General features: G+C 47.5%; 49 protein-coding genes (2 of these 49 only partly in view). 20 read left to right on the top strand and 29 right to left on the bottom strand.

Annotated features, from left to right (window positions below):
* Both ACMVP2_RS02600 and ACMVP2_RS02595 read right to left on the bottom strand, forming a co-directional pair.
* Nucleotides 1-92 carry the 5' portion of a VOC family protein gene (locus tag ACMVP2_RS02600; RefSeq protein ID WP_339786237.1) on the bottom strand. Its footprint begins 337 nt before the window's first position, so only the first 92 of its 429 coding nucleotides appear in the window; it begins with the start codon at nucleotides 90-92; its stop codon lies beyond the left edge, outside the window.
* A gap of 39 nt (nucleotides 93-131) precedes the next feature.
* On the bottom strand, nucleotides 132-584 hold the full coding sequence (locus tag ACMVP2_RS02595; protein ID WP_339786240.1) for an AraC family transcriptional regulator: 453 nt from the start codon (nucleotides 582-584) through the stop codon (nucleotides 132-134).
* A gap of 234 nt (nucleotides 585-818) precedes the next feature.
* On the opposite strand from ACMVP2_RS02595, the gene ACMVP2_RS02590 reads away from it, so the two are divergent.
* Nucleotides 819-1,505 (top strand): class I SAM-dependent methyltransferase, encoded by a 687-nt coding sequence (locus tag ACMVP2_RS02590; RefSeq protein WP_339786242.1) that lies wholly within the window; start codon nucleotides 819-821, stop codon nucleotides 1,503-1,505.
* Nucleotides 1,506-1,538: 33 nt separating this feature from the next.
* Here ACMVP2_RS02590 and ACMVP2_RS02585 read toward each other — a convergent pair whose 3' ends face one another.
* The 6 genes from ACMVP2_RS02585 to ACMVP2_RS02560 all read right to left on the bottom strand — a co-directional run bounded on the left by ACMVP2_RS02585 (nucleotide 1,539) and on the right by ACMVP2_RS02560 (nucleotide 8,658).
* Nucleotides 1,539-3,671 carry a PQQ-dependent dehydrogenase, methanol/ethanol family gene (locus ACMVP2_RS02585; protein WP_339786245.1) on the bottom strand — a complete coding sequence of 711 codons (2,133 nt, stop codon included), beginning with the start codon at nucleotides 3,669-3,671 and terminating at the stop codon, nucleotides 1,539-1,541.
* Nucleotides 3,672-4,265: 594 nt separating this feature from the next.
* Nucleotides 4,266-5,006 (bottom strand): SDR family oxidoreductase, encoded by a 741-nt coding sequence (locus ACMVP2_RS02580; protein WP_339786251.1) that lies wholly within the window; start codon nucleotides 5,004-5,006, stop codon nucleotides 4,266-4,268.
* Nucleotides 5,007-5,056: 50 nt separating this feature from the next.
* A complete protein-coding gene (locus ACMVP2_RS02575) occupies nucleotides 5,057-5,644 on the bottom strand; it encodes a Crp/Fnr family transcriptional regulator (RefSeq protein WP_339786253.1) in 588 nt (195 codons plus the stop codon).
* 8 nt (nucleotides 5,645-5,652) lie between these two features.
* Nucleotides 5,653-6,138 carry a YdeI/OmpD-associated family protein gene (locus ACMVP2_RS02570; protein ID WP_339786256.1) on the bottom strand — a complete coding sequence of 162 codons (486 nt, stop codon included), beginning with the start codon at nucleotides 6,136-6,138 and terminating at the stop codon, nucleotides 5,653-5,655.
* A 326-nt stretch (nucleotides 6,139-6,464) separates the two neighbouring features.
* A complete protein-coding gene (locus ACMVP2_RS02565) occupies nucleotides 6,465-7,460 on the bottom strand; it encodes a sugar phosphate isomerase/epimerase family protein (RefSeq protein WP_416866592.1) in 996 nt (331 codons plus the stop codon).
* 190 nt (nucleotides 7,461-7,650) lie between these two features.
* Complete coding sequence (locus ACMVP2_RS02560; RefSeq protein WP_416866591.1) at nucleotides 7,651-8,658, bottom strand: sugar phosphate isomerase/epimerase family protein; 1,008 nt, start codon at nucleotides 8,656-8,658, stop codon at nucleotides 7,651-7,653.
* 82 nt (nucleotides 8,659-8,740) lie between these two features.
* Between ACMVP2_RS02560 and ACMVP2_RS02555 the strand changes: the two genes are divergently transcribed.
* Nucleotides 8,741-9,175, top strand: coding sequence for a YHS domain-containing (seleno)protein (locus ACMVP2_RS02555; RefSeq protein ID WP_416866590.1), 435 nt, complete (start codon nucleotides 8,741-8,743; stop codon nucleotides 9,173-9,175).
* 115 nt (nucleotides 9,176-9,290) lie between these two features.
* On the opposite strand, the gene ACMVP2_RS02550 is transcribed toward ACMVP2_RS02555, so the two are convergent.
* Nucleotides 9,291-10,787: an SLC13 family permease gene (locus tag ACMVP2_RS02550; protein WP_416866589.1), complete on the bottom strand. Its 1,497-nt coding sequence runs from the start codon at nucleotides 10,785-10,787 to the stop codon at nucleotides 9,291-9,293.
* Between the two features lie 557 nt (nucleotides 10,788-11,344).
* Between ACMVP2_RS02550 and ACMVP2_RS02545 the strand changes: the two genes are divergently transcribed.
* Entirely contained in the window at nucleotides 11,345-12,751 is a 1,407-nt protein-coding gene (locus tag ACMVP2_RS02545) for an MATE family efflux transporter (protein ID WP_416866588.1), read from the top strand.
* 169 nt (nucleotides 12,752-12,920) lie between these two features.
* Here ACMVP2_RS02545 and ACMVP2_RS02540 read toward each other — a convergent pair whose 3' ends face one another.
* From ACMVP2_RS02540 to ACMVP2_RS02520, 5 genes are all read right to left on the bottom strand, one after another.
* Complete coding sequence (locus tag ACMVP2_RS02540) at nucleotides 12,921-13,343, bottom strand: Gfo/Idh/MocA family oxidoreductase (RefSeq protein WP_416866587.1); 423 nt, start codon at nucleotides 13,341-13,343, stop codon at nucleotides 12,921-12,923.
* Entirely contained in the window at nucleotides 13,325-13,981 is a 657-nt protein-coding gene (locus ACMVP2_RS02535) for a Gfo/Idh/MocA family oxidoreductase (protein WP_416866586.1), read from the bottom strand. Before ACMVP2_RS02535 ends, ACMVP2_RS02540 begins: the two co-directional genes overlap by 19 nt.
* A 106-nt stretch (nucleotides 13,982-14,087) precedes the next feature.
* Complete coding sequence (locus ACMVP2_RS02530; RefSeq protein ID WP_416866585.1) at nucleotides 14,088-14,732, bottom strand: DsbA family protein; 645 nt, start codon at nucleotides 14,730-14,732, stop codon at nucleotides 14,088-14,090.
* Between the two features lie 53 nt (nucleotides 14,733-14,785).
* Nucleotides 14,786-15,487: an NAD-dependent deacylase gene (locus ACMVP2_RS02525; protein WP_339786277.1), complete on the bottom strand. Its 702-nt coding sequence runs from the start codon at nucleotides 15,485-15,487 to the stop codon at nucleotides 14,786-14,788.
* The gene (locus ACMVP2_RS02520; protein ID WP_416866584.1) at nucleotides 15,480-16,913 is read right to left on the bottom strand and encodes a M20 family peptidase; all 1,434 of its coding nucleotides are present in this window, start codon (nucleotides 16,911-16,913) and stop codon (nucleotides 15,480-15,482) included. The genes ACMVP2_RS02525 and ACMVP2_RS02520 overlap by 8 nt, the downstream gene beginning before the upstream one ends.
* A gap of 303 nt (nucleotides 16,914-17,216) precedes the next feature.
* Between ACMVP2_RS02520 and ACMVP2_RS02515 the strand changes: the two genes are divergently transcribed.
* Both ACMVP2_RS02515 and ACMVP2_RS02510 read left to right on the top strand, forming a co-directional pair.
* Nucleotides 17,217-18,005, top strand: a complete 789-nt coding sequence (locus ACMVP2_RS02515) for a hypothetical protein (protein WP_416866583.1) — start codon at nucleotides 17,217-17,219, stop codon at nucleotides 18,003-18,005.
* Nucleotides 18,002-19,009 (top strand): S41 family peptidase, encoded by a 1,008-nt coding sequence (locus ACMVP2_RS02510; protein WP_416866582.1) that lies wholly within the window; start codon nucleotides 18,002-18,004, stop codon nucleotides 19,007-19,009. Before ACMVP2_RS02515 ends, ACMVP2_RS02510 begins: the two co-directional genes overlap by 4 nt.
* 6 nt (nucleotides 19,010-19,015) lie before the next feature.
* On the opposite strand, the gene ACMVP2_RS02505 is transcribed toward ACMVP2_RS02510, so the two are convergent.
* Nucleotides 19,016-19,489, bottom strand: coding sequence for a nuclear transport factor 2 family protein (locus ACMVP2_RS02505; protein ID WP_416866581.1), 474 nt, complete (start codon nucleotides 19,487-19,489; stop codon nucleotides 19,016-19,018).
* A 271-nt stretch (nucleotides 19,490-19,760) separates the two neighbouring features.
* On the opposite strand from ACMVP2_RS02505, the gene ACMVP2_RS02500 reads away from it, so the two are divergent.
* Both ACMVP2_RS02500 and ACMVP2_RS02495 read left to right on the top strand, forming a co-directional pair.
* Nucleotides 19,761-20,687 carry an RraA family protein gene (locus ACMVP2_RS02500; RefSeq protein ID WP_416866580.1) on the top strand — a complete coding sequence of 309 codons (927 nt, stop codon included), beginning with the start codon at nucleotides 19,761-19,763 and terminating at the stop codon, nucleotides 20,685-20,687.
* A 32-nt stretch (nucleotides 20,688-20,719) separates the two neighbouring features.
* The gene (locus tag ACMVP2_RS02495; protein WP_416866579.1) at nucleotides 20,720-22,207 is read left to right on the top strand and encodes a mandelate racemase/muconate lactonizing enzyme family protein; all 1,488 of its coding nucleotides are present in this window, start codon (nucleotides 20,720-20,722) and stop codon (nucleotides 22,205-22,207) included.
* Between the two features lie 50 nt (nucleotides 22,208-22,257).
* On the opposite strand, the gene ACMVP2_RS02490 is transcribed toward ACMVP2_RS02495, so the two are convergent.
* Entirely contained in the window at nucleotides 22,258-23,682 is a 1,425-nt protein-coding gene (locus ACMVP2_RS02490) for an SDR family oxidoreductase (RefSeq protein ID WP_416866578.1), read from the bottom strand.
* Between the two features lie 245 nt (nucleotides 23,683-23,927).
* On the opposite strand from ACMVP2_RS02490, the gene ACMVP2_RS02485 reads away from it, so the two are divergent.
* Both ACMVP2_RS02485 and ACMVP2_RS02480 read left to right on the top strand, forming a co-directional pair.
* Nucleotides 23,928-25,006 (top strand): IS3 family transposase gene (locus ACMVP2_RS02485; protein WP_416864116.1). Its coding sequence is split into 2 segments (ribosomal slippage): nucleotides 23,928-24,180 and nucleotides 24,180-25,006, totalling 1,080 coding nucleotides; the frame shifts between segments, so codons are not numbered across the junction.
* Nucleotides 25,003-25,224 (top strand): hypothetical protein, encoded by a 222-nt coding sequence (locus ACMVP2_RS02480; RefSeq protein WP_416866577.1) that lies wholly within the window; start codon nucleotides 25,003-25,005, stop codon nucleotides 25,222-25,224. Before ACMVP2_RS02485 ends, ACMVP2_RS02480 begins: the two co-directional genes overlap by 4 nt.
* Before the next feature lie 312 nt (nucleotides 25,225-25,536).
* Here ACMVP2_RS02480 and ACMVP2_RS02475 read toward each other — a convergent pair whose 3' ends face one another.
* The 3 genes from ACMVP2_RS02475 to ACMVP2_RS02465 form a co-directional block, all read right to left on the bottom strand.
* A complete protein-coding gene (locus ACMVP2_RS02475; RefSeq protein ID WP_339786296.1) occupies nucleotides 25,537-26,058 on the bottom strand; it encodes a transposase in 522 nt (173 codons plus the stop codon).
* Nucleotides 26,059-26,222: 164 nt separating this feature from the next.
* Nucleotides 26,223-27,230, bottom strand: coding sequence for a Gfo/Idh/MocA family protein (locus ACMVP2_RS02470; protein ID WP_416866576.1), 1,008 nt, complete (start codon nucleotides 27,228-27,230; stop codon nucleotides 26,223-26,225).
* A gap of 117 nt (nucleotides 27,231-27,347) precedes the next feature.
* Nucleotides 27,348-29,708: a TonB-dependent receptor gene (locus ACMVP2_RS02465; RefSeq protein ID WP_416866575.1), complete on the bottom strand. Its 2,361-nt coding sequence runs from the start codon at nucleotides 29,706-29,708 to the stop codon at nucleotides 27,348-27,350.
* Nucleotides 29,709-29,981: 273 nt separating this feature from the next.
* Here ACMVP2_RS02465 and ACMVP2_RS02460 point away from each other — a divergent pair, with 273 nt between their 5' ends.
* A complete protein-coding gene (locus ACMVP2_RS02460; protein WP_416866574.1) occupies nucleotides 29,982-30,542 on the top strand; it encodes a gluconate 2-dehydrogenase subunit 3 family protein in 561 nt (186 codons plus the stop codon).
* Nucleotides 30,542-32,254, top strand: a complete 1,713-nt coding sequence (locus ACMVP2_RS02455) for a GMC oxidoreductase (RefSeq protein WP_416866573.1) — start codon at nucleotides 30,542-30,544, stop codon at nucleotides 32,252-32,254. The genes ACMVP2_RS02460 and ACMVP2_RS02455 overlap by 1 nt, the downstream gene beginning before the upstream one ends.
* 62 nt (nucleotides 32,255-32,316) lie before the next feature.
* Here ACMVP2_RS02455 and ACMVP2_RS02450 read toward each other — a convergent pair whose 3' ends face one another.
* A complete protein-coding gene (locus ACMVP2_RS02450) occupies nucleotides 32,317-32,871 on the bottom strand; it encodes an RNA polymerase sigma factor (RefSeq protein ID WP_416866572.1) in 555 nt (184 codons plus the stop codon).
* A gap of 127 nt (nucleotides 32,872-32,998) precedes the next feature.
* Here ACMVP2_RS02450 and ACMVP2_RS02445 point away from each other — a divergent pair, with 127 nt between their 5' ends.
* The 7 genes from ACMVP2_RS02445 (at nucleotide 32,999) to ACMVP2_RS02415 (ending at nucleotide 44,850) form a co-directional block, all read left to right on the top strand.
* Complete coding sequence (locus ACMVP2_RS02445) at nucleotides 32,999-34,030, top strand: FecR family protein (protein ID WP_416866571.1); 1,032 nt, start codon at nucleotides 32,999-33,001, stop codon at nucleotides 34,028-34,030.
* 240 nt (nucleotides 34,031-34,270) lie between these two features.
* Nucleotides 34,271-37,690, top strand: a complete 3,420-nt coding sequence (locus ACMVP2_RS02440; protein WP_416866570.1) for a SusC/RagA family TonB-linked outer membrane protein — start codon at nucleotides 34,271-34,273, stop codon at nucleotides 37,688-37,690.
* A 4-nt stretch (nucleotides 37,691-37,694) separates the two neighbouring features.
* Entirely contained in the window at nucleotides 37,695-39,257 is a 1,563-nt protein-coding gene (locus ACMVP2_RS02435) for a RagB/SusD family nutrient uptake outer membrane protein (RefSeq protein WP_416866569.1), read from the top strand.
* Nucleotides 39,257-40,645, top strand: coding sequence for a sulfatase (locus tag ACMVP2_RS02430; RefSeq protein WP_416866568.1), 1,389 nt, complete (start codon nucleotides 39,257-39,259; stop codon nucleotides 40,643-40,645). Before ACMVP2_RS02435 ends, ACMVP2_RS02430 begins: the two co-directional genes overlap by 1 nt.
* A 91-nt stretch (nucleotides 40,646-40,736) precedes the next feature.
* A complete protein-coding gene (locus ACMVP2_RS02425) occupies nucleotides 40,737-42,107 on the top strand; it encodes a sulfatase (protein ID WP_416866567.1) in 1,371 nt (456 codons plus the stop codon).
* Between the two features lie 136 nt (nucleotides 42,108-42,243).
* Nucleotides 42,244-43,716, top strand: coding sequence for a sulfatase (locus ACMVP2_RS02420; protein ID WP_416866566.1), 1,473 nt, complete (start codon nucleotides 42,244-42,246; stop codon nucleotides 43,714-43,716).
* Nucleotides 43,717-43,797: 81 nt separating this feature from the next.
* Nucleotides 43,798-44,850 carry a formylglycine-generating enzyme family protein gene (locus tag ACMVP2_RS02415; RefSeq protein WP_416866565.1) on the top strand — a complete coding sequence of 351 codons (1,053 nt, stop codon included), beginning with the start codon at nucleotides 43,798-43,800 and terminating at the stop codon, nucleotides 44,848-44,850.
* A gap of 1 nt (nucleotide 44,851) precedes the next feature.
* Here the strand turns inward: ACMVP2_RS02415 and ACMVP2_RS02410 are convergent, their stop codons facing one another.
* The 4 genes from ACMVP2_RS02410 to ACMVP2_RS02395 all read right to left on the bottom strand — a co-directional run bounded on the left by ACMVP2_RS02410 (nucleotide 44,852) and on the right by ACMVP2_RS02395 (nucleotide 47,795).
* Nucleotides 44,852-45,118 carry a type II toxin-antitoxin system RelE/ParE family toxin gene (locus ACMVP2_RS02410; protein ID WP_339786330.1) on the bottom strand — a complete coding sequence of 89 codons (267 nt, stop codon included), beginning with the start codon at nucleotides 45,116-45,118 and terminating at the stop codon, nucleotides 44,852-44,854.
* Nucleotides 45,118-45,321, bottom strand: a complete 204-nt coding sequence (locus tag ACMVP2_RS02405) for a hypothetical protein (protein ID WP_339786333.1) — start codon at nucleotides 45,319-45,321, stop codon at nucleotides 45,118-45,120. Before ACMVP2_RS02405 ends, ACMVP2_RS02410 begins: the two co-directional genes overlap by 1 nt.
* Before the next feature lie 80 nt (nucleotides 45,322-45,401).
* Entirely contained in the window at nucleotides 45,402-46,586 is a 1,185-nt protein-coding gene (locus ACMVP2_RS02400; protein WP_416866564.1) for an alpha/beta hydrolase-fold protein, read from the bottom strand.
* A 72-nt stretch (nucleotides 46,587-46,658) separates the two neighbouring features.
* Nucleotides 46,659-47,795 (bottom strand): FAD-dependent monooxygenase, encoded by a 1,137-nt coding sequence (locus ACMVP2_RS02395; RefSeq protein ID WP_416866563.1) that lies wholly within the window; start codon nucleotides 47,793-47,795, stop codon nucleotides 46,659-46,661.
* A gap of 106 nt (nucleotides 47,796-47,901) precedes the next feature.
* Between ACMVP2_RS02395 and ACMVP2_RS02390 the strand changes: the two genes are divergently transcribed.
* A complete protein-coding gene (locus tag ACMVP2_RS02390) occupies nucleotides 47,902-48,909 on the top strand; it encodes a helix-turn-helix domain-containing protein (protein ID WP_416866562.1) in 1,008 nt (335 codons plus the stop codon).
* Between the two features lie 146 nt (nucleotides 48,910-49,055).
* Nucleotides 49,056-51,449 carry an ABC transporter permease gene (locus ACMVP2_RS02385; RefSeq protein ID WP_416866561.1) on the top strand — a complete coding sequence of 798 codons (2,394 nt, stop codon included), beginning with the start codon at nucleotides 49,056-49,058 and terminating at the stop codon, nucleotides 51,447-51,449.
* 184 nt (nucleotides 51,450-51,633) lie between these two features.
* Here the strand turns inward: ACMVP2_RS02385 and ACMVP2_RS02380 are convergent, their stop codons facing one another.
* The 5 genes from ACMVP2_RS02380 to ACMVP2_RS02360 all read right to left on the bottom strand — a co-directional run.
* Nucleotides 51,634-52,323 (bottom strand): hypothetical protein, encoded by a 690-nt coding sequence (locus ACMVP2_RS02380; protein WP_416866560.1) that lies wholly within the window; start codon nucleotides 52,321-52,323, stop codon nucleotides 51,634-51,636.
* Nucleotides 52,324-54,138: a hypothetical protein gene (locus ACMVP2_RS02375; RefSeq protein ID WP_416866559.1), complete on the bottom strand. Its 1,815-nt coding sequence runs from the start codon at nucleotides 54,136-54,138 to the stop codon at nucleotides 52,324-52,326.
* 164 nt (nucleotides 54,139-54,302) lie between these two features.
* Complete coding sequence (locus ACMVP2_RS02370; RefSeq protein WP_416866558.1) at nucleotides 54,303-55,067, bottom strand: SDR family NAD(P)-dependent oxidoreductase; 765 nt, start codon at nucleotides 55,065-55,067, stop codon at nucleotides 54,303-54,305.
* 102 nt (nucleotides 55,068-55,169) lie between these two features.
* Nucleotides 55,170-56,879, bottom strand: a complete 1,710-nt coding sequence (locus ACMVP2_RS02365; protein WP_416868188.1) for an IlvD/Edd family dehydratase — start codon at nucleotides 56,877-56,879, stop codon at nucleotides 55,170-55,172.
* Nucleotides 56,880-57,079: 200 nt separating this feature from the next.
* Nucleotides 57,080-57,671, bottom strand: the 3' portion of a protein-coding gene (locus ACMVP2_RS02360) for an SDR family NAD(P)-dependent oxidoreductase (protein ID WP_416866557.1). Its footprint extends 161 nt past the window's final position; only the last 592 of its 753 coding nucleotides appear in the window; the start codon falls outside the window, past its right edge; it ends in the stop codon at nucleotides 57,080-57,082.

Below are 57,671 nucleotides of genomic sequence, written 5' to 3'. Positions count from 1 at the left end.
ACTACTTTAAAGCCGAGTTTGTTGGTGTAGAAATCGTAAGCGCTGTCCTGGTTGCGGACAAAGATGGTGGTATGAGAAAGTCTCGTGATCATACTTTGCGTGTTGATGTTGACGCAAAATAAGGTAATAAATCAGTCAGTCATTTCTCGAAAATTGCTATTCTCATCCCAACCGTTGTTGGAAATAAAGCATCCTGGCACAAACTTTAAAGGTGCCTTTTTTCTGGCTTTTTTTGCCTCTTGATGCTGTTTCAAAAAGACAGAGGGTGTGGACCCAGTCATTTTTTTGAACAACCCGCTGAAAGAGCTGAGACTTTCGAATCCAACCGACGAACATGCCTCCGATACCGATTTGTCGGATTGTAAAAACTCCTTTGCTTTTTCTATTCGCACCGCCATCAGGTACCGGTTGGGTGTTTTGCCATAGACGCTCTTGAAAAGCCTGATGAAATGAAACTTGGAGAAATAAGCCTCATCGGCAATGTTGTCCACATTGATTGGATCGTGGTAGTTGTTGTCAATGAATAGCTTGGCTCGTACCACACGACGATACATATGCACTCCCGGATATTGTTCTGTTGTCATCGCTGGGTTTTCGATGGTTAAAGTAACGGTTGGTGGTAGATGTAACAAACGATAGGGCGGAAAAGAGGAATTTTACCCCATTTCCCTCCGGAATTGGTATGAGCGTGCGGCTTAGGTAGATGTCAAGTGCCGTGTAAGTGGACAAATAGAAGAAGGCCGTGGGCTATTCTTGGAGAGTTTTTTCGAATATGCATTTTTTCATACAATATTTGCCCTCCAATTATCCCTTACCCATTGAAAGACACCCACGGCCAGGCCATCGTTGACTACTACCAGGGCAAAGCATACAGCCCGCTAATGCTGCACACTTCCTACGGGAGCTCGGAAGAGATGCCTGTGGAGGTTTTCTTCAGGGAAGAGGAAGACCTGAGCGTGCTCGACCTGCTTGCCTTGATTGAGTGCAAAGGTAAAGTACTCGATTTGGGTGCTGGTGCCGGCGTGCATTCTCTTATTCTGGCCTCACGTGGGTTTGATGTTTACGCCCTGGAGAATTCACCGGGGTGTGTGGAGGTGATGAAGCAATCGGGAGTTGGGCAGGTAATCAGCGAGGACTACCGCACCCACAAAGGAAAGTACGATACCGTGTTGATGCTTATGAACGGATTGGGCCTGGCAGGCAAGCTGGCGGGCGTGAAGCCACTACTGGAGCAGTGCATGAAGCTGCTGAGGAAAGGCGGGCAAATCCTGGTCGACTCTTCAGATATAAGCTACCTCTACGAATTGAGCATTCCCAAGCCGGTGGGTTACTATGGTGAGATTAGCTTTCAGTACGAATACAAAGACGAGAAGGGCGACTGGTTCGACTGGGTGTATGTAGACCAGGACACTCTTGCCGGGCTTATTGCCGAAATGGGTTTGACAGTAGAAATACTGCATACTGACGAAAGCGATCAGTACCTGGCGAGGATTACGAAGCGATAATCCCGTACAGTATGATCGTCACCTTAACGTCTCTCAATTTCCTTGTTCCTTCATCACTTTAGCAGAACTCAGTAGGTAGTTTTTAATATGACTCACGTCCTCCGCACTTAATCTCCCACTAAAATCAGGCATGCCCTTCGGTAAGAAAATGCCTTTCAATACAATATCTTCAATGATACCAAAGGTGCCTTCTGCTGAATATACCAGGCTGGGAATGGATCCCCCTTTTGTTCCCATGGGGCCATGGCAACCCAGACAGTTGGCGCCGTATATTTGCTGCCCTCGTTTGATTTGGTCGGCAGTTGCGGTTACTTCCAGATCAATTAGCTCGGTTCTTCTGCCAACTCCTTTAGCTTGGAAAGACTGAATTGAATCCAGCGCAAAGCTGAATATAGTACCTGGGTATATATCATCGGTAAACCTGTTCCAGAGTGCGGGAGGCCCACCACCCCAACCTACAGCGATAGATACATATTGCACTCCGTCTACGAGGTAAGTAATGGGTGGAGCCACGGCGCCGCCTCCCAATTCATGCTCCCAAAGCTGAGTTCCATCTGCTGCATCATAGGCAAATAATCTGCCATCGCCCGTGCCCTGAAACACAAGACCACCGCCAGTGGTCACCACCCCACCATTAACCGGACCCTGGAACGGATTGGTTCCTTCATATTTCACAACCCAGGCTATTTTTTGAGTACGTGGGTTCCAGGCCAGCAAATGTCCTGTATGCATATTTTCCGGCGAAGAAGGATCAAATCGTATGTCCAGGCCATCGACAAATGTGGAAATCAGTTTTGTGCCTGTGGCTCCGTTGGAGTCGTGGCCATAAAAGTGATTATTGATATGAGCTGGAATATACACCAGGCCAGTCGTAGCATTGTATGCCATCGGGTGCCAGTTGTGACCGCCATTGGGCCCCGGTGAAATGACCGTGTTTTTTTCCTTGTACCTGCTAAAGTCAGTTTCTACAGGGCGGCCGGTGGTTTTGTCGACATGTGTGGCCCAGTTCATGTAGGTGTAAGGTTCTGCAGATAGCAGCTCTCCGGTGATTCTGTCAAGGACGTAGAAAAAGCCATTTTTTGGAGCCTGCATCACCACCTTTCTGTTTTGACCTTCTATTTCCAAATCGGCAAGAATCAGCTGCTGGGTAGCAGTGTAGTCCCAGGTATCACCTGGCGTAGTTTGGTAATGCCATACATACTCCCCATTGTCAGGATTGATCGCCACAATCGACGACAAAAAGAGGTTGTCACCTTCACCATTGCTTCGGTGAAACCAATCCCAGGGTGAACCATTGCCCGTGCCGAGATAAAACAAGTTCAATTCGGGGTCGAAGGCCATGGCCTCCCAGGCGGTGCCGCCGCCTCCATATTTCCACCACTCACCTGACCAGGTTTTAGCTGCCATTTCCATGGCTTTCGACTCAAAAGGCTTTGATGGATCACCTGGAACGGTATAAAATCTCCAGGCCTGTTCGCCCGTTAGGGCGTCATAAGCCGTAATATAGCCTCGGACGCCGTACTCAGCACCGCCATTACCAATAATCACCTTGCCTTTTACTACTCTGGGTGCACCAGTGATGGTGTAGTATTTAGTGGTGTCCACAGTAAGCTTCTCCCAACGTGGCTTGCCGGTAGCGGCATCAATCGAGATTAACCGGCCATCGAAGGTACCGACAAACAAACTTCCTTTGTACATGGCCAACCCCCGGTTTACTACATCACAACAGCCTTTTTCCCCTGTACTGCGAGGCACTTCAGGGTCGTAAGTCCAGATTTTTTTACCCGTTCTCACATCCACGGCATATACCACACTCCAGGGACCAGTCAGGAACATCACTCCGTCGACTACAAGTGGCGTAGCTTCGATACCACGGGTGGTGCCAAGGTTCAGTGACCAGGCAAGGCCAAGTCGCCCAACATTTTCTTTATTGATTTGGTTGAGGGGGCTAAATCGGTCTTCAGCATAGTTTTTGCCATAAGTTACCCAGTTGCCGGGGCTGGCATCTGCTTTCGTCAGGTACTTGTCGTCAATGGCGGAAGTGACGTTCCGAATATGGGCCTCCGAACCTGGCCCGGCTTTTTGGCTACATTGACAGAATATAATGGTGATTAATAATATTGACGAAGCAACGGACGATTGCCAGCTAGAAAATGACAATTTCATGGTTGGGTTGGTTAAGGAAGCAGTCTAAAAAAGGTACAATAAAAAAGCTGGTATTCGTGAAGATAGGAATAGCTATCTTTAATAGCTATTTTTCCCCCTGGTCTGTCCCGTGACAGAAAGTTTCAAAAATGGCAAGGCTAATGTACCCACCTCCGAAGTACCCCTACCCACTTCAGAGGTGGGTACCCCCACTTCCGATATGGGCGATCGGAGTAAAAAGAATCGACGCCGGAGCTCCGGGCACCGACACCGGAGCAAAAAGGTGCGGCGGCGGAGCAAAAAGATGAGAACGAGGAGCAAAAAGATGCGATGAGGGGGTAAATAACCTCGAACGCCGAGCAAAAAGATGCTAGTTCGAACCTTTTATCTGCGACGCCGCACCTCCGAACACCGAATTCGGAGTAAAAAGATGCGACGGAGAGGTGCAGAGTTCCGAGAGCGGAGTTATGAGGTGGGGACGAGGAGGTTGTTTATTTGCTGCAACGGAAAATTTCGAGCCGTCTTTTTTTTTAGTCATCAATAGCTTCGTTTGTCCATGCGGTATGCATGTGGCACTTGGCGGCAGGCTTGACGGGGAGGAAAGCTAAAGTCAAATTACTTCAACCCATTGATCTTCCTAAATGCAAATGCCGGGGCCAACCTCGACAGCAGATACAGCAGCTTTACCTTGCCAATTTTGATTTCTTTCTGCCCCTTTTCGAGTTTCTTTATCATTTCAGTCACCGCTTCTGTCGGGGAAATGGCTATTTTGGGTGGATGGCCATTGTGCCAGGGAGTATCTACTACCGTCATCATCACTTCTGCCACACCGATGTCGTTACGCTTTAGCTGCTCTCTCAATACCTGAGAAAAGGAGTGGAGGCCTGCCTTGGTGGCGTTGTATATGGGGTAGTTCACCCGTGGGGTAAAGGCCAAACCGGTGGTGATATTGATGATGGTCGATCTGGAATGCTGTTCGATGATCAGCAAGAACATTTTGCTCAAAGCGATAGGCGCAAGCAGGTTAGTGCTAATTTCCAGTGCTGCTTTTTCAACCATACTTTCATCTTCGTAAAAGCTGGTGTTATGAACAATAGCGGCATTGTTGACGAGGACATTACAGTCGGAGTGATTTTGCTTTACCCAATTGACCAGCGAAGTGCGTCCTTCGATGGTCGATATGTCGCAGGCAAATATGTTGAGTGCTGGTTCAAGGTTTTTTGCTTTTTCCAGCCGGTCGGCAGACCTTCCGCAAATAAGCACTTTGTTGCCTTTTCTAACTAGCTGCAGCGCTAGCTCAAGTCCTATTCCAGAGCTACCACCCGTAATCAGCACTGTATTGTTGATCAGTTCCATCTTTACTTTTTTTAACAAAGCAAATGGAACACGGCGGCACATGCATTAACCTATGTTAACACGCCCATTTTTCTTCTTACCCTGCTTAGCGCCACATTGGTAATGCCGAGATAGGAAGCGATAACGTGCTGCCTGACTCTCTTTTCCAGCCCGGGGTATCTTTTCAGGAACAACCGGTATCGTTCTTCAGCATCAAAAAGCAAAAACTCTCTTTCTCGGGTTTCCTTCTTCGTAAAGGCTTCCTCCAGCACGGTGATCAGAAACTGGTTCCAGCCTGGGTGTCCGGTTCGAAGTGCCTCCCATTTGCCATAGTCAAAAACAAGCACCTCAGCATCTTCAAGTGCTTCGATGCTGAAATGGGAAGGGGTGCCAGCTATTGTCGCACTGTAAGAGCTTAGAAAGCTGCCTTCAGAAAAGAACCCCTTGGTAAACTCATTGCCCGCCTCTTGAAGGTAGTAGTAGCGAAACAACCCAGATACTACAATGCCGAATTTAGTGGGGATGTCGCCAGCTGCGACAAATAAACTTCCCTTCTTTAGCTCCACGCTATGGCATAAAGCGAAAAGCTTGTCGAGCTCCTCTTCTGGAACGGGTGCTATCCTGGAAATTACTTTATATAAGACGTCTTTCGGGAGCATACACTTTCTCACTTATCCACCAACTTCTTCCCTACCGATAGCTTCTCAATAAAACTCACCAACCTGTTTTGTCTAGTCTCTTCCCGTTTGGCAGATTCAATCCAGCGTATATACTCTTTCTTGTCGGTGTAGGAGAGCTTTTCGTAGAAGGCGGCGGCTTTAGGGTTGTCTGTCAGCAGCCGGGCTGCGTCGGCTGGTACTTCCACCACCCTGGGAGCTGTGTCTTCCTGTAGCTCCACCGAGACCTTCTCGCCGAAGGATTTACCCAGGTCGTTGCGTACGGCTTTGGTAAGGCCCAGCATGTGGAAGCCAAGGCCCATATTGGCAAGGCTCCCCCGGTAGGTCACTCTGCCGTCAAATACCGCCACAATTTTTACCTGGCCTTTTTTGCCAAATACCTCTTCGGTGCTGTATGGAAATTCAACATAGGCTGCATCTATGTCTCCATGCTTTTGGATAACGGCTTCGAAAGTGAATTTTTGTGGTTTTGTCATGAGTCGATGTTAAAGATGTGGTGCCCGCAGCAGCGCTGGTGGCACGACGTCTGTTCTGGAAAGTAATTTTTCTTCAAAAGAGGAAGACTGGCACGCAGCATTAGCTCAGCCAAACAACGTTAATTTGAAACGCAGCTCCGATATGTTATCGGATCGGAGTGAGAAGTCCCCCGGAAGAGCTGCTTGTGGCCTAGTGGTGCCTTTTAACAGCCCAATGCCATCATCAGGGGGATGTCTCCCTCCTTCGTCAGGTCGACATGACGTTGGTTTGGGGAGTGTATCGGTGCCCATAGATTAAATGCGAAAGCGTAGTTTCATAAAGTAGGCTATAAATTGTCTTTCACAAAGGCCATCTCCTTCTTCATTACTATCACCATCTGTGCCTCGGTGATATTGGCCTTCACCTGGCCAAGCTCAGCCCCTCCCAGGTCGTATTCCTGATGCACAGAAATGGGCATGTCTGGTGCAAGCACTTTCATTTTGTCAAAATAGGTCTTAAAGTCGACCATGCCTTCTCCCATTGGCACATTCACAATCTCCCACTTGCCGTTCGACTTCCCCCAATAAAAATCCTTCAACACGGTTGTTTTGATGTAGGGTATTAGTTGCTCAAAGCCAAGTGTCCATGAATTGGCGCCTTCCACAAAAGCGTGGCGGATGTCGTACTGACTTCCAAGCCAGGGGGAATTCAACTGCTTCAGAATTTGAGTGATATCCCAAATTGGCGATCCAACATTGGCACCGGCAATGTTTTGATACCCGCCCCAAATATTATTGGCCTTGTTAAGTGCAGCCAGCGGTTTCATTTTATTGGCGTAGAAACTCAAGTTGTCCGCCACGCTCTTTTGGGCGTCGTATTTGTACCAACCCATTCGGTAATACCTAATGCCCAGCATGCTGGCCGTCTGAAGGATGTCGGTCGCATGGGGCTCATCAGCACTTTCTATTGCCGTCGTGATCATTACGATTTCCTTCCCCACCTTTTTCATCGCTTCGGCATACTTCGGCAAGTCGTCTTTTGCTCGTTCCGGCTCCACATGTCCTCCCGGGCGAACCGTAAGGTCAATCCCATCAAAGCCAGCTTCGGCCACCATATCAGCCATTTGATTGATCTCCGTCCATTGGAGGGCTTTGGAGAAAATCCCTATTTTATGCTTTCCTATGGCGTTAGTTGACCCCTCCAGACTCAATTTCCGCAGGGGCTGCTTGCCTGGGAGGGGAGTGGCATTCAAAAGCTGATAGCCACCCAAAGGAAGGGCCAGGCTTGCAAGACCTGCTTTTTGCAGGAATGAGCGACGAGATGTATTGTCCATTTTTGTCATGATTCAAAAGGTTAAAGAGGTCGTGCCTACAGTATTGCTGGTGGCACGACGTCGGTTCAAGAAAGTAATTTTTCTTCAAACGAATGAGACTACAAAAGTTTTCTTAATCACTCAGGCTTTGCTGCGGTCAGCTGCTTCGGCTCGATTTCATAGCGAGGCCTGATGTCTAAACTTTTGTAGTCTGATCTGCTTACGACAGGCTATTCTTTATAAACGTCATATCCTTCTTCATAGCCGCTAGCATTTGAGCTTCGGTAATATTGGCTTTTCGGTGGCCGTGTTCCGCACCTCCCAGGTCGTACTCCTGGTGCAGCGTAACAGGCATGTTCGCAGCAAGCGTTTTTACTTTGTTAGCATAGGCACTGAAGTCAACCATGCCTTCCCCTAATGGCACATTGACCACCTGCCACTTTCCGTTATTGTTGGCCCAGTAAAAGTCCTTCATCACTATGGTATTAATAAAAGGTTGCAACTGGTCAAAACCCAATGGCCACGAGTTGGCACCTTCTACCACGGCATGCCGGATGTCGTACTGGCTGCCTACCCAGGGAGAATCGACCTGGCGGAGTACCTGCACCAGGTCCCAAACCGGCGAGCCGAACCCCGTGCCAGCGTGGTTTTGGTAGCCAGCTTTGATGTTGTTGGCTTTGTTCAGTTTGGCTAAACCCGTCATTCGCTTTGCAAATGCCTTTAGGTTGTCGTCAATGTTCTTCTGCTGGTCATATTTGTACCAGTCCATCCGGTAAAAGCCGATGCCCAGCTGGCCTGCTGTTGTGAGAATGTCGCTGGTGAAGGGCTCATCGGCTCCCCCAATGGCCGTTGTCATCATCACTATTTCCTTGCCCACCTTTTTCATGGCTTCGGCTATCTTGGGGAGGTCGTCTTTTACCCGCTCCGGCTCCACATGTCCGCCCGGCCTTACCGTCAGATCCAGTCCGTCGATACCAGCTTCTGCCACCATGTCGGCCATTTGGTTCAGCTCTGTCCATTGCAATGCTTTGGAAAAAACAGCGATTTTGTGCTGCCCAATGCTGTAAGGGGAGGGGGAGAATCCGACGCTCGATGGTTGTGGAGTAGTAGTAGATGCTGGGTTGGCTTGCAGGAATTGATGGCCAGCTAGTGGAAGTGCCAATCCGGTAAGTCCTGCTTTTTGAAGGAAGGAGCGTCGGGATGTTGCAAAGTGCTTATTTTGGCTCATTTCAGAAGAAGTGGGTTTGCGTTAGGCCAATTTCGGGTTTTTTGTATTAAAATCACTGTCCGTTAAAACAACAGTACTGCTTTTGCCATCACTTTCACTTCGATTGGAGCTTTTACTTTCCGCCTTGCGCCGAAAGAGGGGAGAGGTATTTCACAACAAAAGAGGAGCAATCAATGGCTACGACCCTGTGGCGTATTTTTCAGAGCAAAAAAGCATCGTGGGCAACAAACAAATTAGCTATTCGTGGAAAGGAGCAAAATGGTATTTCAGCAGTGCTGCCAACAAAGAAAACTTTGCCAGCGACCCGGAAAAATTCATGCCTCAATTTGGTGGCTTTTGCGCTTACGGAGTGCACAATGGTTATAAGATCCACGCCGACCCGTGCTGCTGGACAATTTTTGAGGAGAGGCTTTATCTCAATTACAATAAGCGGGTGCAGCAAATGTGGAGAGCCGATCCGCAAAAGTATATTGCTGTAGCCGCAGAAAATTGGGAACGGTTGAAGGACAGATATTAGACGACGGTGAAGACACTCGCCGTAGCGATCGGGTGACGGTGAAGACACCTGCCACGACAACCAAGCCCTGGTGAGTGTCTTCACTCGCCAGTAACCGCCCACAAAGCCTCAAAGGTTATTTCACAAATGCCTCCGGAAAAACATTAAAATCAAAACCCCAAATGGCGGGCAGCACATAGTAGGTGTAAACGCTGATGAGCACCGTAGCGAAAATATTGAGCCAAACGCCTGCCCTCACCATGTCCTTCATTTGCAGGGTGCCAGAGCCAAAAACAATGGCATTGGGTGCGGTGGCCACCGGAAGCATGAAAGCACAGGACGAAGCAATGGTCATGGGTACCATGAGGCCGTAAGGATGCACGCCAATGGCCTGGGCCAGCCCTGCGAGAATGGGCAGCATCAGTGTGCAGGTGGCCATGTTTTGTGTCAACTCGGTCAGGTAGTTGACCAGAGCCACCACGATGAGGAGCATCAGCAATGGGTGCACGTTTTCTAATAGTGTGAGTCGCCCGCCGATCCAGGCCGTAAGGCCGGTTTCCTGGAAGCTGCCAGCCACCGAAAAGGCACCGCCGAATAGCAGGATCACCTCCCAGGGGAGGCGCTTGGCTGTTTGCCAGTCCATGATCATTTCACCTTTTTTCTCCCGGCCGGGTACCAAAAACAAAACGGTGGCACCAATCAGGGCAATGCTGGTATCGTTGATTCCGGGAAAGATGGGAGCGATCAGGTAAGTCCTGAAAATCCAGGCTATAGCCACAAAAGAGAAAATTACCATCACCCAGCGCTCCTCGTAGCCCATAGCGCCAAGTTCCCGTAGCTCACCATCGATGATCTCCTTAGAGCCTTTTACTTTGATGCTGCTCAGTTTAAACGCCCGGTGGCTTAGGTCCCACCAGAGAAAAGCACCCAAAATTATCGTAAGCGGCAACGCATAGAAAAACCACAGATCGAAGGGGATTTCTGCACCGTAAAACTGATCGGCTGCTTCCACAAAAATAAGGTTGGTAGGTGTGCCGACAATGGTGGCAATACCCCCGATGGAGGCGGCATAGGCGATGGAAATAACGAGTGCTTTGCCGAAATGAGAGGAAGTGGCATCGCTGGGATTATTGAGCAGTTTGGTGAGCTGATCAATGATGCTCAGCGCAATCGGGAGCATCATCATGGTGGTGGCGGTGTTGGAAATCCACATGGACAGAAAGCCCGTGGCCAGGATGAAGCCCAGAAGAATCTGTTTTTGGTTGGTGCCGGTGCGCTTGATGATATTGAGGGCAATGCGACGGTGAAGGTTCCACTTTTCCATGGCCAGGGCAATGATGAAGCCAGCGATAAACAGGTAAATGATATTGTTGGAGTAGTAGCCCGTTACTGAGGACACTGGCATGGCGCCCGTAGCTGAGAAGAGCAAAATAGGTAGGAGGGAGGTAATAGCGATGGGCACGGCTTCGGTGAGCCACCAGAGAGCAATCCATACGGTGCAGGCCACAATCGTCCAGGCTTTTGGCTCCATGTCAACTGGCCCGCCAATGAGCAGCAGCAAAATGAAAAGGCTCGGCCCCAGGATGATAAATAAACGCTTGGAGGCCAGCAGGCCCTTCAGGTCAATGTTCATGCGTGAAAAGATAGGAAGGGGAGGGGAGAAAGGAAAGGGGAGGTGAGACGGGAGGAAGAAGACCGGAGACCGGAGTCGGGAGATGATGTGGGAAGCGACCTGGTTTTTGTGTGGCTACTGGCCATATGCCTGATAGCAGTAAAGACTCGACACCAGCTATATCGCAGCGAAGTGGAGATATCTTATGCGAAGAGCAAGTCTGGATTCATTAGGTTAGCTTAGCTGAACATAAATCTTTTGCTCGAAGGAGACTGTGGTGAATCTAATCTTGACGTCTGACGGCCCCACCGCAACCTGCCTGCTGCCGTACCGACGCCCGCTTCGGTCTTCCGTCTCCCGCCTTCCCACTCCTTCGCTCCCCACTTTTATCAACTTTCTTTTTCACCTTTCAAAAAAACTCCCTAACATTGTACCCATTATGAAACTCGTCAAGGACATTGTGACCACCCGTCTCAGGGATATTGACCCCACAAAGGCTTAAACAGCACCTGGGACAGACCTCTTTCGGTCACTATTTTTCCTTTTTCACATTTCTTTTTTTCAATTCTTGACAAGTAATGACATCACTATACTATTCTATACGCAAATATTTGCGCTATTTTCTGGAAGCCTTAAAAGGAGGCGAACAGGACTTTACCGAAGGTAATCTTAACAAAGCCATCTTTCTGTTGTCGATTCCCATGATCATTGAAATGAGCATGGAGTCAATCTTTGCCGTAGTCGACGTATTCTTTGTAAGCAAAGTAAGCGTCAACGCAGTAGCCACCGTGGGTCTCACCGAATCGGTGATGATGATCGTTTATTCGGTGGCCGTTGGCCTGAGTATGGCGGCTACTGCTACCGTAGCTCGGCGTATTGGGGAGAAAAACCCTCAGGCAGCTTCTGTGGCGGCAGTGCAGGCTGTAATTCTCGGACTTACGTTTGCTCTTGTTATCGGTCTGGCTGGCGCTTTTTATGCCAGGGAGATTCTTCAGATAATGGGTGGCAGCCCCGAGCTGATTGCCGAGGGATATGGCTATACCCGGTGGATTTTTCTCGGGAATGTGTCACTGATGCTGATCTTTCTGATCAATGCCATTTTCCGTGGTGCCGGTGACGCAAGCATTGCTATGTGGGCACTTTTTCTGGCCAATGCTATCAACTGTGTTTTGGACCCTCTGTTTATTTTTGGACTTGGGCCAATACCTGCCATGGGCGTGGAAGGAGCCGCCATTGCCACCACCACAGGCAGGTCTATCGGCGTTGTGTTTCAGGTGTATCACCTTTTCAGGGGTAACTCCAGAATCAAAATAACGGTCAGGTCTCTGGTTATTAAATGGGATATCTTGAAAAATATGGTCAAGGTTTCCATTGGAGGGGTAGGCCAGTTCCTGATTGAGTCAGCCAGCTGGATATTTCTGATGAGGGTGATGTCGCTGTTTGGCGAGTCGGCCCTGGCTGGTTACACGATTTCATTCCGGGTGCTGATATTTACACTCATGCCGTCGTGGGGATTGGCCAATGCGGCAGGCACGCTTGTGGGGCAAAACCTGGGTGCTTTGAAACCTGACAGGGCAGAAACATCCGTCTGGCGAACGGCGCTGATCAATGTGATCTTTCTCGGAATTGTGGGAGCTGTTTTCCTCGTATTTGCAGAACAGGTGATTACTGTATTTACACCAGATGAAGCGGTAGTTAGTTTTGGAAAGCAGAGCCTTCAAATCATTTGCCTGGGGTATGTATTCTTTGCCTACGGCATGGTGTTAATCCAGGCGTTCAACGGCGCTGGTGATACAAGAACGCCTTCTGTGATCAATATTTTTGTTTTCTGGGTTTTCCAGATTCCGTTTGCTTACTGGCTGGCGGTGACGATGGAATGGGGGCCTTCAGGAGTCTTCTGGGCCATTGCAGTGGCTCACTCGCTGCTTGCGATCATTGGGGTGATCATTTTCAAAAGAGGCAGATGGAAGACGGTGCAGGTGTAGCCTCTGGCAATGCACGTGAAGACACGAGCAAAAACGATGTTTAAACTAGCTAAAGCTGGGTACCCTTACAGATAATTGACGAGCTTCTAATAAAAATGGCCAGTGGAAACGCTGGCCATTTCTTTTAGTCTACTTTCGGGTAGGCTGTGAGACACAGCCAAAAACTCAGTTACACCATCACAGTCTTTTTCTCGGCGGCGCTTTGCATGGCCAGCTCGATGATGCGGATCACATCTCTGGACTGCCCGGCTGTGACTTCAAGTCTGCCGGTCCCATTGATGGCATCCCGCACATTAGCGTACAGCCCCGGGTAGTCGCCCACCTCTGATTCTATTTTGGCTATCATGTGCATGCCTTTATAGTTGGTGTTGATCTTGCCCCAGATCTCTTCTGGTTCCACTCCCCAGTTGGGGGTTTCTGCAGGGATTTTCCCAGCCTTCAGCGCTTCTTCCTGCACGTCGATGCCACTTTTCACGAAGGTGCCCTGGTCGCCGTAGATCACGAACCGATAGCCTTGCTCCCGCACCAGCATGCCTGCTTTTAGCGTTACCTTTAGCGCAGGGTAATGCAGGATTACTTCAAAATTATCCACCGTTTTGGAGCGGCTCTTTGCTGGGCAGTAAACGCTGACACTTCTTTGGGTATTCCGAATAAGGTAAGTGCCTGGTCGATCAGGTGCGAGCCCAGGTCGTACAAAATGCCGGAGCCAGGCAAATCTTCCTCCCTCCAGGCATTGGGCTTCAGGTAATTGCGGAACCGATCGTAGTGGATTTCCATCTCCACCACTGTACCCAGCATTCCTTCTTTAATCACTTTTCTGATCGTATTGAAGTCGCCGTCGAAGCGGCGGTTGTGGTGAACCGTGAGAACACGATTATGTTTTTTCGCTATAGCAATCAGCTCATCGGCGTCAGCAGAGGTAATGGTAAAGGGCTTTTCAACCAGCACATGCTTACCAGCTTCCAGCGCTCTTTTCGTCAGCTCAAAATGGGAGGTGTTGGATGTGGCGACAACAATCAGGTCGATGGCCTGGTCTTTAAAAAGGTCGTCGACATCTGTGACTACCGTGGCTTGTGGAAATCGCTGATTAGCCAGTGCAATATTGGCTGGTCTCGACTCCCGGATCTTATGGAGGTGGAGCCCTGGAACACTGACGATGATGGGTGCATGAAATACCTGACCGGCTATTCCGAAGCCGATCAGACCTACATTAAGGGGATTGTTTGCCATGGCCCGAAGGTAGGAAAGAAAAAGTGGCAGGGCAATGATGGGGCGGCTATAAAGGTAGCTTATACTGGTCTGTCAGGGGACAGGCCAGGGGCGAAAGCTCTTTGCATTAAGCCTCATTCGCCATGCCTTGTATCGTTTCAATCACTTTCTCCACTTCATCCAGCGGACGGAAGCCATTCGATACCAGGTAATAGCCCTGGTCGTTTTTCAACACTACTGTCGGAAAACCCTTCACACCGGCGCTATTGCTCCACTGGAAATCCTGTGTTGTCTGGTATTTCATTTCTTCCGACTCAAATTTTTCGATAAAGGCTTTTGGGTCTAGTCCAAATTGAGCAGCCAGCTCTTCGTAAACCGTATTGTCTGCGAAATCACGGCCTTCCAGGTACTGCTTCTTTTGTAGCGCATGAGCAAAGGGCACCACCTGATCTGGTAAGAAGCTGCGGAAAGTGACCAACGCCCTTGAAGGGGGCTCGGAGTTCATCTGCGTGTCGGAGGGAAGCAGATCATTCAGATAGGGCTCTCCAAACTTCGCTCCAGTCATTTCTTCTACTCTTTTGTATGCCCCTGAAATATAGCCGTGCATAGTAGAAAAGGGAGCAATTCGGGTACCGGTGACCATGCCCCCGGCAATCACTTCGAAATTGAACTCATCTTTCCTTTTATTGAACAGGTCAACGATAGTCCCGCTAAAGCCATAGCACCAGCCACATAAAGGATCGAATATATAAATGATAGTCTCTTTCTTCATTTGTTTAAATGTCTGTACATATAATCAAATAGCTAGGGTAAATGGTTCAGCTACTATAAAAACTCTGCTCTGATTTTTTCAGCGGCTTTAGCCACGCCAGTGCTGGCCAGCTCCTCGTAAAGGTAGAAATGGGGGAGTTTAGGCAGATTGGGCAGACTTGGGTCAATGACAAACTTTGGTGCATGGTCGGAAGTGTAGTGCAGCAGGCTGGCGGCAGGATATACGGCCAGCGAGGTGCCCACCACCATGAATATATCCGCTGACATCACTTCTCTGGCAGCATCCTCTATCAATGGCACCATCTCACCAAACCAAACGATATTCGGCCTCAGCTGGGAACCTCTTTCGCATTTGTCGCCCAGCTTGAGCTCCCATCCATCCATTTCATAGATGAGGTTTTCGTCCAGCGAGCTCCTTGATTGAAACAGTTGGCCGTGCAGGTGAATGATATTGGTGGAGCCGGCCATTTCGTGCAGTTTGTCCACATTTTGCGTAACAATAACGACTTCAAAATCTTTTTCAAGGTCGGCCAACGCAAAATGGCCGGGGTTCGGTTTGGCTTCCAGTGCCTGCTTCCTTCGCATATTGTAGAAGTCGAGCACCAGTTCACGGTTACGGCGCCACCCATCAATAGATGCCACCTCCATCACATCGAAGCCTTCCCAAAGCCCACCGGCATCTCTGAAGGTTTTGAGGCCGCTTTCTGCGCTGATACCCGCTCCGGTAAGGACGACGATTTTCTTTTTTTTACTCATTCATATTCTTAATCAACTGATGAAAAAACTGTACCACCTCTTTATAGTTGTCCACCGCCAGGTGCTCGTTGATGCCATGAAACCCTGTAGCGTTGTCGGGAGAGAGGCGGATTGGAAAGAAGCGATACTGGTTTTCTGACACATTCCGGTAGTGCTTGGTGTCGGTGCCTCCGCCGAGCAGGCCGGGCGTAACAATAGTGCCGGGCATTAGCTGCTTCACAGTTTTGGAAATTAACTGGTATGAGGCCGAGTTATGGTCAGCTACTTTAGATGGCTCATTGATGCTGCTTACCGGCTTTACGGTGATGCGGTCGTCGGCTATCACATTAATGATATGCTCCAATACTTCCTGAGCTGTTTCTCCCGGCATCACCCGGAAGTTGACCACCGCAGTAGCGCTGGTAGGAATCACATTGTCTTTTACTCCGCCTTTGATGATCGTTGGTGCGGTGGTGGTGTGGGCATTAAGCCCTTCCAGAATTTTGCCTCCCAGCAACCAGGTGTTGGCGAAGGCCATTCTTTGCATGAAAGGCATCTCTGGCCCAACGATATTGATTTGCTCCTGCAGGGTAGGTGTCATTTTGTAGGGAAACTGGTTGGCTTCCAGCTTCACTATGGCCGCAGCCAGAGAGCCTATCGTGTTGTTTTTTGGAGGCATGGAAGAATGTCCCCCTGGTGTGGTGATGGTCAGCTCGTAGGAGATGAAGCCCTTTTCAGCCACATTGATTACAGCCAGTGGCTTGCTTATGCCAGGCACCATTCCGTCCGAAACATATCCGCCCTCGTCTACCACAAATTCTGCCTTGATCCCCTGCTCTTCCATGTACTTTCCAATGGCACCAGCACCTTGTTCGCCACCTACTTCTTCATCATGACCAAATGCCAGGTAGATGGTTCGCTTGGGCTGAAGACCATCTTTCAGCGTCATTTCCGCTGCCTCCAGGATGCTCATTACGCCCACCTTGTCGTCCATGGTACCACGGCCGTAGATGAAACCATTCTTTATTTCGCCTGAAAATGGAGGTGCCTCCCAATTGGCTAGTGTGCCTTCGTCAACAGGCACCACATCCATGTGCGACATGAGAATGACAGGCTTGGCAGAGGCATCCGTGCCCTGCCATTTGTAGAGGAGGCTGTACCCGGCTATCACCTTCTTTTCGAGTAAACTGTCGATCAAAGGGAAGGCCTCTGCGAGAAAATTATGAAAACCGTAAAACTCTGCTGAGTCAGGAGTGGCAGGATAGCCAAAAGAGATGGTTTTATATTGAATAGCTTTTTGAAAGCGCTCTAACGCAGCATCTGGTACTTCAACTGGTGTGACAGATGCCACCTCAAATGTTTCGGAGGTGAAGGTCACGGTTTTGATAAGCACAACAAGCACCAGGAGCAAAGCGGCGGCTCCAATGACGAGTAATAATTTTTTCACGGTTACGATTGGTTTGGATTGATAAACTAATGATGTCAATTTGGCCTTCAATATAAATGATGGTTATGGAATTGCAGAAACTTAGGCAAGTTTAGAATGCGTTTCCAGGGTGACCAAAATTATATTTGGCAGCTGAGAATAAGTGTCTCGCAGAATTGAATGGTTTCAGTAGTGCCATTTTGATAAAGTTGAAAATTTAGGCGCCTGTTACGGGCTTTTTTTAAAATTTTAGACGCAAAATGTTGCTTGCCGAATTTTTTAATGAAAAGGTGTTGTGACTAATGTCGTTTATTTGTCGGTTGAATGATTAAACAAATCCTTGCCGTCCTGCTACTATGTTTTTTGCCCTTCGGATCCATGTATGCGCAGGGCTCATCCCCTTCGATGCCTGCCAGGCTGGGCGTTTCTACTGGCTTCCGGTCGTTTCTTATAAGAGACGAGCTTGAGTCGTTTAGAAACTTTTCAGGCGGTGCTGTGCCCGTTGGCGTCACGTGGGAGAAGGAAAAAGGGTTTGGCGAGTGGCGCCTCGAGGCAGCGGTGGCCATGTCGAGGTTGGCAGCTGATAACTCAAGGCTCAAACTAAAGACTTTCGTGTCTAACATGGATGTGCAGTACCTAACTAATTTATCCAGATCGAAGGCAGGCGGTCGGTTGTCTGTGCATGGCGGCATCAACTTGGTGAATCAGGCTTCGTCCCGAACCTATGCTTTTAACAGCACGATCGGAGGGCAGGATCCGTTCACGGGAGAGTTTTTTTCTTCGCCTGAATTAATTGTCAAATTAAGAAATACTCATAAAAAAGGCAGGAGGCTTGAGTGGAGCATTGCCTGGGGCCCAATGGCTTATCTCATCTCCAGAGATTACCATCCGATCAGGGGCTTTCAGAAGTTTCGAGACGTTCCGAAGGGGATGGTGTTTGCGAATGATTTTGTAGATTTTTATTCTAAAGTGGGCTATTCCACACCTCTTACTGACAAAGTAACTTTGTCAACGGCCTACAAATGGAGATACCTTCGCTACGAACGAAATTATCCGTTTCAAATGGCTAATCATGAGTTATGTGTTTCAATCTCCTGGGCTTCACAAAAATGAAAAAAACTATATCGTTTATTTTGGCGGGGGTGATCCTTTTTGGGTGCGAACGTGCTTTTTTCGAAGACGAACCGGAGGATACCTATGTGAGTAATTTTGAGGTATTCTGGTCTGAATTTGACCGTAATTATTCCTTCTTTGAGCTAAAAAACATAGACTGGGACTCACTGTATCACGTATATCGTCCTTTGGCAGAGCTGGCGGTAAACGATGGTCAGTTTTTTCAGGTTTTGGCCAAGCTGTCGCTCGAGCTGAAAGATGGTCACGTGAATGTGATCAGCCCTTATGGAGTGTCAACTTACGATTTTGCCGATGGTGAGCGGCCTGTAGGTGCCCAAAATGCTAAGTCATATTTATTTAATGTGAAACGGGCCGGCAACTCCATTGAGTATGCTGAGGTTCTTCGGCAAAATGTAGGCTATATTCATATCAAAACCTTCGGGGGGGACATTGAAGACTACGAGAAAATAGACGATATACTTGAGGCATTAAAAAAAGAAGACGGGCTTATTGTCGACGTACGTTCTAACGGTGGTGGGAGTACCACAAAAAGCCAGACCATCGCCAGCAGATTTGCTGACAAAGAGAGACTGTATCTGAAAGTAAAATATAAAAACGGCCCGGGGCACGGCGACTTTACCGACTGGGATGAACGAACCGTGTCGCCTGAGGGGCGTTCTCAATTTAAAAAGCCAGTTGTCGTTTTGACCGACAAAAAGACTTTTAGTGCTTCTGAGGAGTTTGTATTGGCTATGCGTCTTTTCCCTCAGGTAACGATCGTTGGAGATACGACTGGTGGAGGTTCAGGAAACCCTATTTTGAGAGAACTCCCCAACGGCTGGGTATTTAGGTTATCAAGTTGGATTGCTGCCGACCCGGACAATAATACCTATGAAGGCATTGGGTTGGTGCCGGACATACTGGTGACTACTGTGCCACAAAATTCGCTTGACGATACGGATTATGCGCTGCTAGAAGCGCTGAGGGTGCTTGACAGCCAGTAGTCGGGTCTACGCTCTGCTTTTTGAGTACTTTTCCAGCCCCTTTTTGGCTTGCTCGCTTACCTTTTTCTTGAGAAACGGAGTCCACCCCAATAATAGCCCCGTGGTACCCAATGCTTGCCTGCTCCATTTCCAGAAGTTGAAATAGTCGGTGTGTTTGATGATTTTTCCGTCTTTGAACTCAAAGCTCGCTGATATCTCATTGTGAACCATCCGGCCTGTGGTGCTGAAAAGATAGTCGGCTGTCCAGTTGGCGGCTCCATTTGTATCGCTGGCCTGCACGCTGGAATATCTAATCGAGAGGCTCTGCTTCCCTCTTTCTATCAGCATCCGCCACATGTTTTTGGCTTGCTCTCCTTTCAATGTACCGAAAACCGGGTCTGAAAACTCAATGTCATCATGATAAAGAGCAGCCATTGCCTCGGCATCGTGGCTGGCAAATGCTTCGTAGAAGCTGTTAATCATTTCTTCGTTGTTGGCCATAGTTAAAGGAGAACCAGGTTTTAGGATTGATCAGATTACGGGAAGAAACGGCAGTTCCGTTTCCGGTTATCCGAACGAGGATCAATTTATCAAATCTCTGTGTTCCGATCGGTAATATAATGTGAAAGTTGCCTGGCATATCCCAAAATAGGGTGGTAAATCATTCATTATTGACCACTCAGGAATAATGACTCGTGGTAATTGCAGATATTCATTATCTTCAATCATTGACCCGTTGGGTTTTTAGTCACTACTTAAACACACTTCATCAATGAACAAATATCGCTATCTAATAGCTGCCTTGTTACTTTTTGGCGGCTGCATTTACGCTCAGCAAGTTACTCTCACCAAAGACCAGATTATCGCCATGACCTCCGAATGGAAGGGCGAAAGACTGCCCGACGGCAGGCCCAAAGTCTCCGATGATCAGCTTGAGCGGCTTAAAAACATTTCTATTGAAGAGGCCTGGGGGATTCTTCGAAACAAGGGATACCACAATCAGTTTGAAGGTGATTGGATGATCATGGACAATGAAAAGCCTATGACCGGACGTGCGCTCACTGTGCAGTACATGCCTGCCCGATCCGATTACCATGAGATGATTATGGCAAAAGGAAAGGCCGAGAATCGTATTGGCAATTTTAATTCCTGGCCTATCGACATGCTGAAGCCAGGTGACATTTACGTGGCCGACAGCTATGGAAAAATCGTTGATGGCACACTCATCGGCGACAACTTAGGTAATTCCATTTATGCCAAATCGAAAAACGGAGTCATTTTTTATGGTTCCGTACGTGACGAAGAGGGATTGTCAAAAATTGACGGTTTTAATATGTGGGTGAAGGGATATGATCCTTCCTATATCCAGGGCATGATGCTCGGCGGCATCAACGTTCCGATTCGAATAGGAAGAGCTACTGTGTTGCCTGGAGACGCTGTTTTGGCCAAAAAAGGTGGCGTTATCTTCATTCCGGCGCATCTTCTTGCCGATTTACTTATTAATGCTGAATTCATAGCGCTGAGAGACCAGTTTGGCCATCAGAGGCTGAGAGAGGGCAAGTTTACACCAGGGCAGATTGACCAAAGATGGACCGATGAAATCAAGAATGACTTTCTAAAATGGCTTGATGCGAACCCTGATAAAATTCCCATGTCAAGGGCAGAGCTTGATGCCTACATGAAGGACAGAACGTGGTAACAATAATTTTAACTTGATAAAAACCGACTTATATGATTAATCAAGAAAAAACACCCTCCGATAAGTACTTAGAAAAGCTTGGGATAAAAGATGAGCCTGTTGCTACGCCAGAAGCAAACGACAGTGACGAAGGTGGCGACAATCGTCGTGACTTTATGAAAAAAGTGGGACTTGGCGGTCTTGCTCTGGGAGGCTTTATGTTCAGTAGCATAGAGGATACCATGGCACATTCTACTTCAAAAGTAAACCGCTATGCAGCTCCGTCTGATCTCAAAATTACCGACATGCGATATGCAGTGGTAATGAACGGCCATGCCCGCTGCCCTGTGATTAGAATTGATACCAATCAGGGCATTTCCGGCTATGGCGAAGTACGTGACCAGGGCTCGTGGCGATATGCCATGTTTTTGAAGAGCCGCATTAAGGGAATGAATCCATGCAGCGTGGAGCAGATATTCAAACGTATCAAGCAGTTTGGCTACCATGGTCGCCAGGGTGGCGGTGTGTGTGCCGTGGAAATGGCGCTGTGGGATCTGGCTGGAAAGGCTTACAATGTGCCAGCCTATCAGCTGCTGGGAGGCAAGTTTCGTGACACAGTAAGGCTGTATGCTGACACCTCCATGGGTCGTGACCAGGCGGAGTTTGAGGCCAAGGTGGCCAAGCGAATGGATGTAGACGGGTTCACATTCCTTAAAATGGACTTCGGTATTGAGCTTCTGAAGGATATTCCGGACACGGTAGCCAATAGTAACTTCTGGGACATTGGCCGCCAGTGGACCAACGATCCCATGACCTATGGTGCGGCCGAGCACCAGTTTACTCAGATCCAGATCACCGATAAGGGCCTTGACATTCTCATGGAGAGGATAGAGCTGGTACGTAAGAAAATTGGCTATTCCATTCCGTTGGCGTCGGATCATTATGGCCATTTCGACCACAATAACGCCATCAGGCTGGGCCGGGCGGTCGAGAAGTATAGACTGGCATGGCTGGAGGATTTGATCCCCTGGAAATTTACTGAACAATGGAAAACCATTTCTGATGCCATCGAAACGCCAACCACAACGGGAGAGGATATTTACCTGAAGGAAGAGTTCATCAAGTTGATTGATGCGAGGGCCATTGATATTGTGCATCCTGACCTCGCAACTTCTGGTGGTTTGCTGGAAACAAAGAAGATTGGTGACTATGCAGAAGAAAAAGGTGTGGCGATGGCTATGCACTTTGCTGGCACACCGATATCGTTCATGGCCAACGTTCACTGTGCAGCGGCTACCCAGAATTTCATGGCCCTTGAGCACCATTCAGTGGATCTGGACTACTGGCAGAATTTGGTGAAGATGACCGGAAAAGGCGCAATGATAGAAAAGGGTTTTGCACCAGTGCCGGATGCACCTGGTTTAGGCGTTGAGCTTAATGAGGAAGTTGTGAAGCAGCACCTTGATCCTGAAAACAACAAATATTTCGCTCCTACGCCGGAGTGGGATGTGGAGAGATCGTGGGACAGACTTTGGAGCTAGCATGCTTTAGATGTCAATAAGGAAAGGCCCGTCATGTGATGGGCCTTTTGCTATTTTGTATTGTTGAGTTCTCTTAGCATTCCACCGAACACAAACCCGTGGATAGGGGAGATAGAGTACCAGTAAAGCCTTCCCCATAGGCCTCTGGGTCGGAAGGTGGCCGTCTGATAAAGCACACCGTCGTCTATGCTGAACTCCAGCCAGGCTTCGCCAGGCACTTTCATTTCGGCAAAGAGCAATAGCCTTTTTTCTGCCCGGTTGGCATATAATACACGCCAAAAATCCAGCGAGTCGCCAGCATTGATATCGTTTACGTTGGTTCTGCCTCGCCTAAGCCCTACGCCACCGACGAGCTTGTCGAGAAAACCCCGAAGCTTCCAGAGCCAGTTGCCATAGTACCAGCCAGTTTCTCCGCCCAGCGCCCAAATGCGGTCGAGCACCTTTTCGCTGTCCTTCACCTTTGCGCTTCGTTTGTCTTGCAGGCAGCCGTATACCGGCACTTCAATGTATTCCGAAAGGTTTTCGCTGATTCGTCCGCTCACCAGGCTGTCCTTCCAGCTGGAGGCCACTACATGCTGATTGATTTTTGAGAAAGCTTTGGCAAGCGACTCGGCATAGCTGATGGTCTTAATGCCCAAAAGTCTGGCCAGGCGGTCGTCGCTGCAAACTACCTCTACTTTCATGCTGTCGACCAGGGTCACTGCCAGCCGATAGGAGGTGGAAGTGACAAAAAACAGCCAGTAGGACGATAGCTTGGGAGTCATGATGGGCAGGGTAAAGATCCATCTTTTCAGTTTTCGTGCCTTGGCGAATCCCAGTAGCATTTCTTTGTAGGTCAGCACGTCGGGCCCTCCTATGTCATAGTTGTCGTTGTAGGTGGCTTTGTTGTGTAACACATTCGACAGAAAAAGGATGACATCAGTAATGCCAACAGGCTGACAGCGGGTGTTGAGCCACCGGGGAGTGACCATCACAGGCAGTTTCTCCACCAGGTCTCTGATGATTTCAAAAGAAGCGCTTCCTGACCCGACGATGATGCCAGCCCGCAAGGTGGTGAGCGCAAAGTTGCCTTGCGACAGGATGTTCTCCACTTCTTTTCTTGAAGCCAGGTGTTTTGAAAGGGTGTCTTCGTTCACAATCCCACTTAGGTAGATGACCTGTTCGATTTTCTTGCCTGCTACTGCTTCGTTGAAATTGTGGGCGGACTCGCTTTCGAGCTCATTGAATTTGCCTGATGAGCCCGACATTGAATGAATGAGATAATAGGCTGCATCAATATCGTCGGGGATGTTTTTAAGGGTGTCTTTTTTTAGAAAATCAACCTCCACCACCTCGATATGCCCATTCAGTTGTTTTGGTGGGTTGAATCGTTTGGCATCTCTTACGCAGCATATCACCTCATTACCGTTGCTAACCAAAGCCGGAAGCAACCTTTTGCCGATGTAGCCGGTGGCGCCGGTCAGTAGAATTCTCATAGAATTGAATCAAGTTGAAAAGGGAGGAACCCCATACTATCAGTATAACCAGAGAGTTGCCGTTCTGTTCAATTGTCAGCTAAGATAGCCTTTGTTTAGTCAAGGGCTGTCAGGGGACAGCCCTTGGGTGATAGCCCATTTCGTACTGATGAATACAAAGAAAAAGGACCGTCCCCTTGTGTAAGCTCCCCTGAAGTTCGACCATTTAAAAGTTGAGAAAAAATAATCAACTTTAAATGGTAGATATGAAAAAGTCACGATTCACAGAAACACAGATTGTAAGTGCGATTAGAGCGCACGAAGCAGGGCGTAAGGCCGAGGACATTTGCCGGGAAATGGGCGTCACCACAGCGAGCTTTTATAAATGGCGTCAACGTTATGGAGGCATGGAACCCAGTGATGTAAAGAAGATGAAGGATCTTCAGGAAGAGAATGCACGCTTGAAGCGCATGTTTGCTGACCTTAGCCTGGTGCATGAGGCTTTGAAAGATGCTGTTTCAAAAAAGCTCTGACGCTTGATGAAAAAGGCGTACTGGTTCAGTTCATGGTCGAAGCGCATGGAGTGAGTCGGCGTCAAGCGTGTAAAGCAGTGAGTATGCCGAGAAGCACATACAGCTATGTACCCAAATTTAGGGATGACGGTGCGGTGATAAGAGAGCTGGAAGAACTGGTGAACAAGCACCCTTCGATAGGTTTTTGGCAATCCTATTACAGGATCAGGAAGAAAGGCTATGTATGGAATCACAAGCGTGTTTACCGAGTCTATACCGGGCTGCATCTTAATATTCGCCGCAGGTATAAAAAGCGGATTCCAGCCAGGGTAAAACAAGCTTTGTATAGGCCAGAAGGTATCAATCAGGTTTGGTCTGTAGACTTCATGAATGATAGTTTATGGGATGGTCGAAGGTTCAGGCTTTTGAATGTGATGGATGACTATAACCGGGAAGTACTAGCACTGGAAGCCGACACATCACTTCCAGCATCCAGGGTAATCAGAGTGCTAGAATACCTGAAAGAGTTCCGGGGCCTACCTAAAATGATCAGAGTGGATAATGGCCCCGAGTTTATCTCCAATCAGTTGGATCAATGGTGTCGGGGTCATCAGATCAACCTTACCTTCATCCAGCCTGGTAAGCCTATGCAAAATGGCTATGTCGAGCGATGTAACGGCAGCATTAGGAAAGAGTTACTAAATGCCAACGTCTTCCATAACCTCACAGAGGTGAGATATAAGATTGAAGAATGGCTCGATGATTACAACCGATACCGCCCCCATGAGTCACTTGGGTATCGATCTCCTGTCGAGCTATTACAAACAATATGAATACTATTTTTCCTTTTCAGCCGATGATCATTACCAAGGTGAATGCGCACAGCCTGTCAAGACCGGTTGATGCCATTGAAAATAAACAAAAATCAACCGCCTGCTTGGTCTTGACTGGCTGCCAGCAGGCACCTATTTTTGATCAGCCGGTGAAACGGAAAAGTCAACTTTTGAGTGGTCCAATTTTAGGGGGAGCTTACACTTGGTCTGTCCCCTGACAGACCAATTCAAGCTTCCTTTCGCCCTTTTCCTAAAACCTTTCGGAGTAGTGAGTTAATATGCCGAATTCATCTATGCCTTGTTCATAGAACTTTGCTGAAGACCATTTGTAATCTTCAGGAGTTAATGCGAGACTCCCAAAAAAGGCGATTCTATTCATTTTCCAGGCCAGGTAGTTTGAGGTTCGTGACGAGCTGTCAGGGGACAGCCCTTGGGTGGTAGCCCATTTCGTACTGATGAATACAAAGAAAAAGACCGTCCCCTTGGTCTGTCCCCTGACAGACCAATTCAAGCTTCCTTTCGCCCTTTTCCTAAAACCTTTCGGAGTAGTGGGTTAATATACCGAATTCATCTATGCCTTGTTCATAGAACTTTGCTGAAGACCATTTGTAATCTTCGGGAGTTGATGCGAGACTCCATTTTTCCTGAAGCGGGTTGAGATGAATATAATCCATTTTCTGTTCGAACATTTGCCTGGAGGTAACAGCAACTGCAAGTGGATCCCTTTGCCAAAACCTATGCTTTCTGTCTTCGGCCGTCTCCTGGAAATCACCAATGAGTGTTGGGTGGTTTGATCGAGTAAGTTTTAGAAATTGGCTGCTAGTCCATTTGTTAAAAGAAGCATGTGGCATTTCTTTTCCATTGAACTTGAGCATTTCCCATATCAAGTGGAGGTGGTTCGGCATTAAAACAAATGCATAAACGCAAATTAGCTCCTTATCAACCAACCACTTTAACTGGTTAATTATAATCTCATTGAAGCCATCATTTTTTAATAAGGTCTTCCAATCTTTGATAGTGTCCGTCCAAAAGTAGACTTCATCTAAATCCATTTTTGAATTTCGCTGTGTCTCAAAAATAGAATTACCCATTGTCAGAAAGTGTTCTTTGAGTGTCGCTAAACCTTTTTCGTAAAAGCGAGGCTGTCAGGGGACAGCCCTTGGGGGTGGGTGTACCTTTCTTAGTTCACCCTTGGTCTGTCCCCTGACAGATCAATCTACTGATCAATCCTTTTGCAAAGCTGCTCCATTACCCAGTTTGTTCTTGTGCCAGAAACGCCTGTGCTTGGGCATTTGCCTTTGCCGGTCAGCTCGTCTACAATGGTTTGTATGAGGGGCTGCTGGATGTGTCTGGGGATATCAAAAGTCATCCTTTCAGCAGGCTTTCCTTCCACTTTCAACGTCACGGAGTGGTCGCTGAAATAGGGGAATGAAATCTCACCCTTGCTGCCAATGATGGTGGTTACCTCTTCGTCGGAAGCATCGGAGGTAGCAAAGCACCAGGTGCCCTGGCCCAGCACACCGCTCTCAAAAACGAAGGAGCCGGTCACAATATCTTCTGCCGGGTAAATACCACCCTGGTTGGACGCATAGCCATGGGCGTGCTTCACAGGGCCTAGCAGGAAATCAAGAATGTCCAGTTGGTGGCAGCCGAGGTCGTAGAAATAGCCACCGCCAGCCACATCAGGGAAGATTCTCCAGTTGTCTGGGTCATGGGCCGCACCTACGATATCCGGATGCAGAGGTTTGTTAAGCTTAATATTCACATACCTCACATCACCGATTACCCCACTTTCAATCAGCGATTTCACTTTCAAAAAGTTGGGCAGCATTCTGCGGTAGTAGGCGATGAATAGCGGAACACCAGCTTGCTTGCACGCATCCACCATGGCCTGGCATTCTGATGTGCTCCGAGCCATGGGCTTTTCTACATACACTGGCTTGCCAGCCTTTGCAGCCTTGAAAGTATATTCGGCATGTGAACCAGGGGGTGTGGCGATATAGATCGCATTGACCTCGGGATCGTTGATCAACTTGTCTGCATCGTCGTACCACTTGGGTACTCCGTGGCGTTTGGCGAAGTCAGCTGCTTTTGCGCCGTTGCGGCGCATAACAGCCACAAGGCTTGAGTTTTCTATTTTCTGGAAGGCTGGACCGCTTTTCACTTCGCATACATCGCCTACGCCAATAATGCCCCAGCGTACTTCTTTGAGGGTGTTAAACATAGAAATTGTGTCTTTCGTAAAAGTTAAAGATAAAAATAAACCCCAGAACTGCGGAGGCATTCCGGGGTTTGTGAAAATTGCCGGGCGAGTTTGTTACATCTGTAGCACCACTGGTCTCTAAAACTCAATGCGATAGCTCAGGTTAGGTAAAAAACCCAACTGCTGAAATGTTTCGATTTTGTCTGTTCTGCTATCAAAGTATTCACCAAACACATTGTATCTGGCTGTCACATTCTGAACATTGATTGAAAGGATGGACGAATGCCCTGGTTTGTTGCGGCGGTAGCTTATGCCAACATCCAATCGGGCATAGTCGGGCAGGCGTTGGTCGTAAGCATTTGTATAGTCTAACACTGTTCTGTCCTCAGCAATGCTTTGCTCAAGATTAATCGGTACTTTCCGGTTGCCGCCAGCATAAATTATCCTGGTATTGAAGCCGAGAAGATTGTCCTTTGTTCTGCCGACCTTAAATTCTTTGCCAGCAATAAAATTGCCCGTGAAATTTCCGTTGAAACGTGTGTTCCTCTCAATGCCATCCGCCCCGGTATACTTCGACTGGTACAGTGAAGAAGTAACCGTATAGTAAAAACCGTTCGTTAAGAATTTCTCCAGCGTTAGTTCGAGCCCATAGTTGCGCCCGGTTCCGTCGTTGGTTAGCGGACGAGTTGTGTAGCCATCTTTGGCGTTCAGTACACTAAATGTTGGCGCCCATTCATCCGTATTTGTCACTTGTGCAATCGGTACATTATAAAGGTACTGATAATAGACTTCGGCTTTCAGTCGAACGTTCTCGGTCAGCTGTTTTTCATAACCGAGCACAAAATGCCCGGCTTTGCTCATCTCGAGGCCTTTGTTGTACTGAACCTTGGTTCCATCTTCAAGGGTTTCATTGGCCAGATAGAGCGACGCCGATTCAAGGCGGCTGTGAAGCCCGATGCCTGCAGTTATCGATGAACCCTTGGCTACCGCCCATTTCATTCCAAAACGTGGCTCCAGCGCATGCTGGTTTTTCAGAAAAAGGTGAGAATAGTGGAACCCTGTGTTCAACGTCAGGTGCTCACCGGCCCGGTACTGCCATTGTGAGAAACCCTGAAGAAACATCATGCTGCCGTCTGCTTCCAGTCCCGTGTAAGTGGTGTCATCAACATTGTGGTAGTAGCTCGAAATAAGGTCGTAGCCGAGGGAGCTGGCAATGACGCCGGAGCGCAGCGTATTGCGGGCGTTGAACTTCTGGTTGAGCATTGTAGACAGTCGATAGTCTTTTTTCAGAAAGGATTCCTTGTTGTATACCTGTAGTTTCAGAGAGTCTTCGTCATAAGCGTTTCTTCCCCTGGACGCAGTTAGCTTGGTTTCAACAAAGGTGTCTTCGTTAACAAAATATACGTGCGACAGACCAGCCACGCCCATATCAGACCGGAAGGTGCTGTTGAACGGGTAGTCTTCTTCAAGATTGGCCACCTCCGTTTGTCTGCTCAGGCCGCCAAGCCCCCATAATGAGAAGGCACCTGCCTTTTGGGTGGGTAGGTGGATTTTGTAGGAAAGGTCCTGGAATACGATCTCCTCATCTCCAAAAATGGGTAACAGCCCCATTTGGTCAAGTAGCGAAAGTGTAGAATAGCGATAATTCACCAGATAGGAAGCTTTTCCATCTCTTTTCAGCGGACCTTCGGCAGCGAAAGCAATACCCAGCACACCGGCTTGAAATGCATACTCACGCTTATCTGTGTTTCCCTTGCGCAGGTTAATATCGAATACCCCACTCAGGGCATTGCCATATTGGGCCGGAAAGGCTCCTGTATAAAAATCTGAATTGGCCAGCATATTGTTGCTCAGGATGCTGATGCCGCCTGCTGCAGAGCCCTCTTCTGCAAAGTGATTGGGGTTGGGTACCTCCACACCCTCTACCCTCCATAGCAAGCCTCTGGGCGAGTTTCCCCGGATCACGATTTCGTTGGTAATATCGTCGCCACCACCACGTACACCCGCAAACGAAGCAGCTGCCCTGGCCGGATCATCAAACGTTGCCGCATAACGGCTTGTTTCCTCCACGTTGATGGATTTGGCACTGACAGTGGCAAAGTCGTTGAGCGGAGCGCCTTTGTCTTGTTCCGAGGCGGTAACAACCACCTCAGCCATTTGAACAATGGATTCCGTCAGGTGAACATTCAGCACCACCTCTTTTCCTGAGCCCACCAGCACTTCCGGAATCACTTTGTTTTCATAGCCAACAAATGAAACCTGCACATGGTGGCGCCCAACGGGCACTTTTTCAATTTTGAAATAGCCGTCAAGGTCGGTTACCGCACCCTTCATGGGGTTGCTGTTGACGATCATTACCGTAGCACCTGGCACAGGCGCCAGCGACTGTGCATCGAGTACCTGGCCTTTCACTGTTTGTGTTAAGTCCTGGCTGGCAAAGGCAAAAGAGTATCCCGAGAGCAAGCTGCTTAGCAGCAAGCATTTAAAAAAATTAGACATATGATTATTTTGAGATTTTAACTTGCTACAATGACGATGACCTTCGCCAAAGGTTTCCAAACATTTACTTACCTGATAATTTTTTTGACAAAAAGCACGGAGTTGTTGACGAAACCGTTGGCTGCATGGGGGGTAGCAGATAGTTCTATTTTAGGTGGCAAATAATTCACCAGAGCCTACTGGGCCATAAAAATCAGGCTATTCGTTACTTCTTTCAGTAGGATTCATTTAATTCAGTTTTCCTTTGAAACAACACTGTGAAATATTTTAATCATGGATAGACGAACCGCACTTAAACAAGCCGCCCTTTTTGCTGGTGGAGTGGCGCTCCTGCCATCTTGCTCTTTCGGACCTGAGCGGGTGGCCATGGCACTTAACAATTTGCAGATAGATGTTGATCAGCAAGATTTGCTCGCCAAAATTGTGCAAACCATTATCCCTTCAGGAGAAATTCCCGGTGCTGACGAGCTTGAAGTCTACAAGTTTGTGCTGGTGATGGCCGACGATTGTATGGACAAGAGCGAGCAGGGTGTATTTACGAGTGGTCTTCAAAAATTTGGCCCTTCTGTTAAGGAAAACTTCGACAAGGCGTTTGCAAAAGGCGACCAGGCCTACAAAGAGAAAGTTCTTACCGAGATCATGGCCATGGAAGATGCTGACGATGCATCTAAACCAGGCCTGAAAGATGTTAAATCATTTCTGGATACTACCAAGGGATACACAATTAGGGGCTATATGGCTTCGCAGTACATCTTAACAGAAAAATTCCCCTACAAACATGTGCCAGGCCCATTTCAGGCATGTGTATCTACTGACGGTTTAATTGTAATGTAATGGCAAATTTTAACATAGACAGCACCAAAGAAAACACCTATGACGCCATCGTCGTAGGATCAGGTATGAGTGGAGGATGGGCTGCCAAAGAGCTGGCAGATAAGGGTTTGAAAGCGCTGATTCTTGAGCGGGGAAGGGATGTGAAGCACAACGTGGACTACCCGACCACCAATATGATGCCCTGGGAATTCAAGCATCGGATGCAGGTGCCGCAGGAAATAGTGGAGGAGAATCCAATAGTAAGCAAATGTTACAATTTCCGAGAAGATTCTATGCACTTCTTTGTGAAAGACAAGGAGCATCCCTACGTTCAAGAGAAGCCTTTTGACTGGATCAGGGGCTACCAGGTGGGAGGCAAGTCCATTATGTGGGCGAGACAGACCCAGCGCTGGAGCGACTTCGACTTTGAGGGCCCGGCCAGAGATGGCTTCGCAGTCGATTGGCCAATCAGGTACAAGGACATTGCTCCCTGGTACAGTTACGTCGAGAAGTTTGTAGGCATTGCCGGCTTCAAAGATGGTCTTCCTAACCTTCCTGATGGCGAGTTTTTGCCAGGCTACGACCTGAATTGCGTAGAAGGCTACTTCAAAGAGAAAGTAGAGTCGACCTATAAGGATAGAAATATTATCTCTGCCCGTTGTGCCCACCTTTCTGAGCCTCAGCCTATTCACCTCGAGCAGGGCAGGGGCCAGTGTATGAACAGGACCTTGTGTCAGCGTGGCTGTCCTTTCGGCGGCTATTTCAATAGCAATTCATCCACCATACCGTGGGCATTAAAAACAGGCAATGCTACACTTAGGCCATTCTCCGTTGTGCATTCGCTGATTTACGACGACGTAAAGGAAAAGGTAACCGGAGTGAGAGTGGTCGATTCTGAGTCGAAGGAAATGATTGAGTATTATGCCTCCATCGTATTTGTAAATGCAGGAGCGTTGAACACCAATCTGATCCTTCTCAATTCGACTTCGAATCGTTTTCCTAACGGCCTGGGTAATGACAATGGGCTACTCGGCAAGTATGCCGCTTTCCACAATTACAGAGCGAGAGTTTCTGCCCGCTACGAAGGGTTTCCTGATAAAACAACAGTAGGTCGCAGACCCACCAGCGGATATATACCTCGTTTCCGCAACGTATACAAGCAAGAAACAGACTTCCTTAGGGGTTACGCTGCCGGCTTCAGTGCTGGCCGCCAGGTGGATCGGAACTATGATGGAGTTGGTGAGTCGCTCAAATCAAATTTACTCAACCCTGAATGGGGTGGATGGAGAGTAGGCTCTCATATGATGGGGGAAACTATTCCGAAAGAATCTAATTACTGGGGTATTGATCCAACGCAGAAGGACGAGTGGGGCATCCCATTGCTGAAAGTCAATGTGGACTATGACGACAACGACGAAAAAATGGTGGCTGATTACATAGAGCAACTCACTGAGATGTTCACAATGGCCGGCTTTACCGACATTCAGTCGAACGATTCCAAGCAGGCACCTGGCCTGGATATCCACGAGATGGGTGGTGTACGCATGGGCAAAGACCCTAAAACCTCGCTGCTTGACAAGTGGAACCGGATGCACCTGGCCAAAAACGTTTTTGTTACTGACGGGGCTTGCATGACCTCCACCAGCACACAAAACCCCTCGCTCACCTACATGGCACTAACAGCCAGAGCGGTGGATTTTGCGGTGAAGGAAATGCCAAAGGAGACGACTTAGGAGATAACCGACTATAGCAAAATAACATAACTGAAATGGTGAGCCGACGCTCACCATTTTGTTTACAAGAAAAGCGTAATCGACAGAATACTTCCGAGCTGCTCCCTGACAAATCTGGTGGCTTTAAGAAGCTGGGTTTTTGTCGTATTCTCACTAATCCCCATGTTTTCGCTGATTATTTTTATGCTTTGCTGATCCATGATCCTTCTCTGGAAAATTTCTTTTCTTTTTTTCGGAAGCTTGTCCATTACCGCTTCGATATTCCTTAAGCACTCCCGAAAACTGATATCGTCCTGAGTGGAATTGTCCAGGTTTGAAATCAACTCTTTCAAGTCAGCTTCAATGGCGTGAACCCTGGCTATTTTTTGCAATTGCTTGAATGAAAAATCTCTGGCAATTTTATAAATAAGACCTTCTAGTGACAGGGTAATATCTAGAGAATTTCGCTTATTCCAGATTGTAATGAAGGTATCTTGCGTAATTTCTTCAGCAATTTCTTTTGACTTACAAATCTTAAAAGCAAAGAAATACACCCTCTGAAAATAGTTGTGGTACAACTCTTCAAAAGCCTCTTTGTCGCCGTTTTTGATGGCTTCAACTAGCTGAGGGCGTAGCATTAAGTAGGTTTGTAGTAGGTAATAATTATCTCCCAATGTCGAAAAATACTTTAGAAATAAAAAAAAGTTGTCGGCTCAGTCACCCGTTCGTCTGGCTTTTGGGAGATATATACAAAAGGGTAACCAAGTGGAGACTAGCAAAAAGCAAGAGCTATTTCAAAAGTACGTTTCGGGTCAGGCAAGTGACGAAGAAGTCGACCTGTTGATGCGCCTGATTGACGAAGGAGGGACGGACGACCTCAGCCAGCAATCGGACAGGCTGTGGGAGGGAAGCAATCTGTTCCCTCAAATGGAGGAGGGGACTGCCAAACGTATCAGAGGCGGTGTGATGGCATCGGTAGAGGCAGGTGAGACACAAAGTGCACCCAAGTCCAGGAGGTTAGTCCCTTACTGGCTACGTGTGGCTGCAGTGTTGGTACCGGTGGCGGTTTTTAGTGTCGTCTTTTACTGGATCAAGGGCAATGATATTCAAGTTGCTTCCACTCAAGAGTTGGAAGCAGTTGCCTATGTTGAAAAGGCCAACCCAAAAGGGCAGAAATCCACAATCATTCTATCAGACGGTAGCATGGTGATATTAAACGCCGACAGCAAGCTGATTTACAAGGAGCGCTTTGATGGCGAAGAGAGGCGGGTGGTATTGGAGGGGGAGGCGTTTTTTGACGTCACCAAAGATGCTTCTCGTCCCTTTATCATTGTGACAGATGACATAGCGACAAAGGTATTGGGAACCTCTTTTAACGTACGGGCTTATCCCGGGGGCGACGATGTGAAAGTAGCGGTGGCTACCGGAAAAGTCTCCGTGCAAAAGTTAAATGGAAAGAACTCGTCAGGTGAAGACGAAGGTCTGTTATTGATGCCAGGCGAAATGGGCGTTTACGCCAGAAAGGGCGGTACTTTGGAAAAAGTATCGTTTGACGACCGGGATTTGTTTGGTTGGAAAGATGGGTTGATCTATTTCAAGAATGCCAACTTTACCGATGTAAAAGCTAGACTGGAGCAGTGGTATGGGGTAACTATTCTGGTGGAAAAGCAGATCCCGCTCGAAAAGGATTTCAGTGGCGCCTACAAGAATAAGCCACTGGCCCTGGTGCTGCATGGGTTGGCGTTCGTTTATGATTTTAACTATGAGATCAAGGATAAAATGGTCAGAATCTACTGAGAGGAGATTTGATGGCACTTTAGCTATGCAGACTTTTATTTAACTCAGATAAAGAAGTAAAAAGATTCACAAATATGGTTTGACCCTTATCGCTAAAAAAAGACAGATATGAAGCTTATGAAAACAAATACCAGTTAAAAAAAGAGTCTCATGAAGCCGACAAAACATGGGGATGGCTTGACAGCTTTCATGAGACAAAGTCCGTGTTCTTGAATTTCGCAAACAAAAACTACTTAGACTATGAAATCAAAAGTACTGAAAAAAATTGCAATTATGTCAAAATACGCTGTTTATGGCATGATTCTGCAGACTGTATTATGCACCTTTATATTTGCCAGTGAAGGCGAAGCACAACGAAAAAGCCTCGAAGAAATACTGATTACTGTCGAACTGGAAAATGTAAAAATTGAGGAGGCGTTTTCCAGGATCGAAGGAGTCACTGAATTCGACTTTGCTTACAAGAAAAGCGATCTCGACAAAAGTAAACGTATCACGCTCAGTTCTGAGAACGAAACGCTCTCAAAGCTGCTGCTTGATATTGCGAGAGAGACAGGCCTTCAGTTCAGAAGGATTGATGAAACCATCAATGTCAATAAAGCCAGGGACGAAAACGATGCCGTTTCTGATGTATTGACTCAAAAGGGCCTTTTGGAGGTAATCACCGTTTCAGGCAGGGTTACAGACAACACGGGAGCTGGCATTCCCGGGGTCAATGTTCTTGAGAAAGGTACTAGCAACGGTACAATCACCGATTTTGAGGGCTATTACAAGATTTCGGCTGACGAAAGTGCTACCCTGGTGCTTAGCTTTGTGGGTTATAAAGCGAAAGAAGTGCCGATCGGCGGCAAGCAAACCCTGGACGTGGTTCTTGAGGAAGACGTAACAAGCCTCGAAGAGATAGTGGTAGTAGGATTTGGCGAGCAAAAGAAAATCAACCTCACGGGTGCGGTTTCTTCGGTCAAGTTTGACGACGAGACCAACAACCGACCAATCACCAATGCCTCCCAGGCACTTGGTGGTAAAGCGACCGGCCTTTGGGTGAGCCAGAATTCAGGCAAGCCCGGTAGCGACGGTGCCCAACTGCGGGTAAGGGGCTGGGGTACGCTCAATAATTCAAACCCGTTGGTAATGGTGGATGGTATCGAGGGATCATTTGACCAACTAAATCCTAATGACATAGAGAGTGTAACCATTTTGAAGGATGCCGCCAGTGCCGCTATCTACGGATCGAAAGCAGCCAACGGAGTTATCCTTGTTACCACTAAGCTCGGTAAGAAGGGAGACAAAATGTCTGTGAACGTATCCTCATACGTTGGCACGCAGCGCCTTGGCAGGCGGTACAACTCGATTACGAATAGCGCAGAGGTAATGGATATTATCAACCAGGGCTTGATTAATGATGGCGCAAGTGCTCTTTTCCCCGATTACCTGATTAACGATTTCAACAATGGTAACGACAAATACAAATACCCAAACACCGACTGGTTTGACGAACTTTTCCAAAATGCGGGTATTCAGGAGCATAACTTGTCGCTGAGCGGCGGGTCAGAACAAACTTCTTCATTTCTTTCATTCAATTACCTCAACCAGGATGGAATGGTGCCCAACACCAGTTCTCAGCGTTATGGCATAAGGGCCAATGTGGAGAATAATGTAAATAAATGGCTGAACGTGGGTGGCCGGTTAAACTACATAAGAAAAAACTCAAATGAGCCTTATGCCGATGCTACCTATGGCTCGCTGGGGCGTGTTTTTGAGATGCTTGGAGGAGCTGCTCCATTCATTGCTCCGTACACAGCCGATGGCAGATATGGATCTGTTCAGGCACTTGATAACGGAGGCAACCTGCTCTATGACAACAGAAACCCACTGATTGATGCGGACAATGGGAAAACGAACACGGACATTCACTATGCCACCATCAATGCGTTTGCAGAAGTGAAGCTTGCAGAGGGGCTGAATGTTAAAACAACCATTGCCTCAACGAATAACTGGGCATTGACAGACAAATTCAACGAGAGTGTGTTTGGCTACACAGATACTGGTGTGGAAACCACAACGAAAAACTTTAACCGGGAGGGGTTAGAGATCAGCAGAAGAAACGTTGCAACAATCAATAATAGCTTATTCAGCACCCTTAACTATCACAAAACGTTTGCCGAGCAGCACGACATTTCTTCCACAGTGGGTATTCAGCTTCAATCAACAAACATCAAGGATCTGTATGCCCGCAGAACGATGGCGCCAAAAGAGGGCCTTACCCAGGTGGATGCAGGAACCTCCGGTATTCAGGGAACAGGTAACTTCGTCGGACTAAACATGTACTCCTACTTCGGCAGGGTTAATTACGCCTTTCTTGACAGGTACCTGTTTGAAGTGAACCTCCGGGCCGATGCATCTTCCAGATTTATGGATGGCAGCCGCTGGGGTGTATTTCCAGGTTTTTCGGCTGGTTGGAGAATCATCGATGAGCCCTTTATGCAAAATGTGGGCCTCTTCAGCAATTTGAAACTGCGTGCCTCCTGGGGGCAGCTGGGGAATCAGAACATCGCCGGCTACTGGCCTTATCTCACCGTAATCGAGCAAAGCAACCCGTTGAGCTACAGCTATGGCGGCGTGTTTTCACCTGGTGCGGCTGTCACATCCCTGGTTGACCAGAATATTACCTGGGAAACCAGCTCCACATTGGATGTGGGAATTGATATGGGTTTGTTTGACGGAAAAGTAACAGTAGAAGCCGACTACTTCAAAAAGGAAACCACCGATATCATAGTCCAGCTGCCCATCCCACGGATCATGGGAGGTATTACAGCACCTTATGAAAACGTAGGTGAGATGGTAAACAGCGGCCTTGAGTTCATTGTCAATTACGATAATCACTCCATGAACAGAGATGTTTTTGGCTACAACGTTGGCATGAATTTCACCTACATAGACAATGAAGTAACGAAGTTCAGAGGTGGTGATTCTCCAGACCAGCTATATCTTATCAGAGAGGGATACTCCTATCAGTCGTTGTATGGATTCAAGGCAGAGGGTATCTACCAATCTGATAACGAGGCGCTGGAGCATATGAACGCTAACGGGTTTAAGCCAAAGGCTGGTAATATCAGATTCGAGGACGTAAATGGTGACGGAAGACTTGGCTTCGAAGATAAGCAGGGTTTAGGTAACACAATACCCAAGCTGACATTTGGTATTACTTCCAGCCTTAAATACAAAGGTTTCGACTTGAATATTCTCTTTCAGGGGATTGGTGGCGTGAATGTCTACACGCAGAACAACTTTACCAATATCAGTTTTGAAAACCAGGTTTTTTCCGAAACATGGAGAGATGCCTGGACACCTGAAAACACCAATACAGATGTGCCAATGATCCGGTTCAACAATTCCTGGGACAATCAGCAGTCATCGTATTGGGTACGAAAACTCAATTATATCAAGCTTAAGAATATCCAGGTTGGCTACGCATTCGACAAAAGCGTACTCGAAAGAGTCGGCTTTCAAAGGATTTACCTTTTTGCCAATGCACAGAACGTTTTTTCTATTGTGAGCAAAGATTACGAAGGGTATGACCCCGAAAGAAACACGTTCGACAACGGATACAATCTCTATCCGATTCCTGTCATAGTTACAACTGGTATTAACCTTAACTTCTAAGATCATGAGAATCAAAAATATATTTACATATACCCTACTAACAGTGCTACTCCTTTCTGCCACAAGCTGTGCAGATGAATTCCTGGATCTTTTTCCGGAAGACAAGATTACTTCGGCTAATTTTCCTCAAAACGAGTCGGACATAAAATTGCTGCTCAACGGCGCATATGCTCACTTAAGAGAGAACTCGATTTACAATGAGGGGCTTTTCGGCTTTGGTGTACTTGACGGGGCCACTCCAAATGCTTTCAACTGGGGCAACACACCCATAGCAAAAACCGGGAACGGGCAGCTTTCGGCCAACGATGGCGACATTGTCACCTTCCGCTGGACAAGGTGCTATGGCATCATTTTCCGTGCAAATTACCTCCTTGAATCAATCAAAAAGGTCGAGCTTAATACCGAAGCAAAGCTATTGTACGAGGGTGAGGCCCACTTTCTGAGAGGGCTGGCTTATTCGTTGCTGGCTGATTCCTACGGAGGGGTGCCTATCATCGAATCATCTCTGACAACCGAGGAAGCCAGAACAATTGCAAGGGCTACATTGGCCGACACATGGTCCCAGGCCATTGCCGATTATGACGAGGCAATTCAGAACCTGCCTTCTGACGCTCCTGAAGTAGGTAGGGCAACTAAAGGTGCTGCCTTGGGATTGAAAATGAGAGCGCTGCTGTATCAGGGCAAATATCAGGAAGTGTTGACTGTGGTAGATCAAATAGACGCATTGGGCAAGTATTCCCTGTTTCCCAGCTACGAGGGGCTGTTCAGGTTGGAAAATGAAAATAATGAGGAGGTACTTTTCGATGTTCAGTACATTTCTGGTGAAAACTCTCAGGGCTCCCTTCACGATCAGTACTGCGGTACCGGTACAGGCAGTTGGACCCGTGGTAGCCGCTACGTACCTACCGATGACTTGGTGAACGCTTACGAAACTATAGACGGATCTCCGGTTGACCCCGACAATAAATATGAGAACCGTGATCCACGATTGAAGTTTACAGTGGTTACCCCGGGCTCGTTTATTCTGGGCTACCAGTTTCCAAACTACATCTATCCGGGAGGTGCATTCAATCATCCAGGCAACAGGTTCAAGCATTTGAGCAGCAGAAAGTACCGTATCGAACCGGAGGCTTCATTGCCAGTTTCGGGCCAGTCTTCGCTCAACAATATTGTGATGAGATACGCAGACGTTCTCCTTGCAAAGGCAGAAGCCATCATAGAAACAGGCGGTAACATCGATGAAGCCGTGGCATTGATCAACAGAGTCAGGACTGAAAGAGACGATGTGAAAATCACAGCCCTGCCTATGGGTCTTTCAGTAGAAGTGGCAAGAGAAAAGCTTAGGCATGAAAGAAGAATCGAGTTTGCACTCGAAGGGCTTTACTGGTCTGACATCAGAAGATGGAAAATCGGTGCGGATATCTACCCTGTTGAGATAAAGGATCACACAGGCGGCCTTATAGAGACCAAGTTTCCTAATGGATACCTGGACTATTACGACCTGCTACCAATCCCCAACAGTGAGATTTCGCTGAACGAAAACCTCGTTCAAAACCCTGGTTGGTAATGACGGCCTGCATTGGAAACAGCACGAGGTTAGGTGGATTAGTTGGAGTTTTAGTGTTGATGGTGGGTTTGGTGTTATCGAGCCCCCATCATGCTAAAGCAGTTGCCAGCAAGAAGCCCAATATTGTCTTCATACTAGCCGACGACTTAGGCTATGCAGATTTGAGCAGTTACGGATCCACCTGGATCCGTACGCCCAATTTGGACAAGCTGGCAGCAGAAGGTATTCGTTTTACCAACTTCTATGCGCCGGCGGGTGTTTGCACGCCTACCAGAGCAAGTCTGATGACAGGAAGCTACCCGAAACGAGTGGATTTACATGTGGAGGTGTTGTATCCTGACACAAAAAATGGATTGAATCCTAACGAATTCACCCTGGCAGAAATGCTTAAAGAGCAGGGGTACGCCACAGGCATGATTGGTAAGTGGCACCTTGGCTTGTTGCCTGAGGTAAAGCCAAATGCCCAGGGCTTTGACTACTACTATGGCATGCCTGGCCCCAACCATGGTCGGTCTGATCTTTACCGGAACAACCAGCTTGTGAAAGCAAACAAAGACCTGGATTACGATCAGATCACGATGGACTACACCCGGGAAGCCAGGTCATTCATTCAGGAAAATAGTAATAAGCCTTTCTTTCTTTACATGGCCCACAGCGCCATCCATATCCCTCTATACGCATCTCCCCAATTCAGAAGACATGAAGGGTTCAGAGGGCTTTATCAGGATATGACAGAGGAGCTGGACTGGAGCTGCGGAGAGATTGTGAAGGAGCTGGAGAAACATGGCATTCTGGATAATACAATTGTGATTTTCACCTCGGACAACGGCCCTGCCGGAGTAGCCGCTGCGCCACTGCATGGTGGGAAAGGAAGCACCTGGGAGGCAGGATTCCGGGTACCGCTCATTGTCCGCTGGCCTGAAAAGATCAAGGCGGGAAGTGTTTCCCATGAGCTCGCTACTATGATGGACTTCTATCCAACAATAGCCAAGATTGTGGGTGCCAAAGTGTCGAAGGAACGAGCGATCGACGGTCATAATATTTTGCCACTGCTAACTGGCGACAGGGCCAAATCAGAGTATGAATTCCTTTGCTATTACGGCAGAGATGGCAAACTGGCTGCCATCCGCCAGGGAGACTGGAAGTTGCACCTTGCCGAGCCTAGTGAACGATGGGCCGGGAAGCAACCTGTGGAGGAAGCGCTGCTCAATACCAGGCCAACGACAGCATTACCCTGGCTTTACAACCTGTCGACCGACATAGGCGAAACGAAGAATGTTGAATCTGCCCACCCTGATGTAGTAGAAAAACTGAGGAAGACGGCAGCATCATTTGACGCTACGCTGGACGCACAGCTAAGACCAAAATATGGTGCAGAGAAGAGATAGCACAGGACTATTTCGTAGCCAGCAAGAGAAATGAAGCCTTGCTATGGCTCTGAGAATAGAATTTTTTGACGGATTGAAAAGAGTTGATTTTATGTTTCGAAAACGATATTTGCTGTTGATGCTGGTAGCCTGCATCGCCTTTGCAGCGAGAGCCCAGAAAACTGTTTCTACTGCAAAGCCTAATATTCTGCTCATTCTCACCGATGATCAGGGATACCATGATGTGTCGTACTACGGCACCGAGGACATCCGAACGCCTTATATAGACAAGTTGACGGCTGAAGGGATGAGGTTTGATAATTTCTATGCTAACTGCCCCGTTTGCTCACCCACCAGGGCCGCATTGCTTACCGGGCGGTATCAGGACTATGTGGGGGTGCCCGGTGTAATCAGAACCTACCAGGAAGATAACTGGGGCTACCTTGACCCTAAAGCAATCCTGCTGCCAAAAAAACTGAAAGAGGCGGGGTATAACACTGCCATTATCGGTAAGTGGCACCTTGGACTGGAGTCTCCCAACATCCCAAATGACCGTGGTTTCGACTACTTCCACGGCTGGCTGGGCGACATGATGGACGATTATTGGGCGCATCGCCGCCATGACATCAACTACATGCGGCACAACAAGCAGGTGATTGACCCGGAAGGCCATGCGACTGATTTGTTTACTAAATGGTCTATTGACTACATCAAAAATGAAGCGAAGGATAGCAAGCCTTTCTTCTTGTACCTGGCTTATAATGCCCCACATTTCCCTGTGCAGCCTCCAACAGACTGGCTGGAAAAAGTGAAGCAAAGAGAGCCTGGTATTACTGAAAAGAGGGCCTCACTGGTGGCCTTTATTGAACACCTCGACGATGGAATCGGCAAAGTTCTTCAGGCGTTGAAAGAAAGTGGTCAGTACGACAATACTTTAATCATTTTTAGCAGTGACAATGGCGGACACCTCCCGAGCGAAGCCAACAACGGGCCACTGCGTGACGGGAAACAGAGCATGTACGAAGGAGGGTTGAAAGTGCCCACAAGCATAACCTGGACTGGCAAGATCAAGCCAGGTGCGATATCTCCGCAAATGAACCTCAGCATGGATCTTTATCCAACTTTGCTGGAAGTAGCAGGTTTGAGAGCCAGCGAGCCAATTGAAGGGCGGAGCTTCCTGGCTACCTTGCTTGGCGCTCAGCCGCCAACGGAAACCCGGCCAATGTATTTTACAAGAAGAGAAGGCGGAGCTACCTACGGCGGGCTTTCCATCTATGCACTTAGGTTGGGAGACTGGAAGCTTGTGCAGAACAGCCCTTATCAACCGCTAGAGCTGTTCAATTTGAAGGAAGACCCAAAAGAGGAAAAAGATGTAATAAAGGAGAACCCTGACGTCTACAAAAAACTCAATGCGCTTTTGATGCAACATATTCAGCAGGGGGGGCAGGTTCCGTGGCAAAAGCCTGTAGACGGGAGCAAATAAATAATGAACTGTAAAAAAATGTAGTTTGGTTGGTGAGTGTTGTAAAACCACTGGCATGAATTGTCCATGTCAGGCGGTTTTATGAACTTTCTTCGCCGACATCACTAGTTAGATAGAGCAATTAAAATTTATTCTGATGGAGAAATCACAAAAAAAAGTAGGAGTGTTCAGTCTTAAATGGCCGCTATTGGGTCTGCTGATTATGTTTTATGGCTGCACAAGTTCTAGCCAAAAAGAGGAGTCGGCGGAGGAGGCGCCATCAGCGACACCCAACTTCGTCGTCATCTTCGCTGACGACATGGGCTATGGTGATTTAGGTGTTTACGGCCACCCCACCATCAAAACACCCAATCTCGACAAGATGGCATACGAAGGCCAGAAGTGGACAAATTTCTACGTGGCAGCAAACGTATGTACACCCTCCAGGGCTTGCTTGCTCACCGGCCGATATGCTGTGCGAAATGGGATGACCAGCAACAAACGCTGGGTGCTCTTCCCAGACTCTGATGGCGGTCTGCCTCAAACTGAAATCACCATTGCCAAGGCGTTAAAGGGAGCAGGTTATGCCACGGCTGCGGTAGGTAAATGGCACCTGGGGCACCTGCCTCAGTACTTACCCACCAGTCATGGCTTTGATTCTTATTTTGGCATTCCTTACAGCAACGATATGGACAGGGTTTCGGTAGAAGGCGGTGACCAAAGAAAGGTATTCATGGATCCGAAGGTCGAGAATTTCAATGTGCCGCTTATGCGCAACGAGGAGATCGTCGAAAGACCTGCTGATCAAAATACGATAACGAAAAGATACACCGAAGAAGCGGTCAAGTTTATCACCGATAACAAGGACAAGCCTTTCTTCCTGTACCTGGCGCACAACCTGCCCCACGTGCCACTTTTTACCTCCGACGAGTTTAGAGGCACAAGCGAACGGGGTCTTTACGGAGACGTTATAGAAGAAATAGATTGGAGTGCCGGCCAGATTGTGGAGACTTTGAAAAAACTGGGCATAGACAAAAACACACTCGTTGTGTTTACCTCCGACAATGGCCCCTGGGTGATATTCAATAGCCACGGAGGAAGTTCAGGATCCCTTTATGGTGCTAAGGGAACTAGTTACGAGGGAGGCCAGCGGGAGCCAGCCATTTTCTGGTGGCCGGGCACTGTCAAACCAAACGTGGTGTCGGGTATTGGTAGCACGCTGGACATCCTGCCGACCTTTGCCAGCCTTGCAGGGGTTGAGCTGCCGCAAGACCGAACTTACGACGGCTACGATCTGTCGCCAGTGTTAAAATCAGGCGCTTCATCTCCCAGAAATGAAATGATTTATTATCATCAGGAGCGGATATTCGCTGCTAGAAAAGGTGATTACAAGCTTTACTTCTATAAGAATAATCCGGCGGGGTACCCTGAGAAGCTGGAGAAACTGACGAAATATCAACTATTTAATCTGTCAGTCGATCCCTCAGAAAAATATGACGTGATAGAAGAAAACCCTCAAATAGCAAAGGAAATAGAAGAGATGGTAGCACAGCATGAGGCTGGGGTGGAGCCCGTGCTCAACCAGTTGGAAAAGCGAATTGGTGAGCCATTGTCAAACGAAAGCAAATAAGGTTGAATGAATACCAGGTAGAATCGACCCATCTGGGTCGATTTTATTTCTTATTTTGCCCACTGTAAAATATGCTCTTTAATGATTAACAAGCTTTGGATCTCTATTCTGACCGCAGGAGTACTTTTTTCCTGTTCTACACCAACAAGCAATACTTCTTCTGCAACCCAGTCGCAAGCTGGGGACTCGGCTGATGCCCCCGAAGAAATGGTCTTCATCCCATCCGGCGCCTTTACTATGGGCGGTAAATCGGATCAGGCTTCACCCAATGAGTACCCTAATCATCAAGTAGAGGTTTCTGCCTTTTTCATGGATGAGCATGAGGTAACCAATGCACAGTTCAAAGCATTTATTGACGCCACGGGCTATGTGACCATTGCCGAGAGAGCTATTGACTGGGAAGAAATGGCGAAGCAGTTGCCTCCAGGCACGCCCAAGCCTGCTGATTCCATTCTGGCACCCGGCTCGCTGGTTTTTCGGGCAACTGCTGGGCCCGTCAACCTCAGGGACTACAGCCAGTGGTGGGAGTGGGTGATTGGGGCCAACTGGCAGCACCCGGAAGGCCCAGGATCATCTCTTGATGGGAAAATGAATTTTCCTGTTGTGCATATCGCTTACGACGATGCCCTGGCATACGCAGAGTGGGCCGGCAAGAGATTGCCCACTGAAGCAGAATGGGAGTGGGCTTCGATGGGAGGTCAGGATGGAGTGAAATACCCGTGGGGTAATGAATCGGTGGAGACTGCATTTACTAAAGCGAATTTCTGGCAGGGCTTCTTTCCCTACGATAACGAGGAGAAGGATGGCTTTTTTGGTGCAGCACCAGTCAAGTCATTCCCAGCCAATGGCTACGGGCTGTATGATATGGCCGGTAATGTGTGGGAATGGTGCTCCGACAAATACCATGAAGAAGCCTACAAAATGGCTGAGGAGCAGGGTAAAGTGGAAAACCCAAAAGGCCCAGATTCCTTCTACGATCCCAACGAGCCGTATGCTGAAAAGCATGTGGTGCGGGGCGGTTCTTTTCTGTGCAACGACAGTTATTGCAGCGGCTACCGGGTAGCCCGCCGCATGAGTTCCAGCCACGACTCAGGACTCAACCATACAGGATTCAGGTGTGTGAAGGATATTTGATTTAGGGGAAGTAGCGATAGATTTCTTTTCGGTGCAGCACTCTTTCAAATGTTAGTATTTCATTTGTGTAGCTGATACCAACCCGATAGTTGCCAAAGCGTATTCTGTAATAGCTGGGATAACCTTTTAGTTTTTTTATGCTGTTGATCGAGGAAATTTCATCAAGGGTAAGTATCTCTTCAAAAACAAAAGCTTCGATCTTCGTTCTTTCCTTTGACGGAACGGATGCAAGGTCTTTTAGGAAGTTTTTAGCAAACCTTACATTCACTACTTTGCTTTTTGCAGCTGTTGATAGGCTAATTTGGCTTCATCAAAAGTCAAAGATTCAGAAGAATCATTTTCTTCTATCAGTTTGCCTAGTGCATAGTCTTCAATTACTCGCTCAATTTTCTCGAACTCCTGAATGTCAATTTGAACAGCTACCTTTTTCTGCTTTTCATCAACTATATATTTTTTCTTAATTGCTTCCATGACTTACTGGCCTTTTGCAGTTTAAAGATAAGAACAAAATTATATTAAACGGAGTCGCTTAGCTACGGTTCAGGTTCTCGCTAGTCACCTTCAGTCAGCGCTTTGATCCGGTTTTTTACCATCGTCGCACCAGGATTAATTTTCAGGTATCTTTCGTAATATTCCAGGGCCTTTTTCCGATCTCCTTTTTTGTCCCGGTATATGTCGCCGACTGTCAGATAAGCGGAGCTGCTTTTAGGATAGTTTTCAATATTCAAGAGGTAGCATTCAAGTGCCTTGTCGTATTCTTTTCGGACCATAAAGTTGTAGGCCACGACGTTAACGACTGCTTCGGGTGGTGGAAATGAAAAATGGACATCTTCGGAAAATCGTTCAAAATGGGTTTTTAGTTTTGCTGCATCAGGGTTATCCGACTCAATGTTGATGCGGTATTTCTCAAAAATAAAATGGAGCCCATCCAACTCTGCGAAAAGTGGCACAGAACCATGGGTTTCAGTTTCGTATTTTTCATAGTTGAATCTAAATCCCGATGCTCCAGATGTTTGCAAGGTCGTCACAATTCTATCAACAGCCCGATCTGTTGTTAAACGCTTAAAGCTGTTTTCGGTGACCCGATTAGATATGCCCAAAAAGATCGATTTGTTAACCAGCTTCGATTGCATACCCTCTTCTTCGAACTTTTTTATCGCCATATTATCGTCCCATCCAACGGTCGGATCGATGGCGATAAAGGCATTGAACAGACCCGGCCGGGAGTAGGCTGAATAGAGTGCCAGCAAACCGCCAAGAGAATGCCCAACGAATAGTCTAAATGGAGCCGTGAGGTAAGTTTTGTCGATGTGAGGGATCAGCTCTTTCTCGATAAAGTCTAGAAACTCCTCTCCGCCGCCAGTCGTGTTAGCCTTACTATTGGGTTTCTCCAACAATGAGTCATTGCTGGTTGGGGTCAAATCCCGCCACCTGTCTGTATTGCCAATGGCAACGACTATCATTTGTGGAAGGTAAAAGGGTGACCTGGCATCAACAATGCCGCTTACACTGTGAAAGTGACTCTCACCATCCAGCACATACATCACGGGATAGCTCTTCGGATGAGACGATTTATTACTGTAGCCATCAGGAAGATACACCGCATAGTGCCGTTTTTCATTCAGGATTTTGGAATGAATAACATGCGATTTGCCGATAACAATATCAGTGCCTCCCTCTTGTGCCAATGCCTTGATTGACACAAGCGATATGAAAATAGGTAGAAGAAGTTTCAATACACCTGTTTAAGCCTTGGCTATTGCAGATGAATATACTAAATGTTTCCCAAACTGTTCACTTACATATACCTAGAACTCCACCTCGTATAAAAATGACAGCTGCTTCTCCTGAACGCTTTGTGGAACCATACTAAATAGCTTGTTGCGCAACCCGGCTGCCCAGGGCTTTTCCCATTGAGCCACCCGGCCTATTCGCCATGAGTTTTCCACTATCTTTTTGGTTCGTGGCTTCCTGACCTTTTCGAATCGACGGAATTTCTCCTCAATGGTTCCGCCGCCTCGCAGGATCGAGTAAAGAAAGGCCGCATCTTCAATCGCCTGGCAAGCCCCCTGTCCCATATTGGGCGTGGTAGCGTGACCTGCATCGCCCGCTAGCAGCACCTTACCAAAAGCAAACTTATCGATCGGCACCAGGTCGATGATGTCACCCCAGATGATCTCTTCCTGTGCCGCACTCTGGATCAGCTCTGCCACTGGTTCATGGAAGTCATCGAAGTGCCAGAGAAGGTTTCCTTTTTTGAAGTTGCGCACCGACAGGTCATGCTGCCTTGCGTTGAGGCAGGCAAACCAGTAAATCCTATCATCCTTCAATGGAACGATGCCAAATCGTGCGCCTTCTCCCCATGTTTCTGAAGGCAGCTCTATCCGTTGTTTGGGTTGCGGAACCACAGCTCTCCAGCAGGTGTAGCCGGCATATCGTGGTGCCGACTTAGGTAAAAACTGCTTCCTTATTTGGGAGTGAATGCCGTCAGCGGCTATTAAAAAATCGCCGGAGGCTGAGGTTCCGTCAGTAAACTTTACTTCGACGCCAGATGCGCTTTCACTGCAGCTCTCCGCTTTTTTCCCTGTGACGAGTTTAGTTTTCTTAAGGTTTTTGAGTAATACTTCGTGCAGCTCGGCACGGTGAATAGCAAAGTTATCAACACCATATTTTGCGCTTATTTTTAGTGAATCTACCTGAGTAATGAGAGCTCCCTCTTTGGTCAAAAGTTTTGCGCTTGGAAGTAGCTGACCTGCGGCCAGCACTTCGTCCTTCAGGCCCAGATGGTCAAATGCTTTGACAGCATTCGCTGCCAGACCAAGACCGGCGCCCACAGATTTGAACTCCGATGCTGCTTCATATACTTCTACTTCGTGCCCGAGCTTTTCCAGTGCGATGGCGGTCGTTAACCCACCTATTCCGCCACCTGCTATTACTGCCTTCATGTTTTAATAATTTGGTTATGCAATTTTACGGCAAAGAGCAGTGCTGGAGTTTTCCAAACCCGCCAAAGCACTTGCCAATCACGACAAAGTAGTTAAATTGATGCCCATGATGATATCAGCCAATATTGTAAAGCACCTGATGAAGAAGGTAGAGGTGGCTGGCTATGGTCATTTGCTGCAAAATTCTCCGGATTACATATTGCTGGAGTCGTTGCCCACCGACGACATGATACGTGCCGAAATGTTCTTTCGGATCATTGGCCACGTGGCTACACATTACCCCGATGGGCAAATGGCCTACGATATTGAGTACAAGCATTTTTCGTTGGGGCAAATTAATATGCTGGGCGCACTGGGTCAGCTGGTGCAGGTGAGCCCAACACTGCAGAATGTATCGGAGGCATTTTATAAATACTATGGTAAGCTAAACGGCATTTTTAGCCCATCTATTGAAAGGAGAGGTGAGTACATTGCCTCCACAATAACTACAACAGAGTCGGGCCTTTGGAAACAACGGACTTTTCAAGTGACTATCGAAATGTTTCTTTATGGAATGATGAGGATAGTAAAAGAGTGGTTCGATGCTGAAATAGCGCAGCCTGTGTCGCTTACCCTTCCTTACGAGTTGCCCGGACCTGAGCGGTCGGTAATGAGGAGAACTGTGGGTATTGACCCGTTGACGGGGGATGGTTGTTACCTGGTGTTCAAAGCGGATGTTTTTCTTCGACCGCTGCCGTTCGCCAACCCACAGCTGTGGGACCATTTGAAACAATACCTTGAGCAGAGCGCACAGCAAGACAAAGAATTGTTCAAGACTCAGCTTGAGGCCTATTTAAAGACCAACATTAAAAACACCCCCGACTTAAAAGCGGCAGCCAACCATTTCTCGTTGAGTGAGCGCAGCTTGCAACGGAAGCTACGTAGTGAGCAAACAAACTTCCAGCAGGTGATTGACCGGGTGAGAAAAGCGTTGGCTTGCCAACTGCTCCGCAACGAACGACTGAGCTTAAAAGAAATTGCTTTTGAATGTGGGTTCTCTGATCCCAACTCTTTCTTTAAAGCTTTTAAGAAATGGACTGGGCTGACTCCTGAGCAATGGAAGGTGAGCCAGTAGAGTTTTGCTGCGCTTTTCAAGCCCTCAAGTGTTGCCTGTTGAGGACAGGTTATGTAAAAAGAGTGTAAAAGAAGTGTCAAAAGGCCTTAACCATGTAACCATTTGATTAGAAGCGAGTAAATTTCAATAACTAATCAATCCCTTCCATGATCAAAAACTACCTCCTCATTGCATTTCGTAACCTGCTCAAGCAAAAACTTTTTAGTTTCATTAACGTTTTCAGCCTCGCTATTGGCTTAGCGGCGTCCATCGTTATCTACCTGTTTATTCAGGATGAAACCAGCTTCGATCAATTCCATTCGCTAAAGGAAAACATCTACCGGCTCGATGAGATTCAGAGCTTTCCTGGTACCAACACTCAAAAAGTAGCCTTGTCTATGCCGGGCATGGGGCCGTTCATGCAGCAGGATTTTCCCCAGGTGAAGCGGTACGCACGGTTCATGGGAAACGACAATATGCTGTTTGAGGTGGGTGAAAGGAAGATCAAAGTTAAAATGGGAGCTAATGTGGACAGCACTTTTCTCCGAATGTTTGACTTTGGCGTAGTTGAAGGTGATAGGGAAAATGCGTTGAACGACCCACTCACCATGGTAGTGACAGAGGGGTTAGCCTTGAAGCTTTTTGAGAGAAAAGACGTGATGGGGGAAATGGTGACCTGGGGCGATAAGTCTTATAAGATTACCGGGATAATGAAGGATGTGCCCGAAAACTCACATTTGCAATTCGAGGTGCTTGTTTCCATGGCGACCATTGTCAGAGACAATCCGGGTCTTAATACCGCCTGGGGCAGCAACTGGATGGTGACCTACCTTGAACTGCACCCGGGTACAAACGTGGATGAAATGTCTGCCGGGTTCAACGATTTTCTACTTAAGCATGGTGGTGAGGATATTCTGGACTACTACAAATTATTTTTGCAGCCATTGACGGATGTGCATTTGGGCTCGATAGATATTGAGCACGACTACCACGACTACCGAAAATTCAATGGCGAGTACATAGGTACTTTTGAGCTTGTGGGAATCTTCATTCTGCTTATTGCTGGAGTGAACTTCACCAACCTGGTCACTGCCAGAGCTTCTTATCGCTTCAAGGAAGTTGGTATTCGCAAGTCAATTGGAGCCAAAAAAGGTCAGCTCTTTTCTCAATTCCTTATTGAGTCAACCATTTTGGCTTTCCTGGCGTTGATCCTGGCGCTGCTCCTGGATCTCCTCCTTATTCCCTTTTTGAATACACTGATTGGAAGGGAACTGAGCTTGCTTTCCTACCTTGGGCAACCTTCATTTTGGGGAGGGCTTTTCTTCATTACTTTGATGTTGGGGTTGATTGGTGGGATTTATCCGGCACTTTTTATGGCCTCATTTAAGACCGTCAGCATCATTAAAGGAGCAAATGTAAAGAGTGGCAAGTCGTGGCTGGGAAACTCGCTGATAGTAGTGCAGTTTGGTCTGGCATTGGCCATGATTGTGAGCACTTTCGTGGTGTTGCAGCAGCTCAGCTTCATGCAAAACAAAGACATTGGCTTCGATAAGGATCACATTGTGCAGGTAAGCCTGAATGGGGATGCTAACAAGAAGTTTGACCTGATCAAAAGCGACTTGCTCAACCAAGCCAACATTCTTGGCGTAACAGCCTCCGGCCAGCGGCTGGGCAACAACTTTCACCAGTGGGGCTTTAAGTACAAGTCGGATTCAGGAGTAATGGACATTACGCCCTCCAATGTGAATGTGGATTACGATTTCCTTGAGGTATTTGGCATAACGCTGAAAGAAGGGAGAGGTTTCTCGAAGGAATATGCGCAAGACAATGGCATGTCGTTCATCATCAATGAGTCGCTGGCCAAGGATCTGAATTTGTCTCAGCCAATTGGAGCGAAGGCGGGTCATGGGTGGTTTCACAACGACTCTTTGGGAACAATCATAGGGGTAACCGAAGACTTTAACTTCAATTCGCTGCACTATGCCGTCAACACGCTATCGATGGTGGTGCACCCTGAATGGGGCTATCAGGAAATGTCAGTGAAAATTAATGGACAAAACATTGAGGCGGCCCTTAAAGAACTCGACGAGGTGTGGACGAAACATGTTGGCAGGTTTCCACTGGAGTACACCTTTCTGGATGCTCATTTTGAGGAGCTCTACCGCTCCGACAAACAAATGAGTGCCGTGGTGACTATCATGGGCGTACTGGCCATCCTTATCGCCTGTATGGGGCTGTTTGGTTTGGCTGCCATCACTACCGAAAGAAGGATCAAAGAAATAGGCATCAGGAAGGTGCTGGGCGCTTCGGTGATCAATATCATGTTTGGCCTGAGCAAAAGCTTTGTGCTGCTCATTCTGATAGCCTTTGTGATTATGACACCACTTGCATGGCTTTTTCTTGGCAGGTGGTTGGAGAACTTTGCTTATCACATCGACATCAATCCAGTGGTTTTTATTGTGTCGATGGTTATTGCTGTCGCCATTGCCCTGGCGACCATCAGCTACCACACGCTCAAATCGGCCAAAGCTAATCCAGTGGATGCGCTGAGGTATGAGTAAGGGTGTGGGGTGGAGGCACTGAGGCTTGTTGTACCGTCACTCCTGCGGAGGCAGGAGTCTAGAAGGGGCGTGCCATGTCCATTACAAATTGGCCATAGGCATGTAGGGATGGTGGATGTGCTTACTAAGGGGGATGGCTATGACGTTGGGGTGCAGGTGAACCTGACGAACGAGATTTTGTTCACTAGTGGCTGCCAGAAGGATCAACCGGTTTTTTCGTGAAATCAACCCCCACGCCTAAACCTATTTTGAGCCCAGACCAGTCTACAAGAGCGCCACTCTGAGTGACTGGGTAATCCAATTTCGCATATTCATATAAGAGAGAGGTGTTTATATAACCTTTCCATATATCCTTTCGGTAACTTATTCCTACTATTATTGGTAGTGAGGCTGATGGGGTGCTTTTTTTTGTCGACTCATTTGAGCCCTGAGTCTTGATTGTTTGGACAATGTCCAGAGAGTTCCACGAATAGCCGACTCGCAGGTTTATTTTGATAATTCCTGGCCTGGTTACAATGCTGCCTTGGTATGCAGGGCCAATGACGACCGACTCCACCAAAAAATCTGTTGTATAGCTTCCCGAATAGTCGACATACGAGTTTCTTGCCCCTGTAGAACGATAGCTTCCCCAAATACCTATCTGGCTGATATCGTCTACTTTGTAGGCGCTTAGAAAATCATAAGCAAAGTAGGCTGGGAAAGAAGATACTGATTTAAGAGGGATAGGGTTATGCCAAGCAAAAACGGCCTGCACGTCACGTAAATATTTCATTGAATATGTGGCATAATATACATTTGACTCAATATTAATTATTTGACAATAACCGACTCCGGAAACGGTAAAAAGGATCATGCAAGTGAGTAATTTTCTCATTTAGTAGTATTTGAGTGCTCGGCCGTTTGTAGAGAATAACGTTCCGTTAAAATAATATTTTTTGAAGCCAACACCTGTTTGCAATTGCTTGATGAGCCTACCTGTTGAGTATCGATAAATAGATACCTTATCGGATCTTATGTAAACAAAAACATCTCTTTCCTTGTCGATAAAGGCATTTGAAATGGACGAAGATTGTCCAGGTTGCGAATCCAAAGCATCAAAAATAAAAGAGTTGACAATCGTGCCAGTTTTTGGACTTATTTCTATTATCCCATTACCTTGAACTGATAGTAGATTACCATCCTCAATAAAACGTCCGTTAGTTAGGTTCGATAGACTAATTGACTTTTGATATTTGCCTACCATACGTTCATAAAATATACCATAGAAGTAAAGGATATCTCCTGTTGGGCTAAAATCAATATTATCGCCACTTAAAGTTGCTGGCTCGGAAAAAACAGTATTCTCTCTCTTGGAATCAAGCACAATCGCCTGCCCTAAGGTCTTGACAAAGACAAGGTTGTTTGAAGCCAATTTTGTGGACATGGCTCTTCGGGTAAAACTATTAGTTGAGGTTATATAGGAGCCGAAATAGGTTTCTTTTTCAAGCGTCATTGTTAACGCATTGAATTCCAGCAACCTAAGAGAGTTGGAGGTAACTGTCAATACCTTTTGCCCGTCTGGACTGGTTGTTATTGTTGGGTTTTCATTGTTATACTCAAGAAAGTTTGCCTGAGACTCAACTAAGAGATTATTATTTAAACGATAAATCACATTGTTATATTCACTATTTGAGTTTTCTGGGAGCAGACTTTTTAGGAAATACTTATTAAAAGTCGGGTCATACGTCATATGCAGAAAGCTTGGAATAGAATCGCCTAATGCAATCTCGTATGTCAAACTATGATATTGGGGGGAATAAGGTGAACTCACATTTTTGTAGTAAAACCTTGCCTGAAATTTATAGTTTTCGGCAAAAAAAATTTCTTTTTCGTACCGAATAGAGTCATTGAGAATCTGACTTGATTCCATCAAAACCTCCTCTGAAAATCTGTTAATTTTTACTATCTTAATTTTATCTACATTTTGATATAGGAGAGGCTTCTTCCAGATAATTTTGACAAAATTACTATCCACAATTTCGGCGGATAGTAGCGTTTCCGTCAGTGAAAAAGTCTTATTAGTGCCCTCGACATCAAAGTAAGGTGTCTCGATGTCGATTCGGAAATTTATGTTTCCAGATATGAATTGCTGAAATTTAGTGCCCGTCGCTGTGTTATCAAGCTCAATAGTTGCCGACCCAGCCCTTAAATGGTACTTGTCAAAATTTATTATTTCTGGAGCACTCCATGTAAGCCTTAATGTTCCGTTTTCGATTAGTATCGAATCTATTTCTACAGGTGGCGGTGGGGTTGTGTTGATCGTTAATTTCAATTCCTTCCAAATCTCATACTCTTCGAACCCAAGAATATCGCCAAGACTGTTATTATTGGGTGCTGCAACGTAAGTAACCCTCAACACATAGCTAGCATTTTCGTAATCGGTGGGATCAATAACAAAAGAAAGGGTGTCGGTGAGATTTCGTGTTATCGAGCTAACACTCGTTGTGTCTAAATAGATGTCAACCCACTTAAGAGCAGCTCCTTCCGTGATGACAAACTTAAAGGTTGTTGGTTTATAGACCAGTATGTCTTCCTCACTATCGATATAAACTTCTAGGGTAGAGAAGTCGGGCTTTTCAACCTCTTTGAAGTAGACATCGTCTGGTTGAAATTGGCAAGCATATAAAATGAATAGGCAAAATGATATCATCCATTTGCCTGGTTTCTGATCAGAAATCCTTCTGAAGGAATTGTGCATTTAAGGAGCCCTATGTGTTTGGCACAATTAAGATAAATTCAGTGACATTTATTTGAGATTTTTTATCAATAGTTACCTGAAAGTTTACCAACTGTAAGGATGACTCAGACTGATTATTAAGGCGGTGGACTCACAGCCGTCCAGCCGCCGTCCACTATCACAGTTTGCCCCGTGATTTGCCCGGAGTGGGGCGACAGAAAGAACAGAACAGCGTTAGCAATATCGGCAACTGTAGCAGCTCTTCCGGTAGGAGTGATAGCATTCCAGGCACCCATATAGTCGTCTTCGAGGGCCATGGTGCGCTCGGTGATAGTGGCGCCTGGAGATACAGCATTCACCGTGATTTGATGCGGGCCCAGCTCAGCACCAAGCGTCTTGGCCATAAACTGTATGGCTGCCTTCGACACGCCGTAAGCGGCAAGATCCGGATGGTATTGGTGGCCGGTAACAGAAGACATCATAACAACCCGGCCTTCAGATTTTTGCTTGATAAACTGCAAAGCCGCCTGTTGAGTGAGGAAGAAAGTGCCTTGCAGGTTCACAGCGCAAATGCGCTGAAAGTTCTCCACCTTATATTCCAGAAACTTGCCGAAGGTGGTAATGCCCGCATTGGCAATCGCCATGTCCAGCCTGCCGTAGGCGCTTACTGCCTTGCCTATTAGCCCTTGTATGGTTTCCATAGTGCTGGAGTCACCTGCGAAAGGGACGCACTTTCCACCTTCTTTGGTAATAGTGTCTGCGGCCTGCTTTGCCACCTTTTCATCAATATCGTTGAGCACCACGCTGGCGCCTCTTTGGGTAAGCTGTCTGGCTATTTCGAAGCCGATGCCGATACCCGCTCCGGTGATGATAGCTACTTTGTCCTTGAATAATTGATCCATTTCAAAAGGGTGTTAAGAGATGTCAGTCTGAGCCTGTCGAAGACGATTTGTCGTCAATAATTATGCTTCGACAAGCTCAGCATGACATTGCGTTAAAAAATCCTAATGCGAATCCCGCTTTACCTCTTTGCCCGACTTGCCTCTCAGGAAGTCGAGGTCAGTGCCCAGGTGAGACTGCTCCACGTGGTCGATGTAAAGCTTCACATAGCCACGGTTGTAACCCAGGTCAGGCGCTTTCCACTTCTTTTTCCTTTCTGCCAACACGGCATCCGACACGTGAAGCTGTAGCTTTCTTTTAGGCACATCCAGCTCAATTAGGTCGCCATTTTCTACCAGTGCTAAATTGCCACCTGCCGCTGCCTCTGGAGACACATGCAGAATCACTGTGCCAAAGGCGGTGCCGCTCATGCGTCCGTCAGAGATACGGATCATATCCGTCACGCCCTTATCAAGCAATTTTTTAGGCATGCCCATATTGCCAACCTCTGGCATACCGGGGTAGCCTTTAGGGCCAACGTTCTTCAAAACCAGAATGCAGGTTTCATCTACCTCCAAAGCAGGATCGTCTATTTTGGCTTTGAAGTCCTCGATGTCTTCAAATACTACGGCTTTTCCTTTGTGCACCATCAAAGCAGGTGTCGCAGCATTGGGCTTGATAATGGCTCCATTTTCAGCCAGGTTGCCTTTTACTACCGCTATGCCAGAGTCCTTTTTAAAAGGTTTGGCTACAGAGGCAATCACCTTATCATTGAAGTTTTCTGACCGGGCTACGTTCTCTCCTATGGTCTTTCCGGTTACCGTGAGGGCATTCTTGTTGATCAAAGGAAGAAGCTCTTTGATAACAGCAGGTAAGCCTCCTGCGTAGAAAAACTCTTCCATCATGAACTGTCCGGAAGGTTGCAGGTTGGCGAGTAGCGGTATTTTGGAAGAGAATTTATCGAAGTCTTCAAGATCCAGTTTGATACCAGCACGACCGGCAATGGCTAGCAGGTGAATCACAAAGTTGGTAGAACCACCCACCGCAGCATTCAGCATGATGCTGTTTTCAAACGCTTCCCTGGTTAGGATTTTGGAAACTACCAGGTCTTCTTTCACCATTTCCACAATCCGACGGCCGCTCATTTGGGCCAATACTTTTCTTCTGGAGTCGGCAGCGGGAATAGCTGCATTCTCTGGCAGGGTAAGCCCAAGCGACTCCACCATACATGCCATGGTAGAGGCGGTGCCCATCACGGCACAATGGCCCTGGCTGCGGCACATGCAGGCTTCCGCTGTCATGAACTCGTCCTGGCTCATCTCACCCCGGCGGTTAGCTTCGCTAAAACGCCAGATGTCGGTAGTGCCAATGTCTCTGCCCCGGTATTTTCCGTTGAGCATAGGGCCACCTGAAACGAAAATGGTGGGCAGGTCGACACTAGTAGCTCCCATGAGGATAGAGGGCGTTGTTTTGTCGCAACCACCCAGAAGCACTACGCCGTCGATGGGGTTAGCCCTGATGCTTTCTTCTGCATCCATGCTGGCAAGGTTGCGGTAGAGCATCGCAGTGGGTTTGATCAGTGTTTCACCGAGCGACATCACCGGAAACTCCAAAGGAAAGCCACCAGCCTCCCAAACTCCTTTTTTTACCGACTCAGCCAGGTCCCGGAAGTGCCCGTTGCAGGGTGTCAGCTCCGACCACGTGTTGCATATGCCTATCACAGGCTTTCCTTCAAACTCATCGTGTGGAGTACCCTGATTTTTCATCCAGGCTCTGTAGATGAAGCCGTCTTTTCCCTTTTTGCCAAACCAGTTCTGGCTGCGTAATTTTTTCATGTAGGTAAGTAATTGTAGGTGTTTTTTCTTCTTCTGTATAATGACTTCCTTTTTGGGGTTTTCAATATTCTTCTCTAGTTCCGCCTGTAGTCGGGCCCGTTTTCTGTCTTCCAACTTCCGTCTACATTTACGTCTCCTATCTCCTGTCTTCGGTCTCCCGTCTCCTGTCTTCGGTCTCCCGTCTTCGGTCTCCTTCCTCCTCAATACGTCGCTCGTCCGCCGCTAATGTCAAAGACAAACCCAGTATTGAAGCTTGCCTCTTTCGATACGATCCAGCAGGAGAGGGCCGCCACCTCTGCGATGGTTCCCATGCGCTTCATGGGTATTTTGTCGGTCATGTACTTCAACATTGCCGGGTCGGTGTTTTCATTAAACTCCGTAGCAATTACAGCTGGCGCAATACCGTTTACGGTGATGCCCGATTCAGCATATTCTTTTCCAGCCCCTTTCACCAGTCCAATTAGTCCTGATTTGCTCGCTGCATAGCCCATCATGCCCGGGTTGCCTTCTTTGCCACCAATGGAGGTCACATGAAGGATTCTGCCATAGCCTGCTTTTAGCATTGGAGCGATAGCATGCTTGGTAAGCAGAAATGCACCTCGCAGGTTGATAGCAATCACCTTGTCGAATACATCAGTGGTGTAGTCGCCAATTTTCACATTGGTTTCCCCCACAATACCGGCACAGTTGACCATCACATCCAACCGACCATTTGCAGCTACCACTTTTTGAACAAGGGCCTGTATTTCTTTTTCTGAGGTTACATCCACTATTTCTCCGGATACCTTCAAT

This window comes from Imperialibacter sp., from assembly GCF_048007035.1.
Taxonomy (GTDB): Bacteria; Bacteroidota; Bacteroidia; order Cytophagales; family Cyclobacteriaceae; genus Imperialibacter.
This window is presented reverse-complemented; position numbering and strand designations above follow the sequence as displayed.

Bases quoted from the DNA above. Each gene is read 5' to 3' on its own strand.
- ACMVP2_RS02565 (WP_416866592.1), bottom strand. From the start codon at position 7,460: ATGACAAAAATGGACAATACATCTCGTCGCTCATTCCTGCAAAAAGCA.
- ACMVP2_RS02425 (WP_416866567.1), top strand. From the start codon at position 40,737: ATGTTTCGAAAACGATATTTGCTGTTGATGCTGGTAGCCTGCATCGCC.
- ACMVP2_RS02440 (WP_416866570.1), top strand. From the start codon at position 34,271: ATGAAATCAAAAGTACTGAAAAAAATTGCAATTATGTCAAAATACGCT.
- ACMVP2_RS02535 (WP_416866586.1), bottom strand. From the start codon at position 13,981: ATGGCAAACAATCCCCTTAATGTAGGTCTGATCGGCTTCGGAATAGCC.
- ACMVP2_RS02515 (WP_416866583.1), top strand. From the start codon at position 17,217: ATGATTAAACAAATCCTTGCCGTCCTGCTACTATGTTTTTTGCCCTTC.
- ACMVP2_RS02595 (WP_339786240.1), bottom strand. From the start codon at position 584: ATGACAACAGAACAATATCCGGGAGTGCATATGTATCGTCGTGTGGTA.
- ACMVP2_RS02430 (WP_416866568.1), top strand. From the start codon at position 39,257: ATGACGGCCTGCATTGGAAACAGCACGAGGTTAGGTGGATTAGTTGGA.
- ACMVP2_RS02560 (WP_416866591.1), bottom strand. From the start codon at position 8,658: ATGAGCCAAAATAAGCACTTTGCAACATCCCGACGCTCCTTCCTTCAA.
- ACMVP2_RS02465 (WP_416866575.1), bottom strand. From the start codon at position 29,708: ATGTCTAATTTTTTTAAATGCTTGCTGCTAAGCAGCTTGCTCTCGGGA.
- ACMVP2_RS02530 (WP_416866585.1), bottom strand. From the start codon at position 14,732: ATGAAGAAAGAGACTATCATTTATATATTCGATCCTTTATGTGGCTGG.
- ACMVP2_RS02375 (WP_416866559.1), bottom strand. From the start codon at position 54,138: ATGATATCATTTTGCCTATTCATTTTATATGCTTGCCAATTTCAACCA.
- ACMVP2_RS02575 (WP_339786253.1), bottom strand. From the start codon at position 5,644: ATGCTCCCGAAAGACGTCTTATATAAAGTAATTTCCAGGATAGCACCC.
- ACMVP2_RS02510 (WP_416866582.1), top strand. From the start codon at position 18,002: ATGAAAAAAACTATATCGTTTATTTTGGCGGGGGTGATCCTTTTTGGG.
- ACMVP2_RS02415 (WP_416866565.1), top strand. From the start codon at position 43,798: ATGATTAACAAGCTTTGGATCTCTATTCTGACCGCAGGAGTACTTTTT.
- ACMVP2_RS02505 (WP_416866581.1), bottom strand. From the start codon at position 19,489: ATGGCCAACAACGAAGAAATGATTAACAGCTTCTACGAAGCATTTGCC.
- ACMVP2_RS02450 (WP_416866572.1), bottom strand. From the start codon at position 32,871: ATGCTACGCCCTCAGCTAGTTGAAGCCATCAAAAACGGCGACAAAGAG.
- ACMVP2_RS02580 (WP_339786251.1), bottom strand. From the start codon at position 5,006: ATGGAACTGATCAACAATACAGTGCTGATTACGGGTGGTAGCTCTGGA.
- ACMVP2_RS02395 (WP_416866563.1), bottom strand. From the start codon at position 47,795: ATGAAGGCAGTAATAGCAGGTGGCGGAATAGGTGGGTTAACGACCGCC.
- ACMVP2_RS02380 (WP_416866560.1), bottom strand. From the start codon at position 52,323: ATGAGAAAATTACTCACTTGCATGATCCTTTTTACCGTTTCCGGAGTC.
- ACMVP2_RS02525 (WP_339786277.1), bottom strand. From the start codon at position 15,487: ATGAGTAAAAAAAAGAAAATCGTCGTCCTTACCGGAGCGGGTATCAGC.
- ACMVP2_RS02370 (WP_416866558.1), bottom strand. From the start codon at position 55,067: ATGGATCAATTATTCAAGGACAAAGTAGCTATCATCACCGGAGCGGGT.
- ACMVP2_RS02495 (WP_416866579.1), top strand. From the start codon at position 20,720: ATGATTAATCAAGAAAAAACACCCTCCGATAAGTACTTAGAAAAGCTT.
- ACMVP2_RS02550 (WP_416866589.1), bottom strand. From the start codon at position 10,787: ATGAACATTGACCTGAAGGGCCTGCTGGCCTCCAAGCGTTTATTTATC.
- ACMVP2_RS02475 (WP_339786296.1), bottom strand. From the start codon at position 26,058: ATGGATTTAGATGAAGTCTACTTTTGGACGGACACTATCAAAGATTGG.
- ACMVP2_RS02435 (WP_416866569.1), top strand. From the start codon at position 37,695: ATGAGAATCAAAAATATATTTACATATACCCTACTAACAGTGCTACTC.
- ACMVP2_RS02480 (WP_416866577.1), top strand. From the start codon at position 25,003: ATGAATACTATTTTTCCTTTTCAGCCGATGATCATTACCAAGGTGAAT.
- ACMVP2_RS02500 (WP_416866580.1), top strand. From the start codon at position 19,761: ATGAACAAATATCGCTATCTAATAGCTGCCTTGTTACTTTTTGGCGGC.
- ACMVP2_RS02455 (WP_416866573.1), top strand. From the start codon at position 30,542: ATGGCAAATTTTAACATAGACAGCACCAAAGAAAACACCTATGACGCC.
- ACMVP2_RS02390 (WP_416866562.1), top strand. From the start codon at position 47,902: ATGATGATATCAGCCAATATTGTAAAGCACCTGATGAAGAAGGTAGAG.
- ACMVP2_RS02365 (WP_416868188.1), bottom strand. From the start codon at position 56,879: ATGAAAAAATTACGCAGCCAGAACTGGTTTGGCAAAAAGGGAAAAGAC.
- ACMVP2_RS02460 (WP_416866574.1), top strand. From the start codon at position 29,982: ATGGATAGACGAACCGCACTTAAACAAGCCGCCCTTTTTGCTGGTGGA.
- ACMVP2_RS02490 (WP_416866578.1), bottom strand. From the start codon at position 23,682: ATGAGAATTCTACTGACCGGCGCCACCGGCTACATCGGCAAAAGGTTG.
- ACMVP2_RS02420 (WP_416866566.1), top strand. From the start codon at position 42,244: ATGGAGAAATCACAAAAAAAAGTAGGAGTGTTCAGTCTTAAATGGCCG.
- ACMVP2_RS02570 (WP_339786256.1), bottom strand. From the start codon at position 6,138: ATGACAAAACCACAAAAATTCACTTTCGAAGCCGTTATCCAAAAGCAT.
- ACMVP2_RS02385 (WP_416866561.1), top strand. From the start codon at position 49,056: ATGATCAAAAACTACCTCCTCATTGCATTTCGTAACCTGCTCAAGCAA.
- ACMVP2_RS02405 (WP_339786333.1), bottom strand. From the start codon at position 45,321: ATGGAAGCAATTAAGAAAAAATATATAGTTGATGAAAAGCAGAAAAAG.
- ACMVP2_RS02545 (WP_416866588.1), top strand. From the start codon at position 11,345: ATGACATCACTATACTATTCTATACGCAAATATTTGCGCTATTTTCTG.
- ACMVP2_RS02585 (WP_339786245.1), bottom strand. From the start codon at position 3,671: ATGAAATTGTCATTTTCTAGCTGGCAATCGTCCGTTGCTTCGTCAATA.
- ACMVP2_RS02470 (WP_416866576.1), bottom strand. From the start codon at position 27,230: ATGTTTAACACCCTCAAAGAAGTACGCTGGGGCATTATTGGCGTAGGC.